The organism is Streptomyces sp. NPDC028308 (assembly GCF_055565855.1).
In genome coordinates this window covers 135288-192958 of sequence record NZ_JBVHTO010000009.1, presented here as the reverse complement: position 1 = coordinate 192958, position 57671 = coordinate 135288, and the positions used below count along the sequence as shown (strand labels likewise).

At 70.0% G+C, this 57671-nt stretch carries 49 protein-coding genes and 1 tRNA gene (1 of these 50 only partly in view); 27 read left to right on the top strand and 23 right to left on the bottom strand.

Annotated features, from left to right (window positions below; translation table 11 throughout):
• From ACZ4VA_RS21865 to ACZ4VA_RS21855, 3 genes are all read left to right on the top strand, one after another.
• A protein-coding gene (locus tag ACZ4VA_RS21865) for a CHAT domain-containing protein (protein ID WP_468082409.1) crosses the window boundary here: on the top strand, nucleotides 1-2240 show its 3' portion. It extends 454 nt beyond the left edge of the window; 2240 of the gene's 2694 nt are visible here — the last part of the coding sequence; its start codon lies off the left edge, out of view; its stop codon occupies nucleotides 2238-2240.
• Between the two features lie 37 nt (nucleotides 2241-2277).
• Nucleotides 2278-3066, top strand: a complete 789-nt coding sequence (locus tag ACZ4VA_RS21860) for an NUDIX hydrolase (protein WP_356167164.1) — start codon at nucleotides 2278-2280, stop codon at nucleotides 3064-3066.
• Between the two features lie 1022 nt (nucleotides 3067-4088).
• Nucleotides 4089-5828, top strand: coding sequence for a HEAT repeat domain-containing protein (locus ACZ4VA_RS21855; protein ID WP_468082408.1), 1740 nt, complete (start codon nucleotides 4089-4091; stop codon nucleotides 5826-5828).
• Nucleotides 5829-5962: 134 nt separating this feature from the next.
• Here the strand turns inward: ACZ4VA_RS21855 and ACZ4VA_RS21850 are convergent, their stop codons facing one another.
• From ACZ4VA_RS21850 to ACZ4VA_RS21840, 3 genes are all read right to left on the bottom strand, one after another.
• Nucleotides 5963-7060, bottom strand: coding sequence for a NaeI family type II restriction endonuclease (locus tag ACZ4VA_RS21850; RefSeq protein WP_468082407.1), 1098 nt, complete (start codon nucleotides 7058-7060; stop codon nucleotides 5963-5965).
• A gap of 282 nt (nucleotides 7061-7342) precedes the next feature.
• Nucleotides 7343-8431, bottom strand: a complete 1089-nt coding sequence (locus ACZ4VA_RS21845) for a DNA cytosine methyltransferase (protein WP_468082406.1) — start codon at nucleotides 8429-8431, stop codon at nucleotides 7343-7345.
• Between the two features lie 113 nt (nucleotides 8432-8544).
• Nucleotides 8545-9753, bottom strand: coding sequence for an MrcB family domain-containing protein (locus ACZ4VA_RS21840; RefSeq protein WP_468082405.1), 1209 nt, complete (start codon nucleotides 9751-9753; stop codon nucleotides 8545-8547).
• 954 nt (nucleotides 9754-10707) lie between these two features.
• Here ACZ4VA_RS21840 and ACZ4VA_RS21835 point away from each other — a divergent pair.
• Together ACZ4VA_RS21835 and ACZ4VA_RS21830 are read left to right on the top strand one after the other, a co-directional pair.
• Nucleotides 10708-11538 (top strand): hypothetical protein, encoded by an 831-nt coding sequence (locus tag ACZ4VA_RS21835; RefSeq protein WP_468082404.1) that lies wholly within the window; start codon nucleotides 10708-10710, stop codon nucleotides 11536-11538.
• An 18-nt stretch (nucleotides 11539-11556) separates the two neighbouring features.
• A complete protein-coding gene (locus ACZ4VA_RS21830) occupies nucleotides 11557-12741 on the top strand; it encodes a helix-turn-helix domain-containing protein (RefSeq protein WP_468082403.1) in 1185 nt (394 codons plus the stop codon).
• 160 nt (nucleotides 12742-12901) lie between these two features.
• On the opposite strand, the gene ACZ4VA_RS21825 is transcribed toward ACZ4VA_RS21830, so the two are convergent.
• Together ACZ4VA_RS21825 and ACZ4VA_RS21820 are read right to left on the bottom strand one after the other, a co-directional pair.
• Entirely contained in the window at nucleotides 12902-13567 is a 666-nt protein-coding gene (locus tag ACZ4VA_RS21825; protein ID WP_468082402.1) for an ElyC/SanA/YdcF family protein, read from the bottom strand.
• Nucleotides 13564-14358, bottom strand: coding sequence for a GntR family transcriptional regulator (locus ACZ4VA_RS21820; protein WP_468082401.1), 795 nt, complete (start codon nucleotides 14356-14358; stop codon nucleotides 13564-13566). Before ACZ4VA_RS21820 ends, ACZ4VA_RS21825 begins: the two co-directional genes overlap by 4 nt.
• Before the next feature lie 447 nt (nucleotides 14359-14805).
• Here ACZ4VA_RS21820 and ACZ4VA_RS21815 point away from each other — a divergent pair, with 447 nt between their 5' ends.
• From ACZ4VA_RS21815 to ACZ4VA_RS21760, 12 genes are all read left to right on the top strand, one after another.
• On the top strand, nucleotides 14806-15111 hold the full coding sequence (locus ACZ4VA_RS21815) for a hypothetical protein (protein WP_468082400.1): 306 nt from the start codon (nucleotides 14806-14808) through the stop codon (nucleotides 15109-15111).
• On the top strand, nucleotides 15108-15308 hold the full coding sequence (locus ACZ4VA_RS21810) for a hypothetical protein (RefSeq protein WP_468082399.1): 201 nt from the start codon (nucleotides 15108-15110) through the stop codon (nucleotides 15306-15308). Before ACZ4VA_RS21815 ends, ACZ4VA_RS21810 begins: the two co-directional genes overlap by 4 nt.
• Nucleotides 15301-16332 (top strand): DUF2637 domain-containing protein, encoded by a 1032-nt coding sequence (locus ACZ4VA_RS21805; RefSeq protein WP_468082398.1) that lies wholly within the window; start codon nucleotides 15301-15303, stop codon nucleotides 16330-16332. Before ACZ4VA_RS21810 ends, ACZ4VA_RS21805 begins: the two co-directional genes overlap by 8 nt.
• 44 nt (nucleotides 16333-16376) lie before the next feature.
• Entirely contained in the window at nucleotides 16377-17411 is a 1035-nt protein-coding gene (locus ACZ4VA_RS21800; protein ID WP_468082397.1) for a phosphoadenosine phosphosulfate reductase domain-containing protein, read from the top strand.
• A gap of 75 nt (nucleotides 17412-17486) precedes the next feature.
• Nucleotides 17487-19061, top strand: coding sequence for a hypothetical protein (locus ACZ4VA_RS21795; protein ID WP_468082396.1), 1575 nt, complete (start codon nucleotides 17487-17489; stop codon nucleotides 19059-19061).
• A gap of 1 nt (nucleotide 19062) precedes the next feature.
• Nucleotides 19063-21159 carry a hypothetical protein gene (locus tag ACZ4VA_RS21790; protein WP_468082395.1) on the top strand — a complete coding sequence of 699 codons (2097 nt, stop codon included), beginning with the start codon at nucleotides 19063-19065 and terminating at the stop codon, nucleotides 21157-21159.
• Nucleotides 21160-21393: 234 nt separating this feature from the next.
• Nucleotides 21394-21702, top strand: coding sequence for a hypothetical protein (locus ACZ4VA_RS21785; RefSeq protein WP_468082394.1), 309 nt, complete (start codon nucleotides 21394-21396; stop codon nucleotides 21700-21702).
• Nucleotides 21703-21792: 90 nt separating this feature from the next.
• Nucleotides 21793-22521 (top strand): DNA methylase, encoded by a 729-nt coding sequence (locus tag ACZ4VA_RS21780; protein WP_468082393.1) that lies wholly within the window; start codon nucleotides 21793-21795, stop codon nucleotides 22519-22521.
• Entirely contained in the window at nucleotides 22518-23435 is a 918-nt protein-coding gene (locus ACZ4VA_RS21775) for a bifunctional DNA primase/polymerase (RefSeq protein WP_468082392.1), read from the top strand. Before ACZ4VA_RS21780 ends, ACZ4VA_RS21775 begins: the two co-directional genes overlap by 4 nt.
• Nucleotides 23436-23859: 424 nt before the next feature.
• Nucleotides 23860-25107: a DUF3631 domain-containing protein gene (locus ACZ4VA_RS21770; protein ID WP_468082391.1), complete on the top strand. Its 1248-nt coding sequence runs from the start codon at nucleotides 23860-23862 to the stop codon at nucleotides 25105-25107.
• Nucleotides 25108-25264: 157 nt separating this feature from the next.
• A complete protein-coding gene (locus tag ACZ4VA_RS21765) occupies nucleotides 25265-25453 on the top strand; it encodes a helix-turn-helix transcriptional regulator (RefSeq protein WP_468082390.1) in 189 nt (62 codons plus the stop codon).
• A 59-nt stretch (nucleotides 25454-25512) separates the two neighbouring features.
• Nucleotides 25513-26925, top strand: a complete 1413-nt coding sequence (locus ACZ4VA_RS21760) for a tyrosine-type recombinase/integrase (RefSeq protein WP_468082389.1) — start codon at nucleotides 25513-25515, stop codon at nucleotides 26923-26925.
• A 134-nt stretch (nucleotides 26926-27059) separates the two neighbouring features.
• On the opposite strand, the gene ACZ4VA_RS21755 is transcribed toward ACZ4VA_RS21760, so the two are convergent.
• Nucleotides 27060-27141: transfer RNA gene (locus ACZ4VA_RS21755), tRNA-Tyr, on the bottom strand.
• Nucleotides 27142-27342: 201 nt separating this feature from the next.
• Between ACZ4VA_RS21755 and ACZ4VA_RS21750 the strand changes: the two genes are divergently transcribed.
• Complete coding sequence (locus tag ACZ4VA_RS21750) at nucleotides 27343-27831, top strand: YajQ family cyclic di-GMP-binding protein (RefSeq protein WP_355789823.1); 489 nt, start codon at nucleotides 27343-27345, stop codon at nucleotides 27829-27831.
• 96 nt (nucleotides 27832-27927) lie between these two features.
• Here ACZ4VA_RS21750 and ACZ4VA_RS21745 read toward each other — a convergent pair whose 3' ends face one another.
• Nucleotides 27928-28194: a GlsB/YeaQ/YmgE family stress response membrane protein gene (locus ACZ4VA_RS21745; RefSeq protein WP_355789826.1), complete on the bottom strand. Its 267-nt coding sequence runs from the start codon at nucleotides 28192-28194 to the stop codon at nucleotides 27928-27930.
• Between the two features lie 164 nt (nucleotides 28195-28358).
• Between ACZ4VA_RS21745 and ACZ4VA_RS21740 the strand changes: the two genes are divergently transcribed.
• The gene (locus tag ACZ4VA_RS21740; RefSeq protein ID WP_468082388.1) at nucleotides 28359-29624 is read left to right on the top strand and encodes an APC family permease; all 1266 of its coding nucleotides are present in this window, start codon (nucleotides 28359-28361) and stop codon (nucleotides 29622-29624) included.
• A gap of 246 nt (nucleotides 29625-29870) precedes the next feature.
• On the opposite strand, the gene ACZ4VA_RS21735 is transcribed toward ACZ4VA_RS21740, so the two are convergent.
• From ACZ4VA_RS21735 to ACZ4VA_RS21670, 14 genes are all read right to left on the bottom strand, one after another.
• On the bottom strand, nucleotides 29871-30431 hold the full coding sequence (locus tag ACZ4VA_RS21735) for an SMI1/KNR4 family protein (RefSeq protein WP_468082387.1): 561 nt from the start codon (nucleotides 30429-30431) through the stop codon (nucleotides 29871-29873).
• A gap of 180 nt (nucleotides 30432-30611) precedes the next feature.
• Nucleotides 30612-31760, bottom strand: coding sequence for a barstar family protein (locus tag ACZ4VA_RS21730; RefSeq protein ID WP_468082386.1), 1149 nt, complete (start codon nucleotides 31758-31760; stop codon nucleotides 30612-30614).
• An 8-nt stretch (nucleotides 31761-31768) separates the two neighbouring features.
• Nucleotides 31769-32161, bottom strand: coding sequence for a YccF domain-containing protein (locus ACZ4VA_RS21725; protein WP_355793260.1), 393 nt, complete (start codon nucleotides 32159-32161; stop codon nucleotides 31769-31771).
• Complete coding sequence (gene htpX, locus ACZ4VA_RS21720; protein ID WP_355793258.1) at nucleotides 32158-33021, bottom strand: zinc metalloprotease HtpX; 864 nt, start codon at nucleotides 33019-33021, stop codon at nucleotides 32158-32160. Before htpX ends, ACZ4VA_RS21725 begins: the two co-directional genes overlap by 4 nt.
• A gap of 309 nt (nucleotides 33022-33330) precedes the next feature.
• Nucleotides 33331-34830, bottom strand: a complete 1500-nt coding sequence (locus tag ACZ4VA_RS21715; protein ID WP_356242332.1) for an NADH-quinone oxidoreductase subunit N — start codon at nucleotides 34828-34830, stop codon at nucleotides 33331-33333.
• Nucleotides 34827-36404, bottom strand: a complete 1578-nt coding sequence (locus tag ACZ4VA_RS21710; protein WP_355784850.1) for an NADH-quinone oxidoreductase subunit M — start codon at nucleotides 36402-36404, stop codon at nucleotides 34827-34829. The genes ACZ4VA_RS21715 and ACZ4VA_RS21710 overlap by 4 nt, the downstream gene beginning before the upstream one ends.
• 6 nt (nucleotides 36405-36410) lie before the next feature.
• Complete coding sequence (locus tag ACZ4VA_RS21705; RefSeq protein WP_468082385.1) at nucleotides 36411-38402, bottom strand: NADH-quinone oxidoreductase subunit 5 family protein; 1992 nt, start codon at nucleotides 38400-38402, stop codon at nucleotides 36411-36413.
• Nucleotides 38399-38791: an NADH-quinone oxidoreductase subunit NuoK gene (gene nuoK, locus ACZ4VA_RS21700; RefSeq protein ID WP_355784845.1), complete on the bottom strand. Its 393-nt coding sequence runs from the start codon at nucleotides 38789-38791 to the stop codon at nucleotides 38399-38401. The genes ACZ4VA_RS21705 and nuoK overlap by 4 nt, the downstream gene beginning before the upstream one ends.
• Nucleotides 38791-39555, bottom strand: coding sequence for an NADH-quinone oxidoreductase subunit J family protein (locus ACZ4VA_RS21695; protein WP_468082384.1), 765 nt, complete (start codon nucleotides 39553-39555; stop codon nucleotides 38791-38793). The genes nuoK and ACZ4VA_RS21695 overlap by 1 nt, the downstream gene beginning before the upstream one ends.
• On the bottom strand, nucleotides 39552-40313 hold the full coding sequence (locus tag ACZ4VA_RS21690; RefSeq protein WP_468082383.1) for a NuoI/complex I 23 kDa subunit family protein: 762 nt from the start codon (nucleotides 40311-40313) through the stop codon (nucleotides 39552-39554). The genes ACZ4VA_RS21695 and ACZ4VA_RS21690 overlap by 4 nt, the downstream gene beginning before the upstream one ends.
• The gene (locus ACZ4VA_RS21685; protein ID WP_389391154.1) at nucleotides 40313-41281 is read right to left on the bottom strand and encodes a complex I subunit 1/NuoH family protein; all 969 of its coding nucleotides are present in this window, start codon (nucleotides 41279-41281) and stop codon (nucleotides 40313-40315) included. The genes ACZ4VA_RS21690 and ACZ4VA_RS21685 overlap by 1 nt, the downstream gene beginning before the upstream one ends.
• Nucleotides 41278-43224, bottom strand: coding sequence for an NADH-quinone oxidoreductase subunit C (locus ACZ4VA_RS21680; protein WP_468082382.1), 1947 nt, complete (start codon nucleotides 43222-43224; stop codon nucleotides 41278-41280). Before ACZ4VA_RS21680 ends, ACZ4VA_RS21685 begins: the two co-directional genes overlap by 4 nt.
• Nucleotides 43221-43817 carry an NADH-quinone oxidoreductase subunit B gene (locus tag ACZ4VA_RS21675; protein WP_355782566.1) on the bottom strand — a complete coding sequence of 199 codons (597 nt, stop codon included), beginning with the start codon at nucleotides 43815-43817 and terminating at the stop codon, nucleotides 43221-43223. Before ACZ4VA_RS21675 ends, ACZ4VA_RS21680 begins: the two co-directional genes overlap by 4 nt.
• On the bottom strand, nucleotides 43808-44236 hold the full coding sequence (locus ACZ4VA_RS21670) for an NADH-quinone oxidoreductase subunit A (RefSeq protein ID WP_355782569.1): 429 nt from the start codon (nucleotides 44234-44236) through the stop codon (nucleotides 43808-43810). The genes ACZ4VA_RS21675 and ACZ4VA_RS21670 overlap by 10 nt, the downstream gene beginning before the upstream one ends.
• Nucleotides 44237-44459: 223 nt before the next feature.
• On the opposite strand from ACZ4VA_RS21670, the gene ACZ4VA_RS21665 reads away from it, so the two are divergent.
• The 5 genes from ACZ4VA_RS21665 (at nucleotide 44460) to ACZ4VA_RS21645 (ending at nucleotide 51938) form a co-directional block, all read left to right on the top strand.
• Complete coding sequence (locus ACZ4VA_RS21665) at nucleotides 44460-45668, top strand: sensor histidine kinase (protein WP_355782572.1); 1209 nt, start codon at nucleotides 44460-44462, stop codon at nucleotides 45666-45668.
• A 590-nt stretch (nucleotides 45669-46258) separates the two neighbouring features.
• The gene (locus ACZ4VA_RS21660; protein ID WP_355782575.1) at nucleotides 46259-47626 is read left to right on the top strand and encodes a sensor histidine kinase; all 1368 of its coding nucleotides are present in this window, start codon (nucleotides 46259-46261) and stop codon (nucleotides 47624-47626) included.
• Nucleotides 47627-47981: 355 nt separating this feature from the next.
• Nucleotides 47982-48641, top strand: coding sequence for a response regulator transcription factor (locus ACZ4VA_RS21655; RefSeq protein WP_355782578.1), 660 nt, complete (start codon nucleotides 47982-47984; stop codon nucleotides 48639-48641).
• A 296-nt stretch (nucleotides 48642-48937) separates the two neighbouring features.
• The gene (locus tag ACZ4VA_RS21650) at nucleotides 48938-50866 is read left to right on the top strand and encodes a 2-oxoacid:acceptor oxidoreductase subunit alpha (RefSeq protein ID WP_468082381.1); all 1929 of its coding nucleotides are present in this window, start codon (nucleotides 48938-48940) and stop codon (nucleotides 50864-50866) included.
• Entirely contained in the window at nucleotides 50859-51938 is a 1080-nt protein-coding gene (locus tag ACZ4VA_RS21645; RefSeq protein ID WP_355782584.1) for a 2-oxoacid:ferredoxin oxidoreductase subunit beta, read from the top strand. The genes ACZ4VA_RS21650 and ACZ4VA_RS21645 overlap by 8 nt, the downstream gene beginning before the upstream one ends.
• 33 nt (nucleotides 51939-51971) lie before the next feature.
• Here the strand turns inward: ACZ4VA_RS21645 and ACZ4VA_RS21640 are convergent, their stop codons facing one another.
• Nucleotides 51972-52367: a winged helix-turn-helix transcriptional regulator gene (locus ACZ4VA_RS21640; RefSeq protein ID WP_468082380.1), complete on the bottom strand. Its 396-nt coding sequence runs from the start codon at nucleotides 52365-52367 to the stop codon at nucleotides 51972-51974.
• Nucleotides 52368-52459: 92 nt separating this feature from the next.
• Between ACZ4VA_RS21640 and ACZ4VA_RS21635 the strand changes: the two genes are divergently transcribed.
• The 3 genes from ACZ4VA_RS21635 to ACZ4VA_RS21625 all read left to right on the top strand — a co-directional run bounded on the left by ACZ4VA_RS21635 (nucleotide 52460) and on the right by ACZ4VA_RS21625 (nucleotide 55535).
• Nucleotides 52460-53317 carry an SDR family oxidoreductase gene (locus tag ACZ4VA_RS21635; protein WP_356167136.1) on the top strand — a complete coding sequence of 286 codons (858 nt, stop codon included), beginning with the start codon at nucleotides 52460-52462 and terminating at the stop codon, nucleotides 53315-53317.
• Between the two features lie 145 nt (nucleotides 53318-53462).
• Nucleotides 53463-54449, top strand: coding sequence for an EamA family transporter RarD (rarD, locus tag ACZ4VA_RS21630; protein WP_356167133.1), 987 nt, complete (start codon nucleotides 53463-53465; stop codon nucleotides 54447-54449).
• A 135-nt stretch (nucleotides 54450-54584) separates the two neighbouring features.
• Entirely contained in the window at nucleotides 54585-55535 is a 951-nt protein-coding gene (locus ACZ4VA_RS21625) for a M28 family metallopeptidase (protein WP_356167130.1), read from the top strand.
• A gap of 215 nt (nucleotides 55536-55750) precedes the next feature.
• On the opposite strand, the gene ACZ4VA_RS21620 is transcribed toward ACZ4VA_RS21625, so the two are convergent.
• Nucleotides 55751-56809, bottom strand: coding sequence for a hypothetical protein (locus ACZ4VA_RS21620; protein WP_468082379.1), 1059 nt, complete (start codon nucleotides 56807-56809; stop codon nucleotides 55751-55753).
• Nucleotides 56810-57671 lie beyond the last annotated feature (862 nt).

The window sequence follows — 57671 nt, the reverse complement described above, 5'->3', positions numbered from 1 at the left end:
CGGCGCGGCTCTCCTTCGAGACCGCCGCCGCCGTGGCGGAGGCGTCCGAGCTGTGGTGGGTCCTGCCCGACCTGCGGAGCAACTACGCCCGTGCCCGCTACGAGGAACAGAACCAGACGGCACGCGCGGGGGACGGCAGCACGGAGGCGCCCTCCTTCATCACCGTGTTGAGCGAGCTGTGCGACGCGATCGCCGATGCCGGCCGCGCGCACGGGGTGGACATGGAAGGGCAGCCGTCCCCGGAACTCCCCCGCGAGCACAGGGAGTTCCTGCGGGGATACTCCAACGCCCTGCACAACCTGGCGACCGCGCTCGGTCAGTCCGGTGACAGCGCGCGTTCACTGGAGGTCACCGCGCGGTCCCTGGCCATCTCGGAGGGACTGCGGGACGAGTACCGGATCGCCCAGTCGGTCACCAACCAGGGCCTGCGGGACAGGGAACGGTCCGCGGAGCATTTCACCAGGCTGCACGGCATGGGGTGGCGTCGGGGCCGGCTCATCGCCCGACAGAACCTCGCCATCAACACCGGAGGACTGGAGGGTCTGAGGGAGCTGGGCCAACTCCTGGACGAGCTCGGCCAGGACGCGCCCGGAGCGGGCCGCCAGATCGGCATGGACGTGGACTTCCACGCGTACACCGTGCAGGGATACCGGCGGGTGGCCGAAACCCTTCCTGAGGAGAACCGCCCGGACGACCTGCTCTCCCGCCGGCTCGACATGGCGAAGTCGGTCCGTGCGGCCATCGCCCTCCCCCTCTACAAACGCGCCTACGCCCGCCACGTACGGCCGGCGTACATGCAGGCGATCGCCCACCACGTCCGCTGCGGGGACGGCTCGCGGGAGAACGTGGAGAAGGTGGTGTCCCTGATCGAGGAATCGTCCGGTCGTGAGCTGCTGGATCTGCTTGCCTCCTCCCGCCCCCAGACCCTCGGCCCTCCGGCGCGAACCCTGACGCTGTCCAGCCCGCCCGGCCCGGCGGGCAGCGACGAGAAGCGCAGGGGGGCACCGCAACCCGTCACCGGCGAGGAGGAAGAGGCTTTGCGGGAGCTGGTCGCCGAGCGGGAGCGCGCCTACGAGGACCGGTTCCTGCACAATCCGCTCACCTCCGCGACCCACGACGAGGACATCGCCCACCGTCTCGCCCAGTACACGCTCAACCACCCGGGCTCCTGTGTGATCCGCTACTTCCGCTTCGCCGCTTCTGACGGCGTCAAAGGCACCGGAGGCGAGGCCGTACCCGACTCCCTCGGCATGGTGGTCTGCAGGGAAGGGCAGTTGACGATGCTGCCCTCGGTCCCGTACGACCACGTTGTCGAACTGGCCCGCCAGGTGTCGTCCGACCGCCAGGACAAGGCACCCACCGAACGGACCTGTCGGCGCGTCTGGGATCTGCTCATCGCTCCTGCGTGGGATTCGGTCTGCCGGGGTGGCATGCCCACCCATCTGACGCTGATCCCGACCGACGACGTCTTCGCTGTCCCGCTGCACGTCGCCCTGGCACCCGACGATCCACGCCCCCTCGCCGCGCGCGTTCCGTTGTCCCACTCGGTGAGCGTGGCCGCGTTCGTGACCCATGGCCGGCACCTGCTCAAACGGCAACTCGTCGAAGCGAACGACGACTTGGCGGCCCTGCTCGTGACAGACGCCGCGGCCACGGGCGGTGAGGTCGTCAAAACGGGCTGGCCGCCCGAGCACATCGCCGTCGCGGGACGGGTTCCGGCGCAACTGACCGGTCTCGTCCGGAAGCTGCCCGGGGACTGGGACGGCATCGCGGAGCTGACCGCGTCCAAACCGGAGTTCTTCGTGTACGCCGGTCACGGCCGTTTCGTCGACACCTCCGAGGACTACGGCCCCCTCCTGCACCTGGGCGACGGCGACTGGGTCACCCAGTTCGACCTCGCGCTACGTCTCAGTCTTCCTCGGAACAAGGTGGCGATTCTGGGGGCCTGCCTGGCAGGTCAGGGTATGCGGTCGGAAGGTGGCGACGTGCTCGGGTTCATGCGGTCACTGATCATCAGCGGTGCCGGTGCCATCGGCGTCCCTCTGTGGAAGGTTCTGGATTCGGCGATGGTGGCCACGGTTCGGTCCGTACTGCGGCAGAGCAGGGAGGCGGTCGGGCCCTCGGGGCCGGGAATCTTCGACGTGGTCGAGGCCCTGCACGGCCACTACCGGCAGGTCGCGGAGGACTACGACGGCGCAGCCGGACGTATCGAGGCGATGCCGCTCGCCCTGTATCTATGATCGGGATCACCGAGGTCGCGGCGGACGAGGGGCAGATATGAACCGCAGTGACAGCCACGAAGCGCACGACGGGGCCGACAGCGAGGGAACGGCGAGCAGAGCACGCAGGAGCGCCCGGCTCGCCGCGTACGACGAGCTCCGCGAGCGGCACCCGGACATGTTCGTCAACCCGCCGGGCGGAACGATCGACATCCTCCTCGACCCCTCGGATCAGGAACGAGTGGCACGTGAGACGTCGGAGCTCGCTGTCGCTCTCGGGTTTCCGGAGGAGTCCGGAGACATCGGCATCGTCTACCGCGACCCCTACGTCAGGGTGCTCCGCGACGCCGTGCGGTTTCCCTCCGGTCGCACCGGCACCTACATCCGTATCGTCCCCGAGAGCGGAGCACCGGGTGCTGCGGTGCTGCCGGTGCTCAGCGACGGGCGGCTCGTCCTGCTCCACCACTTCCGTCACGCGGCGCGCGGCTGGCACTGGGAGATCCCGCGCGGCTTCGGAGCTCCCGGGGAGGACGGTTCGGAAGCCGCCCGCCGGGAACTGCGGGAGGAACTGGGGTGTGACGCCGTGGACCTGACCTACCTGGGCCCGATGTCCTCGGACACGGGCCTGCAAGCCGGACACGACGAGCTGTATCTCGGCCGCGTCGACACGGCGGTCTTCCAGGACACCCCGAGCGCGGATGCCCGGGAAGAGGGCATCGGGAGCATCCGTCCCGTCTCCCTGGAGGAGTTCGAGAACATGCTCCTCGGCGGCCAGATCTCGGACGCGTACACCTTGGCCGCGTACGGCCTGGCACGGGCCCGCGACCTGCTGCGCCCCACGGACTGACGAGCCGCCGGCCTCTGCCGGTGGTCGGCACCGAGGGCGGAGGTGACGGACGTAGTGCCTATGCAAGCCGCGCGGGAACCCAACGTTCTGCGAGTCATCCGGGAAGTCACCGTGCGAATCGCGCGCCCGCTTCTCGGGACAACCTCGTCGGACACGGAACGGGAAGTGAGGAGTCAGGCATCGCAAGAGCACGACCAAGGGCCCGTGACCTTGTCCTTTGGACAGGTCACGGGCCCTTGGTTCCCGTGTGGCGGCGCCAGGATTCGAACCTGGGAAGGCTGAGCCGGCAGATTTACAGCGGGCTGGCTCGACCGGTTCCGACTAGGCCCTTAAGCCCTTTCAGCCCCGTTCGGGGGACGCCTGGGGGAATCTGCTTGACTGCGGTAGTCGTGTCACTGGTCGGAGTCACAATCCGGGGGTGTGAGGGGATCGCGGCGTAGGCGGCGCAGGGCCCAAGCGATGCCAGCGATGACCAGGGCCGCCGCCAGTGCACCAAGGAACTCAGGCACTGTGGCCAGCAGGAGAGCTTCCACAGTCTCCCGTAGCCCGGACGGGGCCGAAGCCTCTGTCGACAGGGCGGCGTCAGAAGGGGTGGGGACGTGCACGATCGCGGTCTCCTTCAAGACATCCCCGACTTCCTCTAGTACGGGGCAGTTGAGGTGACAATGGACCGTCAGGACTCGGCCCCCAAGCGTTCATGGGACCGGCAGGGACCAGTTGGGACGCTCAGTAACAACACCGCAGGCCCCGCCGGAGTCCGCTCGTGGTGCTGACACTGCAACTGGGACACGGTGATCGTCTCGGGGACAGGGTTCCCAAGGGAGGTGTGGATGCGAGCCACGCACGACCAGAACGGTTTCGGGAACGATCCGCGGCAGGATTTCGCGGACTTCCTTCGCCGCCAGGCCCGGCAAGCTGGCCTGGGCGCCCGGGAGATCTCCGAGCGGTTCGCGCACGCACAAAAGCAAGAAGAGGCGGCGGAACGCACAGCAGGCCGCGGACCGCAGCATCCCGTCAGCGCGATGGCCTACTCCAAGTCGCACATCGACCGACTGTTCAAGGCCCAGGCCCACCCCACCCCGCCCTGGCCGTTCACCCTCCAGTTCCTGAAGATCACAAGCCGAGCCGCCGGCCTGACCACCGAGGAGCACAAAGAGCGCTGCGCTGAAGCCCACACCCTGCTTCAGGCCATCGCGGACACATCCACGGCTCAGCCCGAGCCCGGGCGCACATCCGTCCCCCGCCCAGACCCGGACTCGTACGGCCCTCGTGGAGCGACTGTCGCCGCTCTGCGTCTCGAAGTGGACCTCGAACGCGCCCGTCACACCGAAACTCGCCTCCGCTACGCCCTAAGAGACGCTCAGTTCCTCATGACGACCCTGTGGCGCATCATCAGTGCGCTGCGGGACATCATCTCGGGCCACGACGCCCTCCAGGCCCGCACCCACCACCACGGCCACGCTGGCCACGCAGAAACCATCCGGTTGCGTAACGAAACTGGGCAGGCACTTGCCCATAAACACACCGCTCACGAAATAGCCGACCGCACCACTGCACGGATCCGCATACTCGAATCATTGTGGGAACAGGCGCGCGCCGAAGTGCAGCGCCTGGCCCTGCACCCTGACGCCGCCGATCTCCCGCCCCTTCACTCCGACCCCGCACTGACCACGCAGCCGCTCCTCCCCCACGATCTCCTAGCCCAGCCGGCCCTTGAAGACATCGCCGCCGCATTAAGCAAGGCTCAAGCCCTCGACACCCAGGAAGAACATGCGGCACAAGACCTGCAGCACACCCTCATCCCCACCGGCTCCCTCCAACCGAGGGACGAAGTCGCCATCCTCCTAGCCGCGACCCGGCTCACCGATGCCCCCAACCGGCGCACCGCCCTTGCAGCCCTCCTCAACAATTGGCCCCGGCACCCCGGTACCCGTGAGGCTCTTATCCACCTAATCCGCGACGACGAAGCAGACATCCGGAAGGCCGCCGCACAAGAGCTGGCAACGGGGTGGCCAGGCGACACAACCGTCCGCGACACGCTCCTCCACCTCACCCGCGACGACGACTGGGAGATCCGGTTAGCTGCCACCGCAGGACTGGCAACGGGGTGGCCAGGCGACACAACCGTCCGCGACACACTCCTTCACCTCACCGGCGACGACGACGAAGAGGTCAGAGAGGCCGCCGCACGAGGCTTGGCAGGAGGATGGCCAGGCGACACCAACGTCCACGACGTGCTCCTCCACCTCACCGACGACACCGACCAATATGTCCGTGGGACTGCTGCAGAAGGGCTGGCAACGGGATGGCCGGGCGACACCGCCATCCACAAGCTGCTACTCCGCCTCTCTCGCGACAGCGCCCAATATGTCCGAGTTGCTACAGCGCAAGGACTGGCAACAGCGTGGCCGGGCGACACCGCCGCCCGTGACGCACTCCTCCGCCTCTCCTGCGACTCCTCGTCGGACGTCCGTGGGACTGCTGCGGAAGGGCTGGCAAAGGGGTGGCCCCAAGACGCCACCGTCCGCGACGCGTTCCTCCACCTCGTCCGCGACGGCGCCGGATATGCGCAAATTGTTGCCGCGCAAGGACTGGCCGCAGGGTGGCCAGGGGACACCGCCGTGCGTGACGCACTCCTCCACCTCACCCGCGACAACAACTGGAAGGTTCGGAAGGCTGCCGCAAAAGGGCTGGCAAAGGGGTGGCCCCAAGACGCCACCGTCCGCGACGCACCCCACCTCACCCGCGACATCTCGTCCTGACGCCCCGGCCCACTCCTCCGTGCACCGGCAGAGGCGTCGAACTTGACGAGTGGCCGTGGTCTGTTGAACTTGCGCATCGGAGTGGAAAAATCAAGGGATGGGCGTCGAATCCTGCTTTGGTCGAGCCCGCAGTCTCACTGCGGGCCACTTCCACCGTCGGCGACCTGGGGCTTTCCGTGTGTCAGTCGCTGCTGGGGGAGACCTGCGGGCCCAGAGCCGAGCAACGTGAAACCGGGCCCGAAGCGGTGCACCCAAAGGCTTTCGCGGCCATCAGGTAGGTCGGGTGCTGGAACGGGGGGCACCTGCTTTTCCCCGTAAGCACGGGCCCAGAACTGGCCGTCCAGGGAGAACTTCGGTCGGTCATCGTCAGATGAAACAGGAACGAGGCTGGTGGAGATCCACTCACCCTTGGTCGGTTCCGGCAACCCGAGCGCGCGGGCGGCGTGTGGGTGTGATCCTTGGTGGCCCAGAACGACAATGCCCTCCGGGCGCAGCTTTATCCGGGCGTCGCGGGCACGCTTCGGCGCGTCGTCCTGCTGGCCGACGGTCAACACGGCCTGACGGCCAATCAGCCGGTCTTGCACATCGCGGAACAACTGGTTCACACGCTGCTGCCCCGACGAGGATCGGCGGCCCGGCAGTCGGGCAGTGAGAATCCGCTCGCGTGTTGCGGGATCCAGGTGGCGGAGCAGGTTCGTCGGCAAATCCCTCTGTAGCCCACCCCAGAGCCAGTAGACCTCGGACTTGGCGCTGTCAGAGAGCTTGCGCTTGTTGTCTCGGTTGTAGGCGCGGACGAGGTCACCGTTTGCACCCGGCGCTCTCTTCCAACGCAGGCGCTCGTCGGTGATCCGCACTATGCCAGCGGCCCACCGGCTCGTGTCGTCGTCAATCCAGGTGACGACTGCAGCATGGTCGGCACGGCCACTCCGCTCGCCGTGGTCGGCGCACAGATACATCTCCATCGGGATCTCCCAACCGCCGAGATCCTTCGAGAACTTGCAGTCGATGTCGACGCCGGCGATGGACCAGTCGAGGTCTGCGCCGTTTTCGATGGCGAACTCCTTGGTGAGGTTCACCTCGACGGCCGTGCCGAGATATGTCTTCTCGGTTTTCGTCAGGTGCTGGTACGCCCAGCGCCCCGTCCGCTGGCCATCGAGCAACTCGTCGAGGGAGTCGCGGAGCGCCCATCGGAAGCGCTCCCGCGCCTCCGGTTGGCTGTAGAACCACTCCACGAACGGTGCGAGATCATCGGGGACGGGTTGCCTAAGATCGGACCCGATCCGCCACTCACGCGGCACCCTGCTCATGGGCTCGGTAGGGAGATCCCAAGTGCGGTACGAATTGCGGCGCGAGTGCCTCGCCGCCAACGCACGCGAATCCTGCATGCCAACCTGAGCAGCGTCCTCAGGCAACCACAGACCCTCTTGTATCGTCACGTGTTGAAGTCTGACAGCAGGCACTCAGCCGGTTTCGACGAACCCTCCTCCACGGGTTTCGAGGAGGACACACAAGCGTCAGGCCCGGACGAGCACCTCGTCGTCAGCCGCAGACGGGGCCTGCACCGGCAGTCGGTGCCACCAATCAAGCTTCGCCAGCAGGTCCTCACTCGGAGCAGACCAGCCGAAGGCGGCACTCAGTACATGCATCGCCAGGCGTGGCGGAACGGCGTTCCCGATCTGTTGCCCGATGTCGCGACCGGACCATGGGTAGTCGGCAGGAAAGGTCTGCAGACGTCCCGCTTCGGAATGATTGAACCGCTCTAGTTCAACCCCGTCGAGGGAGACGACACGATTTCGGCGGATCTTGCCCGTCACGGTGGCAGAGGGCTGGGACGAGGTCCTGCGCCCACGCAGCTTCGGGTCGCCACCCGTTCCGTAGTTCGAGATGACTTCGAAGGGCGTTCCTCGCTCGATCACGTCGCCCATGGTGCGCCACGGCTCCTTCGACGCATCACCAGCATCACGCGGAACCCCCTTGCGGTAGGTCCTATGAGTAGAGGCAGGCAGCTTCACGTCGTGCTCCCCCCGGCGCGCGACCAGTACGGCCCGCTTCCGCGTCTGCGGCACGCCGTAGGCCTCCGTGAGTAGAAGTCCGAAGTCAACCGAGTAGCCCTCGTTCTGGAGGGCTCGGGCGTACGCCTCCCACACCGGGAGCACCGCAGGCACCTGCTCCAGGACGATTGCCTCGTAGGGCTTCTTCTGTACGTCGATGGCTTCCAAGATCCATCGGAGGGGTTCCAGTACGAGGCCGGTCCGCTCGTCATCCAGGTTCGCGAGATCGCTAACGATCTGCTCGCGGTCGACCCGAGCAGTCATGCGGTCGACGAATTTGAGCACGTCATCCAGGGCCTTACGGCCCGCGCCGCTGCCTGCGACCGTAAAGGTCTGGCACGGCGGCCCGCCGGCCAGCACGTCTGCCTCCGGAAAATCGGCCGGACCGTACCGCCGCACGTCGCCCTGGACTGTGCCCAGGCCAGCAGCGCGACGGGTCTCGCAGGCGTCGGCATCCCATTCAACGCCGACAGTGGGCACTCCCAATTTCTCCGCAGCCACGTCCACGCCACCAGGTCCGGCGAACAAGTCGACGATCTTGACTGGCTGCACGCGATCTCCAGAGCCTCAGGGTGGCGGTCGAATGGCCGCACTTTGCGGTACGGCGCTGATCGAGCGTACCTGTGACCACTGACAACCAAGTGCTGCGCGGCTCTCCCGCGTTCTTACGGGATCACGGACTCGCTCGGCTCGGCGCTTCGAGACCCGCCCGCGAGAACGTTCATGGCGCTCTGGACGCTCTGGCTCACTTCCCCGTCACCCACTGCGGTGCGATACGCGTAAGAGATCACCGTCAAGTCCTCGTCCTCGATCTCCCAAGGCGACGTGCAGTGAAGCACTCCGCCTGAGGCGACCGGTTCTGCCGCGGTACGATCGAGGACGATGGAGTGGACGACGACCAACGCATTTGCCGGGTAGTACCGCCTCTGTTTCTCCACCTCGGCCCTGGTCAGGATGACATCGTGGCCGGCCGAGGTCGTCCCCTTGACCTCCACGCGCAAAACCTCCGCGCCCCGCTTCAACTCAAGGTCGAAGGACTCCCGATTGCCGACGTCCTTAACGTTCCAGCCCTGCGCCTCGAAGTATGCCGTCGCCGCAGCCACGCTGTGCCTCTCGATCGCGCTCCGCTCCCCTGCGGTGAGTCGGAAGCCCTGGCCGGACCGCATGGGACGCGCGGCCCTGCGAGTGCGTCGCCCCGCCGCGATGGCAGCAGTGCGCTCGGCTTCCAGCACCTCGGGAGCCGGGTCGCCCGGGATGTGGGGGGCCAAGCGCTCAGCTTCATAGATTGTGCGAAGCAAACCGAGCATGTACCGCAGATCGTCGATCAGAACGGCCTGCGAAGGCAGCGCATCGCGAGAGTACTCGAAGGCGAGTACATTCCCCGGTCCATAGCCGCGGCCAAGCGGACGGGTTGCATCGAGCTGGATCTCATCATGGAGTTCCGGCCGACCAGCTACTTGGTCGGCGAGGATCGGACGGGCCCACCCAACCCGAGCCCTGAGGTCCTCGGCCTTGCGCGCCTTGAAGTCGCCCCCGTTCCACACGGTCGTCCCTTGGTTCAGGGACAGGTAGACGCGGTCACCCCCCGCGCTGAACAGGTAGACCACATACCAACCGGTCGTGGCCCTCGGTGACTGCTCACGACCGAAGACGCGGACCCACGGGATCTCAGTCTTGAGCCCCGTCGCGTCCCGTCCCTCAACACCCAGGTTGTCGTGTGGTGTGCCAAGGGCGTCTGCCAGGGCAGGCCCATGCGCCCGAAGAAACTCGGGGAGCTCTTGCCTGATGACGACGCCCCGCGCCTTCATCTCCTCTGTGTTCGCGGCCGTCCACGATGGCTGAAGCTCAAGAACCTTGCTCAGAAGATCATTCACGCGCCGCAGCGTAGACCTGGCGTCTGACAACGCAGCTCCACCTGCACGGGGCGACTCCGGGGCCGGTCTCCGCCGTGCACTGGTCGCAGCTTGCGCCACTGCGGATCGAACGCCTCGCGCTGTCGACCGCCGCAAACTCACCGCGACGGTTTTCAAGACCAGCCGGTTTCCTGGACCGAAAGGCCTTCTGCCCTGCATTGCAGACCAACAGGACCGCCTAGGCGGCATCAGGTTGGCCAGAGGGTGGCCACGGCCCCGCTTCGGCCGCTGCGGGTGCGGCGCTGCTACGGGTCACTTAAGCGCGATGATGGAGCTGCGCAGACCTACCAGCGGGGTTAGGAGTGGAGACCGTCGCCGTGCGTCGTCGTGCGCCCATGTTGACGTCAAGGATTGATGTCAACGCCCCCTCCTGGTCGAAGCGGCGACGACTCCGGCTGGCTCGGAGCTGCGATGTGGAGAAGCTGGAGGCCATACATTGCGGCATGGAACGCGGCTCCGATCTCGCGTGCCCTAGCCTCGGTCTCGATCGGCCACATGGAGATGTAGTCAACTCCGATGTTGGCCTGCTCCACGGTGCCGTTCCGTACGAGCGCTTCAGCCGCTGCTTGCAGGACGGCCATCGCCTGGTCCGTTGCGTAGGGCTTAGGCGGCGCGGTGGGCTTCCGGTTTGGTGCAGTCGGGAATGAGCGCGGCTTGGAGAGGCATTCCAGGCTTCATGACCACATCGTCGCAGGCGCGCGCCTCGTTGATCAGGCGAATCCCATGACTGTCACGGGCGTGCAGGTCGGCGCCAACCCGCCAGCACGGACAGGGACGAGGTACTGGTGGGCCGACCAGCAAGACGATAGGTTCAGGTCAGATTAGCTCAAGTGTTCGGTTTACTTGGACGCACCACCGCTGGCGCATGGTTCATTTTCGCGCACCACTTACTGGAATGAGGTACAGTCATGCGGCATGAGCGAACAGCAGGATGCGCTTGAGGACCTTGAGTCCAGTGGTGTTCTCGCGACCCTCGCATGGGCTAGCGCGTCGGCTTACCGACGCACCATGGAGGACTACGACCCTGACACGGGTCATGACCAGGGCTGGGTCGGATCTACCGCCCACAAGCTCTTCGTTGACCGACTGCACCGAGCCTTCTCCACTGGGAAGCATGGTGTGGACTCACCCGAATCCGCCTCAGCCGGCCTGGACCTCGTGGCCGCCGGACTGGCCCCGGGCGAGCATCGGAAGATGCCGCTCATCACCCCAGGCACCGTGGTCTGGTCCGACCTCAATCAGTCGCCAGGGTGGCGGTATGGCGATTGGCGGTTCCTGCTCACGTCGTTCGTGTTCGGGGAGAGTAATCGCATCCCGTGGCCACAAAAGAGTCCCACCAAGCAGCACGTTGCGGCTCAGGGGAAACCAGCAGGGTGGCTGGACCCTCACCCCACCCTTTGGGATGACGAGGCCGAGTCGCTCGCCGCCATCCAGGCACTGAGGGAAGAGAACGCGGAGCTCAACGCGACAACGCTCATTGTCGCCCACAGTATTGAACGAGAGCTGAACATCCGAGAACTTTACCTGGGGCGCTCTCGCTTGAATCGTGGGGGCGGAGACGCCTGGTACTGGAAGCATGATCTACTTGCAGCCGAACCGGGTACTCCCACTTCGGTACCGATTCCCGCTTCGCCCGACCCTCGTCCGGGAATGTCCGGCATCCAGGACGCACCCGTTCGCCTTCGCCGTCAGTCGTCGGAAGGGAGCGGAGACCGTCGCCCGGCGTCGGGAGAGAACGACAAGTAATGAAACGAGTGGATAGTCATGGATTCCTCACGCCGCACAGATGTGCAGGTTAGTGACGCCTCTCGCCTCTTTGACGGACGACGTTTGACGCTCGCGCGACAACTGATCGGCCTGAGAAAGAACGCACTCGCAACGAAAATCGACAAAAGCGCCACCGCTATCGCAGCGTATGAAAACAACACGAAGCGCCCCGCGCCAGCCACGGTTGCTCAGCTATGCCTGACGCTTGGAGTGGATCCCGGGTTCTTCCTCCCTGGTCCTCACCAATCCACTGCTAGCGACGCCGTACCCCATTTTCGCTCATTGCGTTCTACGACGCAATTGGCGCGCGACCAAGCCTTCGCGTACGGAGTGATCTCTGGAGATGTGGGCGCTGCCCTGGAACGGCACGTGGAGTTTCCGGAACCCAACCTGCCACGGCTAAGCGTGGACGTGGAAGACGAGTCGAGCACGCTCCCCGAGGAGGCGGCTCGTCTTCTTCGCAAGCACTGGGAAATCGACTCGGGGCCGGTTGGCCACCTTGTGCGCCTGGCAGAGAATCATGGCGTCGTGGTGGTGTTCAGCCCCGCGCAGACTGCCGCAGTTGACGCCTACTCTTTTGATGACGGCTATAGGCCAACGGTGGTATTGAATCCAGCTAAGGAAGATTACTACCGTCAGCGCTTCGACGTAGCTCACGAAATTGGGCACCTCGTAATGCACGTGGATGCCGAACCAGGGAGCAAGGTAGTCGAGAACCAGGCTCACCGATTCGCGGCTGAACTCCTCCTTCCAGAGGATGAAGTGCGCGACCTTTTGCCTAGCAAGGCAGACTGGAGAATCCTCGCAGCACTGAAAGAGACTTACGGGGTAAGCCTTCAAGCACTCCTGTATCGCTCCAGAGCTCTCGGCGTAATGAGTGACGTGACATATCGCAACGCAGTCGCCTATTTGTCATCGAAAGGATGGCGCCGCCGAGAACCAGGGGAGATGCCCGCCGTGGAGCAACCGTCACTCTACCCCAAGGCGGTGGAAATCCTGTCTAGCGTAGGGATGGACGAACTCTCATTGGCAAAAGAATCTCGGGTAACTCCGGGGATCTTTCGAACAGTGACAGCAAGGTCCCCCGTACGCGAAGATCTATTTCTTGAACCTCAGGAAGCGGATAGGCAAGACGGCGTAATTCCCCTATTTGGAGGCAAGCTTGACAAGCCCGGGACATAATTACCGGGTTTGATGGAGTATCGCGCGGGAAACTCGTCAGTTATCGAGATCAGCCGGTTTCCCGCGCGTCCATCCCGCGTAACCTGCGCCTATGACTCCGCATGACGTGCCAGATGCCTTAAGGTGGCCAAAACAGGCATCACAGGGCTCAGGGGCGTGGTCACTTCCGTTCTGCGGTATCCGTCACGAGTCGACTTGTGTACCCGGCGTCGCGCAGGCGCTCGTACGCTGCTGCCACGTCCTCGGGCACGAACTGCTCAATCATGAATCCCTCTCGCGGGTAGATCATGAGCCGCTGCTGCGCGCCAGCCAGCATGTCGATGACCAGGCGCGCGTCTCCGATGGAGTCGACGTAGTCAGCCAGGTGCATAGGGGTTGATGCGCTGACCAATTCGACTTCGGGCCAGAGTTTGCGTGCGGTTGCGTAGGCCCGTCGTTCCTCGTACGGCTTGCTGACCAGCAGGACGGACGACACTGCGACCTGGTGCTCTTCCAGCAGTGCGCGAGAGAAACGGATGTTCTCTCCTGTGTTCCGAGCCCGCGGCTCCACGAGGATGGTGTCGGCTGGCACCCCCAGTTCCATCGCCCGCTGGCGGTAGTGCTCGGCCTCGCCTCGCGGCATGTGGTCACGAGTGGTGCGGCTGGTCGCCCCGGTGAACACGATCAGCGGCATCATGCCCCGGTGGTAGAGATCGGCGGTTGTGTCCGCGACGCCGAGGTCGTGACTGCCGAGTCCGATCCCGACAGAGCATGGGCGCAGGTCGTGCCCCATCTGCTGGAAATCCCAGAGCCGCTGAGCGTCGGCCCATGCCTGTGCTGAGATCACTTGCTCTCGCCCTTCGCTTTCGCTGAGTCCGGGACCTTGAAGTCGTACGTCCAGGCGAAACGTGTCGCCGCGTGAACGCCAATCGCGAACTCCACCACGGTGCCGTCAGCCGTGTACGTCGTCCGGTGCAGCTCCACCACCCATTCGCCCGGGGAGAGTTGTAGGAGCTGGACTTCGTCCGTCGTGGGGATGCGCGCGAACAGCGTCTCCTGCATGTGGTCGATTTCGTATCCGGCGTCGTACAGGACGCGAAAGCCACCGCCCCGGCCGGCGGGGCCAGGCGTCGGGTCGACGATGCGCGTCCCTTCCACATGCTCGGGACGGTAGTAACTCGTCAGCGTGTGCGTCGGCTGCGAGCCCTCCTTAACGACGCGCGCACGTGCGTAGACCGCCGCACCCTCCGGGAGACCGTGCGCCTGAGCGACGGGGGCCGACGCTGGCACACGGCTGACGGTCTGGGTCTGGTCGTTCCGCTTGTACGCACGTCCGGACGCCACGCGGTCCGCTATAAACGCCACCTCATCGCCGTCCCGCCACTTGGCCTTGTCGTATCGCGCGATGCCAAGTCGCTTGAGCGGGGTCCGCTCACGGACGACGGTGCCGTGTCCGCGTGACGACGTGACCAACCCTTCGGCTTCCAACGCTTTGTAGGCCGCATGGACCGTGGACTTTGAACCTTCGCCCGCCTCCACCAGGTCCCTGATCTGCGGCAGCTGGGAACCGGGTGCATACGCGCCGTTCCTGATCTGCTCGGCCAGCCGGTCCGCTAGCTCCCGCCACTTGGGCGCCATGCAGCACTCCTCTCGACATCGACCAGTGAAACACAGTCCCAGGACTGTTGACAGTCCTGGGACTGTGAGCCATTGTTTTTCCCAGAGGGGCGCAGTCCTAGGACAGCGAACTTCGGAGCACCCTATTGGGCTGCTCCTATGCCGCCCGGAGGGCTCCGTGAAACGGGCTCAAAGGAAGCGCAAGCACCTTGAGAACTCAACAGAGTGCCTTGGAAGGCCGTCCCTCCCCTGCCAGCAAGAGGACGGATGCGTACGGCATCGCTCCGTACGCGGCACAGCACGACCGCTACCCGCATCGGTAGTGCGGGCCGGTTGCCTCCGCTGCTCGTCTCGTACGAGCAGTGCTGAGGGGAGCCGGAGTTGTCCGACTTCAACGGCGTGCAGCCCCGGGGGGCTAGACCCGGGGCCGCTGTTTGGGCCGTTCCACTGATGAAGGAGTCACGACCCATGAAGTGCATCGTTGCTGGTCATGTGGCTGTTACGCCGGCCGAGTTCGCCGAGCTGGCGTTCGGCATCGACCTTGAACTGTTCACCGGCCCCGTCAGGGAGTCGGACCTGGAACAGGCCGCGCGGCTGGACGTGGCGCGGGAAGTGCTCGCGGAGCTGCGCGAGAGCGACCCGGAGGCTGCCGCGTTCGCGGAGTCCCTGCTCCGCATGAGCCCGCTCGTCTCCCGCCCGACCGCCCGCCGTTCGCGCCGCTCCGCGAAGCACCAGGGTGGCCGCTGCACTGCTGGAACGCAGGTGGCGGCATGAGCAAACACCTCTTCGCCTGGTGGTTGCGCCGGGGCGGGGCAGTGCTGGCCATCGCGTGTGTGACGTCGTGGCTGGTGCCGTTGGCGCCGTGGGAGCGCGGTCTGTGGAATCTGGCCGTGTTCGCAGGCGCCTCGCATCTGCTGCTCGCCTGCCGGGCCCGCCGTGAGCTTGGCCAGGGCGGGGGCGGCGGTGTTTGAGTCCCTGTCCGCGGAGCAGATCCGCTCCGCAGAGAAGACGCTCTCTTACGGGACGTGGGCCATCACCGCGGGCGCGGTGCTGTTCTCCGTCCTGACGGTCACGCCCCTGGTCGAACGGGTCACCCCGGACGGTTGGGACCGCACCGCACCCATCCTCCCCCTGGTTGTGGATACCGCGGTGGTCATCGTGGTCCGTCTCGATGCGACCGTGGCCCGCCTGGGCGGTACGTCCGGGGCGTGGCCGGCGGTGCTGCGCTGGATGACTGGCCTCATGACGCTGCTCCTTAACATCGGGGACAGCGCACTCAAGGGCGACGCGGTCGGTGTGGCGGTCCACTCGGTGGCGCCGCTGCTGCTGATCGCCACCGCTGAGGCCGGGCTCGCCTACCGGCGTGCGATCAACCGGGCCGTGGAGCGCATCGAGCGTTCACGGGCTGCCGAAGCCGAGCAGCGTGAACAGCAGCAGCGGGCCGAGCGTGAACGCGAGCGGCTGGCCCGTGAACAGCGTGAACAGCAGGCCCGCGATCACGCCGAAAGGCTCGAACGTGAGCGGGCGGAACGGGAGGCTTCCGAGCGGGCCGCGGAGCGCGACCACAACGCCCGCATGGAGCGTGAACGTCTCGATCGCGAGGCCGAGACGCGTCGTGAACAGCGCGAATACGAGGAGCGTGTCCGGCGTGAGAACCAGGCGCGTGAGGATGCGTTGCGGCGTGAACAGCGTGAACAGACGGAGCGTTCACGGGCCGACCGGCAGGCTCGGGAGGTCGTCTCCCGGGCCTCTCGCGAGGCTGTTGAGCGGGATGGCGTGAACGCCGTGAACGGCGCCGTGAACGCCGCCGTGAACAGTGAGCCGCCGGTGTTTACGAAGATGCCCGAGGCCGAAGCCCGCTCCTACCTTCGGTCGTTCGGGGAGGGCGAGAAGTCGGTGCGGCAGCTTGCCGACGAGACCGGTTGGTCGATCGGCTGGGTCTCTGCCCGTCTCCAGGAAGCCCGCGAGGACAGCGGCGTGGGGGTGTCGGTATGACCTCTCGTAGCAAGCGCCGGCCGGTCGGGGACATGTTCCCCGGGATGGCCGACCGGATCGAGAAGAGGCCGCCTAAGGCCGATGCTGAGCCTGAGGCGTTGACCTTGGATGAGGCGATGGCTCGCTCGTACGCGATCCTCGATCGCGTCCTGGCCGCCTTCCCCGTCACCGCGACGATCGGCTTGTTCTCTGGCGGCAACGACTCCGTGATCGTCAACCACCTCTTCCGCCAGCGGGTGGACGCGATCGCCCACGTCAACACCGGCACCGGCATCCCAGAAACCACCCAGCACGTTCGGGACGTGGTCACCGCCTGGGGCCTGCCCCTGCACGAACTGCGCCCGAAGAACAGCTATCGGGATCTCGTGCTGGGCAACGTGCTCTCCACCCGCGGCAAGAACATCGGCCGACAGGTATGGAAGGGCTTCCCCGGCCCGGCCGGCCACTCCGTCATGTACCGGCGCCTGAAAGACGAGCCTCTCCAGCGCTTACGCGGGCAGATCATCGGCCGCCACGGCCGGACCCGCAACGTCGTCTACCTGAGCGGCATGCGCTGGGCCGAGACGGACCGACGCTTCCGCAACGCGGAAGAGGTCGACCGGGAGGGCTCCCTGCTGTGGGTGTGCCCCATCGTGCACTGGACCGATGCCCACATGCGCGAATACCGGGCCCGGTACCGCTGCAACCTCCCGCACCAGCACGCCGAACACCAGCTGTGCACGCCAGACGCCTTGCCGCTGAACGAGGTGACCGTTCACCTGCACATGTCGGGTGAGTGCCTCTGCGGGGCGTTCGCCAAGCCCGGCGAACTGGACGAGATCGAATTCTTCTACCCTCACGCCACCAAGCCCCTGCGCGAACTCCAAACGGAGGCCCAAGCAGCGGGCCTGACCGCCTGCGTATGGGGTCAACGCCCGCCCGGCAAACGCACCAGCCGCCGCACGTCCGGCCGTCTGTGTGCCAAGTGCGACGGCATCGAGGGACAAGCCGATCTCCTCGCCGAATGGCGAGACACCGGCCTGATCACCCCCAGCCAGTTCGACACCTTCACCCGCCCCGATGAACAGCGCGCCGCATAAGCCCTGTTGGCAGACCCGGCCAGCACTTCTCACGGCCCTGGCCGGGCCCTACTCCCCTGAAGGAGTGCTCACAGCATGACGGACCTCAGCACCGAGCCGGTAGTAGCACCGGCTCCCCCAACCACACCACCCCCGCCGCCCGACGCCCCACCCACCACGGCCAAGGACACGACCGAGGTGGACCACACGCCCGGCGGCTGGCCCGTCGTTCCCCTCGCCCTGTCGGGTGCGAACGGCACGGTCGGCGCACTCGCCGCCGCTTCCCTGGCAGGCGGGCCGATCGCGGCAGCCGTGGCGGCGACCGGCATGGTCGTGCTCGGCACGGTCGCTGCCACCCGTTCCCGCAAGCCGAACCCGCGCCGCGAGGCTCGCCGGGCCGCGGCCCGCACCGCCGGCCGCACCGCGGGCCGGCCCTCGGGACTCCGCCGCTCGGGCGGTGGCACCCGCGCCGCCTCGGGGAGCCGTTCCGGCGGATCACGTGGCGGCCGCTCCGGTAGCAGCGGGTCGGGCAAGGTGCCCGGACAGCACCCCCGTACTGCCGCGGCTCGCCACGGCAGTACAGGGGCCAGCGGCAAGACCCACAGCAAGACCGGCAATAGCCTGTCCAAGCACGGCGCGGGTAAGGGCGCCGGCGGTCGGGTGGGGCAGGTCAAGGCGCTGCGAGCCGCACAAAAGGACGCGGCAGGCTCGCGCGGCGGGCAGCGTGCACAGACCACCAACGCGCGCCGCGCGGTTGCTGATGCTCGCCGCAACGCCAAGGCCGCGGCCAGCAGGACCCAGGCGGGCAAGCGATCTGGCCTGGCCGGCGGCCTGCTGGGCGGCGCGGGCCGTAAGGCACGGGCCGTGCGGGATGCGGCGATCGCCAAGCAGCGCAACAAGCGCGACGCCAAGACCGGGAACACGCTGGCGAAGCAGCGGGCGCAGGTCCGCAAGGCCCCCGCGCGGAAGGCGGCCCGCAGCGCGCTGCGCCGGTCCGCGGCCCGCTTCCACGGCAAGCGTCTGCTCGCCGCGCTGCTCGCCCTGCCCGTCGGCCTGCTGGGCTGCCTGCCCACGTGGATCGGCCGCAAGCTCGGCATCCCCGCCCTGATCCACCCCGGGCGCCGCCTGTACCGGCGGATGGTGCAGGCCGCCGGTGAGCAGCGTGCGACCCGGGACGAGACCGCTCGCGAGAAGCAGCGCGAGCAGGAGGCGGCCGCGGACGCGGAGGCCGTGAAGGACGGCACGGACGGTATCGCGGACGGCGTTGAGCGGCCCGCGGCCACGGTTCCCACCAGCACGAATACCCCTGTGAGTGAAGGAGAGCACGTGTCCGGATTCCGATTCGAAGAGGCCGCTGCCGAGATGGAGCAGGCCGCCAACTCCTACGACCCCGAGAACGCCATGGAGATCCTCGCCATGGTCGAGGGACTGCCCGCCGCGCTCACCGCGGTCGCCAACGTCATGAAGATCCTCGCGGAGCGCTCCGACTCGGAGTTCCCACTGGAGAAGGAAGTGGCCGACGGGTTCAACGACATCTTCGGCGCCCTGATGAGCGCGGTTGCGGTCGCAGAAGACATGGGGCCGCTGTTCCGCCAGGCACACGAGCAGGACATCGCCCGGCACGAGGACCCCCGCAACGGCACCGAGGCCGAGAAGGGCTGGAACGTCTGACATGAGCAGCACCGCCACCGCCAAACAGAACAGCGCGAGTGGCCCGGTGCTGGACTGGAGCGCCGGTCACGGACCCGTGACCGGCGCTCTGTCCGCCACCACCGGAGCCTTCGCCCTCGCCACCACCGGCGCCGCCACATCCATGCCCCCGGGTTGGGCCCTCGCCGTCGGCGCCGCCGGCGCGCTCGGCCACACCGTCGCCGGCATCCGCGTCCGCAACGCCGGCCGCACCCTCGCCACCAAAGCCGCATCCTGGCTGATCGGCGCAGGCTGGACCACATGGGCCATGACCCACGGACCCCTCACCTGGACCGCGCTGGGCTCCCTCGCCACCATCGGCGTCGGCATCGGCGCCGCCGCACGATCCACCGCCCTCTACGAAGAGGCGCGGGAGGACGAAGCGAATGCCGCTGAACAGCGCGCCATCGCGGCGGAGTTGTCCGCGGAGCGGCGGGCGATCGCCGCGGAATGGGTCGACCGCATCCAGCGCGTCTGCTCGATCACCGTGCGCGTCGTCGGCGTCGAGATGTGGGAGACCGGCGCCGGATTCTCCATCGACGCCGAACTCCCGCCCGGCGGCGCCACCTGGAACAAGATCGCAGCCGAGTCCCCGCGCCTGTCCGCGGACGCCCGGCTGCCGCACGGCTGCACCGCCACCGCCGGGCCCGGCATCCACCAGGGCCGCGTCATCATCGACGTCACCACCATCAACGTGCTGGAACAGGAGCGCACCTACCCGGCGGACTACGGCCCGCTCTCCGTGCACACCGGCATCCCGTGGGGATACCGGACGAACGCGGAAGAGGTCCTGGCCTATCTGCGCGAGCAGTGCGCCCTGATCGTCGGCCCGACCGGATCGGGAAAGACGAACCTGATCCACCTGATCCTCGCCGGGTTCGCCCGCGCTGAGGACATGCTCACGTGGGTGATCGACCTGAACGCCGGATCAGCCGGCCTCCCGTGGGTGCTGCCCGCACTCAACGGGGAGATCACCCGGGAGGGCGGCAAGCCTGTCCGGCCCGGTGTCGACTGGCTCGCCGGGACCTACGAGGAAGCCCTGGCCATGCTCGACGCCGCCGTTCGCGTGGCCAAGCAGCGCAAGATGGGCTACCAGGACCTGCTGGCCAAGGCCAACACCGATCTGCTGCCGGTCGGCTTGAAGATTCCTCAGATCATGCTCGTCATTGACGAGGGTGCGGAGATCCTGGCCAGCACTGACCGGCAGATCCGCAAGCTCGGGGACAAGATCCTTGAAGTGATCCGGATCGCCCGCGCCATGGGCGTGCGTACCGTCATCACCGCCCTCGGAGCCACCGGCGCTGTGCTGAACAACCTGATGATCCGTCGCGAGGCCAAGGTGCGCGTTGCCCTTACGGGCGGTGAGACCGAGGGCATGGACCTGAGCAAGATGTTCCCCGGCAGCCGCGGCCTGCGCGTCGACCAGGCCCCGCACAAGGGGGCGGGGTTCATGGGCACCCCGGAGTCGCCGGCCGCGCTGTTCAAGGCGTGGCGGATCCTCCCGAACCAGATCCGGGAGATCACCGCCGCAACCTCCGACCGACACCCCACGCTCGATGACGTGTCGGTCAGGGCAGCCGGGCCCGCCTACGCGCGGCGCTGGGACGCCGACCGCACCGCATGGATGCGCGAGCACGGCGCGTCTGACAACGCCAACGACGCCCCGCGCGTCACGGCGGGGCCGCTGCGCCTGTCCGCGCTGAGCGAGCAGGAGTCCCCGGAGGATGCGCTCGCGCGGCGGTTCCGGGAGGAGATCGACGCGCAGTTCGGCACCGCACCCGAACCTCCCACCACAGAGCAGGGTGAAGGACCGGCCCGGCCCGCCGGGCTGAACCTCTCCGCGCTGCGAGGCGAGGAGGACAGCCCCGCACAACAGGCCGCGCTCGCGGCGCTGATCGCCGCCGGGCCCGACGGGACGGGAGCGTCCGCGATCGCCCGCGCGCTCGCGGACGCGTTCGGCACGACGCGTCAGACGGTCGTGGGCTGGCTGAAAACGTGGGTGCAGGACGGCACCGCCGTGCGCGTCGGTGAGGGCACCAAAGCCCGCTACGTCCACCGCTCCCACACGGACAAGAGCTGATCGCTTGTCGCCTGTCACCCTCCACCCGCCGCATGTCGCCTCACGGGCCCCGTGAGGCCCGGAAACGGATTGTGAGCTGGGAGGCGACAAGCGACAAGACAAGCGACAAGACAAGCAAGACGACAAGCCGCACGACAAGTGAGACGACAAGCCAGACGACAAGCAACTCACCCATCGCACGGGCCCGCGCCACCTGATGGCGCGGGCCCGCGGTGCACCCTGAGGGAGCATGAAATGCGCCAGCACACCCCGCCCGGCCAGATAGCCCCGCACATCCCCGCCGACACCTGGAACCGCGCCCAGGCCACCGGCCAGCCGGTCGTGTTCGTCGTCAACGACACCCCGCCCGCCTTCCCCTGGCAGCGCGTGCTGATCCCGTTCGCGATCGCCGGCGCCGCCGCCCTCGGCGCATGGGGCGTGGTCGCCGCCCTGTGCTGGCTGATGGACGTGGCCGCACACACCGCGACCGTCATCGCGGGCGCCGCCGGACCCATCGGAGCCGGCGGACTCACACTCAAGCTCGCCCGCGGCAAGAACACCTAGCTACGCCAAGGACGGCCCCCGCGTCTCGCCAAAGTCACGGGGCCGCCCTTGCCAACCCGCATCCATCTACGGAACTGGAGACAACCCAGCATGACGCAACCGACAGCCATTTGGCGAGAGAGCGCCTTACGGCCGCTAGCGCTGGACCTGTACTCGTGTGCCGGCGGCGCGGGGAAGGGACTCGAAGACGCGGGGTTCGAGGTGGACGGCTGTGACACGGCCGACCGCCCGAACTACCCGTTCTCGTACCACCGGGGCGACGCGCTCGAATACCTCGCCCACCTCATCAACTCGGGTGAGATCCGTCGCTACGCGTTCGTGCACGCCTCCCCGCCGTGCCAGGACAAGTGCACGCTGACCGTGGGCACCAATCGCTCCCAGGGGTGGGGCGGGACGCACGTCGACCTGGTCGCCCCCACGCGCGAGCTGCTCGAACAGACGGGACTGCCGTACTCGATCGAGCAGCCCAACGGGCGCGCAGAGATCCGCAAAGACCTCTCCCTGTGCGGGGAGATGTTCGGGCTCGGGGTCATCCGGCACCGCAACTTCGAGTTGGGCGGCTGGCGCATCGAGCAGCCGGCGCACGTCCCGCACCGCGGGCGGGTCCGCGGCTGGCGCCACGGCGAGTACTTCGACGGTCCCTACGTTGCCGCGTACGGCAACGGCGGGGGCAAGCCGTCCATCCCGGAGCTGCAAGCAGCGATGGGGATCACGTGGACGGACGTCCGCGAGGAACTGACCGAAGCCATCCCGCCCGCCTACACCGAGTTCATCGGCCGCGCCTTTCTGACACGGGCCGCGCTGGGGGTGGCAGCGTGAACGCCACCCCCAGCACGGACCTCACGCGGCTCGCCCTGCTCGCCTGGGCGACGCAGGCCGCGCAGCGCGGCTGGCACGTCATCCCGCTACGACCGAAGGACAAGCGCCCGGCCGGCCACGCGGAGCAGCACTGCCCCACCACCGGCCGGTGCGCGGACGGGCACAAGACACCCGAGCAGCGCGCCACCACCGACGTGGAGCTGCTCGCCGCCGCGTGGGCGCAGGCGCCGTACAACGTCGGGATTGCCACCGGCCCCTCCGGGCTGCTGGTCATCGACCTGGACACACTCAAGCCCACAGACGTGAAAGGAACGCCTGACGGAGCGACTTCTTTTGCAGCGCTCTGCGAGCGCGCCGGGCAGCCCGCACCCAACACCTACCGGGTGCGGACCGCCCGCGGTGGAGAGCACCTGTACTTCACCCAACCCCCCAGCGTCCGACTGCACTCCACCGCCGGACGGCTCGCAAAGAAGATCGACACCCGGGGGTGGGGCGGATACGTCGTCGCCCCCGGCAGCACCACGGCAGACGGCACGTACACGGTCCTGGACGACCGCGAACCCGTCCCACTGCCCGAATGGCTGCGCGAGGCCCTCACGGACACCCCATCGGCTGTGGCGGCGCCGCTGAGGCTGCCCGTCGTGGCGGGCAGTCTCGCGGCACAGGCGGCCCTGGAAGCCGAGTGCGCCGCGGTAGCCGGGGCCCCGGAAGGCACGCGGAACACGGTGCTCAACCGCAGCGCCTTCAAGGTGGGGCGGTTCGTCGCGTGGGGCGATCTTCCGCGGCACGTGGTCGAGGAGGCCTTCCAGGTGGCGGGGGAGTCGGCCGGTCTCGCCGCTGCCGAGTGCCGCACAACGATCCGCAGCGCCCTGGACGGCTCCATCCGCACCGCCCGCCCGCGGGAGGCCGCATGACCGCCCCCAACTCCCCCCACCTGGAAGGCCAACCCCAACCCAACTCTGGCCCGTGCGCCGCCCGACCGGCCGGTCCCAGGGCGGAAGTGGGCGAACCGAGGGTCGCCGCCCGTCAGGGCGTCCCTTCTGCCCGTCACTCTGAGAAGTTCCGCAGCAACCAGGCCCGCCACAGCACCCCAGACCCCACCCCGGAACAGCCCGGAACCCGCATCTACGCCCCACCCGTCTACCGCCACCACTACGACGGAGCCCGCTGGTGGAAGCAGCCCGGCGATACCCCCAACGGCGCCTACGCGTGCGCCTGCGGACAGTCCGCCACCGCTACCGGGGCCCAGAACGTCGCTGCGCTCGCCGCCGACTACGCGGCCCACAAGTCCACCTGCACGGGAGCTCCCGTGCCCCTGCCCGAAAGGAGGGCCGCCGCATGAACGAGACCATCGACGGGGCCGCGCTGCTGGACGAGGTGGAAGCCTTCCACCGCCGCTTCAACGTCTTCCCCACCGAACACGCCTACGTCGCCGTCGCCCTGTGGGACGCCCACGCGCACCTGATGGACGCACTCGACGGCACCGCCCGCATCGCCTTCCTCAGCCCCGAACCGGGTTCCGGGAAGTCGCGTGCGCTGGAGATCATCGAGACGCTTACCCCGCGTGCTGCGACCACGGTGAACGCCTCTGCGAATGCCCTGTTCCGGCTCGTCTCCGCAGATGAAGGCACACCCACACTTCTGTTTGACGAGATCGACACCGTGTTCGGGCCCAAGGCGGGCGGGAACGAGGAAGTCCGCGGGTTCCTCAACTCCGGTTACCGGCGCGGCGCTAAGTCCCTGCGCTGTGTCGGGGACGGATCCGACCAGAAAGCAGGCTTCTTCCCCTCGTTCTGCGCGGTCGCCATGGCCGGACTCGGCACGCTGCCGGACACGATCCTGACCCGCTCCGTCATCATCCGCATGCGGAAGAAGGCACCCAACGAGAAGTGCGAGCCCTACCGGCGCCGCGTCCACGAGAAGCAAGGTCATGTCCTGCGCGACCGACTCGCAGACTGGACCGCCACGGTGCGCGACCAGGTGTCTGAGGCGTGGCCCGAGATGCCCGAGGGCGTCACAGACCGGCCGGCGGACGTGTGGGAACCGCTGCTCGCGGTCGCGGACGCGGCCGGCGGCCACTGGCCGGCCCGAGCCCGCGCAGCGTGCATCGAACTCATCAAGTCCGCGAGCAGCAACGACGAAGCGTCCCTCGGTGTGCGGCTGTTGACTGACCTGCGCGACAAGGTGTTCTGCGGTGTGGACAAGATGCCCACCGCGGCCATCCTCGAAGTCCTCCTCTCCCTCGATGACGCCCCGTGGGCCGATATGAGCGAGGACGGACAGGCCATCAAGCCGCTCACCGCCCGCCGGCTGTCCAAATTCCTGAGCCAGTACGTGCGCCCCGACAACACCCCGATCAAGCCCAAGGGAATCCGGGTCGGCAGCACCACCCCCAAGGGCTACTACGCCGAAGACCTCACCGACGCGTGGAACCGCTACTGCCGCCCCGACCCCCAGGAATCCGCAACATCCGCAACATCCGCAACACCGCAGGTCAACGAGGGTGAATCTGTGGCGGAAGACCCTTCCGACACCCGCCACATGTCCGCGGGAACCGACACACGACAGCTCCGCATCGCTGGTTGACCGGCCCGCCCCCCACGGTCCCGCCGCGCCGCCACGTGGCGGGACCTATCCGCAACAGAAACGGCATCCGCCACAGATTCAAGCCGCTGACCAGCAATGTTGCGGCGTGGCGGATGTTGCGGATCCCCCAGAAGGCAGAAACCGAGGAGACGCAACGATGGCTCGCCCCCAGATGCTCAAACTCCCCGAAGTCCTGACCGAGCTCGGCATGAGCCGCGCGGCCTTTTATCGCATGCGCGCCCGCGGCAAGGCCCCCCGCCTTCGCAAGCTCCCCAATGGCCAGGTCCGGATTAGCCGCGCCGACCTGGATGCATGGTGGGAGAGCTGCACCGAGAACGCTGCCTGACACACCATCCGCTGGGCCCGCTCCCCAAGGGGGCGGGCCCTTCCGCTGCCTGGAGACCAATGCCCCTCACTTACGACGTCCGCGTCTACAGCATCGAGGCCCGCCGCGACCGCCCGAAGCCCTACCGCGTCCGGTGGCTGGTCGGCCCGCAGAAGCACTCAAAGAGCTACACCGTCAAAGCCCAAGCGGATGGACGGCGTTCGGAGCTGATGACCGCTCTCCGCAAGGGCGAGCAGTTCGATGTGGAAACGGGCCTGCCCGCTTCCGAACTTCGGGCGCTGAACGGCTCCGTGAGCTGGTACGAACACACCCGGACGTACGTCGAGCGCAGGTGGGATCGCCTACCCGCTAAGTCCCGTCGCAACGACGCGGATGCTCTCGCCACGATCACCCCGGCGCTCGTGAAGACGTCCGTCGGTCGACCGTCTGCCCGTGTACTCCGCACCGCCCTGTACGCGTGGGCGTACAACAAGAGCCGCTGGGATCAGGAGCACCCTGCCGAAGTTGTGGACGCGCTCCGCTGGATCGAGAAGAACTCGCTGCCCGTCTCCGCGCTCGAAGACCCCGAGACGCTGCGCCTGGCTCTCGATGCCCTGTCGACGCTGCTCAACGGCTCCCGTGCGGCCGGCCGCACGGCGAACCGCAAGCGCGCATGTCTCAGCGACGTCCTTGGCCTCGCCGTGGAACGTCGATACTTCAGCATCCCGGTGAACCCGTTAACGACGGTGAAGTGGTCGCCTCCGAAGTCGACCGAGGAAGTCGACCCCGCGAGCGTCGCCAACCCCCGACAGGTTCGGGAACTGCTCGCAGAGGTACGCGCTCAAGGCGATCGAGGCGCCCACCTCGAAGCCTTCTTCGGGTGCCTCTATTACGCCGCCATGCGGCCCGCCGAAGCCGTGGGGCTGACTGTGTCGCAGTGTCACCTCCCCAAGCGCGGCTGGGGTCGGCTCACGCTACGCGGCGGCATCGTCCACGCTGGCCACGGCTGGACGGACGACGATCGGGCCTACGAGCAACGTCATCTGAAGGCGCGCGCTGCCAGAGACTCCCGGGTCGTGCCCATCCCGCCCCACTTCGTGGCCATGCTCCGGTGGCATCTCACCCGGTACGGAGCGGCGCCGGACGGACGGCTCTTTCGCACGAACCGAGGCGGCGTGATTCAGGACACTGGATATGGCGAAGTATGGGCAGAGGCGCGAAGCGCGGCCCTCTCTCCTGTCGAGGCGGCATCTCCGCTTGCACGTCGCCCGTACGACCTTAGGTGCGCCGGCGTGTCCTTCTGGCTCTTCTCCAGGGTCGATCCGATGGAGGTGGCTCGCAGGGCCGGGCACTCGGTCGCGGTGCTCCTCCGGGTCTACGCGAAGGTTCTGGCTCAGGCGCAGGACCGAGCGAACCGCCAGATCGAGGCTGGCCTGCGGGAATGGGACGGAAATGGTGAATCCCCCGGGGGACGCCTGGGGGACACACGCTGATCAGAGCCGGGCCACACCCGAGATCTAGTGAGACAACCGTCGCTTTTCGGTCACCGTTCGAATCGCGACGTTCGAACAAGAAAAAACCCCCTCCGGTCTACGTTTCCGCAGTTCGGAGGGGGTCTACCTTCATGTGGCGGCGCCAGGATTCGAACCTGGGAAGGCTGAGCCGGCAGATTTACAGTCTGCTCCCTTTGGCCGCTCGGGCACACCGCCGGGGTTGCTGCCGTGAGGACCGCTTTGCGGCGGTGCTCCGTGGCAACGACGTAAACGATACCCGATGCCCGGGGGTGCTTCGCCACCCGATTGATCAGTACTCGGCGGGGGGCGGGTGGCTAGGCTTATGCGGATGCGGCGCGGGGCCCATGCCGGCTCTGCGGCCGCCCCCACGCACCCCGATACAAGGAGCCACAGGACATGGCCGACTCCAGTTTCGACATCGTCTCGAAGGTCGAGCGGCAGGAGGTCGACAACGCCCTCAACCAGGCCGCCAAGGAGATCTCGCAGCGCTACGACTTCAAGAACGTGGGCGCTTCGATCTCCTGGTCCGGCGAGAAGATCCTCATGGAGGCGAACTCCGAGGAGCGGGTCAAGGCCATCCTCGATGTGTTCGAGACCAAGCTGATCAAGCGCGGCATCTCGCTCAAGTCGCTGGACGCCGGTGAGCCGCAGCTCTCCGGCAAGGAGTACAAGATCTTCGCGTCCATCGAGGAGGGCATCTCCCAGGAGAACGCGAAGAAGGTCGCGAAGATCATTCGTGACGAGGGCCCCAAGGGCGTGAAGGCGCAGGTGCAGGGTGACGAGCTGCGCGTCAGCTCCAAGAGCCGGGACGACCTGCAGGCCGTCCAGGCGCTGCTCAAGGGCAAGGACTTCGACTTCGCGCTGCAGTTCGTGAACTACCGCTAGCGGATCCGGTGCGGGTACGAGGAAGGGTGGGCGCCCTGGGTGCCCACCCTTTCGGCCTGCTCGGGCTTTCTGTCTGCCCGGGTCTCCGTCATGAGTTCAGCGGCGCGAGTCCCCGAAGAAGATGCGGTAGAGCACCAGCAGGACGAGGGAGCCACCGATGGCGGCGGCCCAGGTGGCCCCGTCGTAGAACTCCTTGGTGATCGGGTGGTCCAGCCAGCGGGCGGAGATCCAGCCGCCGATGAAGGCGCCCGCGACGCCGATGACGGTCGTCCCGACGAAGCCGCCCGGGTCGCGCCCCGGCAGCAGGAACTTGGCGATGGCTCCGGCCAACAGCCCCAGAACGATCCAGCCGATGATGCCCATGCCCTGAACCCTGCCTCTCCGCGTCGTGCCCGGACTGTGATCATGCTCCGGCCGGGCAGTGTCCATGCGTTCGAGCCGCTGGTCGCACCCGTGTTGGTGCCCCGTTGCCCAGGAGGACGCCTGCCCGCCGTCGGCCGGTTGCGCTGATCAGTAGGGTGCTGCGCATGACACGACAAAGGGCCGCCGGTCAGGACGCCGGTGCCGGCCTGCGGCGGACGCTCGGCGTCGGGGACGCTGTCGTCATCGGACTGGGGTCGATGGTCGGCGCCGGGATCTTCGCCGCACTGGGGCCCGCCGCCGGGGCCGCCGGCTCAGGGCTGCTGATCGGGCTCGCCGTCGCCGCCGTGGTCGCCTACTGCAACGCGATGTCGTCGGCGCGGTTGGCCGCCCTGTATCCCGCCTCGGGCGGCACTTACGTGTACGGACGCGAGCGGCTCGGGGAGTTCTGGGGCTATCTCGCGGGCTGGTCGTTCGTCGTCGGGAAGACGGCCTCCTGTGCGGCGATGGCGCTCACCGTGGGCGCGTACGTCTGGCCGGATCAGGCGCACGCGGTGGCGGTCGGTGCCGTGGTGGCCCTGACCGCGGTGAACTACGGCGGGATCCAGAAGTCGGCCTGGCTGACCCGGGTGATCGTGGCGGTGGTCCTCGCCGTCCTCGCTTCCGTGGTGGTCGTGTGCCTCGGCTCCGACGCCTCGGACGCCGGCCGACTGGACATCGGGTTGTCCGGTGGCCTGGGCGGGGTGCTTCAGGCGGCCGGTCTGCTGTTCTTCGCGTTCGCCGGGTACGCGCGGATCGCGACCCTCGGGGAGGAGGTCCGGGATCCGGCGCGCACCATTCCCCGTGCCATCCCGCTGGCCCTGGGTATCGCGCTGGTCGTGTACGTGGCCGTGGCGGTCTCGGTCCTGTCCGTGCTGGGTGCGGAAGGGCTGGGCGCGGCTTCGGCGCCGCTGGCCGACGCCGTGCGGGCGGCGGGGGTTCCGGGGCTCGTACCCGTGGTGCGCGTGGGTGCGGCCGTGGCCGCGCTCGGATCGCTCCTCGCCCTCATCCTCGGGGTCTCGCGGACGACGCTGGCCATGGCGCGTGACCGGCATCTGTCGGGCGTCCTGGCCGTCGTTCACCCGCGCTTCCAGGTGCCCCACCGGGCGGAACTGGCCGTGGGAGCGGTGGTCGCGATCCTGGCGGCGACGGTCGACGTGCGGGGTGCCATCGGTTTCTCCTCCTTCGGGGTGCTGGCGTACTACGCCGTCGCCAACGCCTCGGCGTGGACGCTCGGTTCGGCTCCCGTCCAGCGGGTCGTCCCGCTGGTCGGGCTCGTCGGGTGCGCGACGCTGGCGTTCGCGCTGCCGGGTGTCTCGGTCGTCGTGGGCGCGGCCGTGCTGGCGGCGGGAGCGGCCGCGTACGTCGTACGGCGGTGGGCGGCCTCGCGGTAGGCGAGTGGAGGACGGCTTCGCGGTACGTCGCCTCTCGAACGGCAGGGAGTTGGTGGGGGCTGCCCAGCCGTAGGACCGCCCCGCGGATGGCGAGGAGTCAGCCGGGAGCTGACTCGCGGTACGCCGACCTCGCGCGGACGGGGTGAGGCGAAAGCTGTCCCCCGGTGGGCAGCCTCGCGGGTGGAAGTGAGGCAGTGCGCCTTCGCGGTACGTCGCCCCGCCGTGGGCGTGAGTCGCGTCGTCGGGCTACCTGGTCGGGGCCGAGCGGCTGCGGAAGTCGGGCCAAGGGGGCAGGTCCGCGCCGTCGTTGGACTCCTCGTACCAGCCGGTGCCGTCCAGCCAGGCGTGCAGCCAGTCCTTGAGGCTCGCGGCGTCCACGTACCAGGCGTCGTCGGCGCGGTCGGCGTTCGGTTCGAAGAACAGGACCGTGCCGTCCGGGTCCCGGCAGTCCACGCACGCGTACATCCCGCAGCCCCAGTGGGATATCGGCAGGACTCCCTCCGGCCAGGGCCAGTCGGGGTCCTTGAGGCCCTCGGCGCGGTTGGCGGCGTACTGCGGGACGGCCGCCGGTTCACCGGACGGCGCGCTGTCGAGCAGGGGCAACAGGCCGTACTCCGGGCCGAACCCGCCGTCTCCTATCCGCAGGTAGAGCGCGGCGAGCAGTGCCGGCAGCGGGAAGCCCAGGGCGGACTCCGCGCGGGCGATCACGGAGGAGTCCACCGGCTCCGGAAGCGACGGCCAGCCCCACGGGCGGGTGTCGCGGGCCTGTCGGGCGACCCTTGCCAGCAACTGCTCGATTTCGGTCATGGGCTCATGATGCAGCGCGGCACCGACAACCGTGCGGGCCTGTGGATAACCTCCGCGACGGGCGGGTTCGGTGCTGTGGACAACTGCGCCCGCACGGCCGTGGACCAAGGGTGCCCGCATCCTCGGCCCCTTGGTTCAGGTGGGTTTCGGGCAGTCCGCGTGGGGACTCCTGAGGCGTCGTCACGCGAGGCGGAGGTCCACGCCCTCCTCGGTGAGGAAGGCGACCAGTTCCTCGAACGTCCATGGACGCCGGCTCACGTGCGGTGTGGGGCCGAGGCAGGTGCGGGCGACGTCGGCGTCGTGCCAGACCAGTGTCAGCGGCTGTCGGGCGCCCCAGCGGCCGCGGAGGCAGTCGGTGACGGCGTCGAGACCCCAGCCGAAGTAGCCGCCCGGGCCGTTCACGGCTTCGCCGAGCGCGCAGAAGAAGGCGGGCAGGTCGGTGACGTGACGGCCGTCGAGGTGGAAGGTGGTGCCCGCCGGCCGGTCCGGCCCTCCGTGCGGATGGTTCGCCAGAGCCGTCCCCAGCCAGGCACTCCGGCCTTCCGGGCTCAGCCGCGCCCAGAGACCGGGCTCGGTCGGGCGCCCGTCCCACCAGAGGTCCCAGACCTCGGGGGCGGCGGACGGGGGCCGCTCGGACCAGGGTTCGAGGGCGAGGTCGACGAGGCCGGGACCGCGCGCGGACGGGATCCAGGCGGTGATCTCGCCCTCCACGGCCTCCTGGACGGTGCGGCCGTGCGCGTCGAGGCGCAGTACCGCGGCGTGGCCCAGGTCCTCCTCGCCCGCGTCCATGGCCTCGCGCAGGGCACCGCGCGGGGTGCAGCCGAGCAGCCGCAGGGATGACTCCGTCGCGGGCTCCTCTTCGCGCGTGCGCGCCAGGTCCTTGCAGGTGCCGTGGCTCTCGCCGGTCTCGCCGTGGATCCGGTAGCCCGGGGAGAGCGGCGGGCACTGCGGATAGTCGAAGGGGTTGTCTGCGGACTCGGACGCCTCCACCACGACGTCGCGGAGGGCGAGGTCGCGTGCGCACGGGCGGTCGCCGAGGACCCGTACGTCCTCCAGGGCCCACTCCTCGACCGGTTCGCCCCGTCCGTCGAGGATCGTCAGGACCAGGACGCCCACGGGCGCCGAGCCCTCGGCGCGGGACCGGGTCAGCGCGGTGCGCAGTCGGCCCTCGGGACCGCAGTCCAGCAGCGTGTACCTCGCGCGCGTGGGAGCGGGCGGGTCGGCGCAGAGGTCCTCGGCCTCCGCGCACAGAGCCCAGGTCTCGCGGTTCTCCGCCTCGTATTCGGCGTCCTGGTCGTACGCCACCAGGGCGTACTTCGGCGGGCGCACCCCGGCGGCTAGCGCGTCGCGAACGGCTGGTCCGAGCGCACGATCTCGCGGCCCAGCGGGAGCAGTGACACCGGGAGGAGCTTGAAGTTGGCGATGCCGAAGGGGATGCCGATGATCGTGACGCACAGGGCGATGCCCGTCACGATGTGGGCCAGGGCGAGCCACCAGCCCGCGAGGACCAGCCACAGGACGTTGCCCACGCACGAGGGCGCGCCCGCGTCGCGGCGCTCCACCGTCGTGTAGCCGAAGGGCCACAGGGCGTAGACGCCGATGCGGAAGGCGGCGATGCCGAACGGGATACCGATGATCGTGACGCACAGCAGTACGCCCGCGAGCAGGTATCCGAGGAACAGCCAGAAGCCGCTCAGGACGAGCCAGATGACGTTCAGGATTGTCTTCACTGTTGGCGACCTGCCATCTTCTCAAGCCGGGCGATGCGCTCCGCCATGGGCGGATGCGTGGAGAACATCTTGGAGAGTCCCTGGCCCGGGCGGAACGGGTTGGCGATCATCATGTGGCTGGCGGTCTCGATGCGCGGCTCCGGGGGCAGCGGCAGCTGCTTGGTGCCGGCGTCGAGCTTGCGCAGGGCGCTCGCGAGGGCCAGGGGGTCCCCGGTGAGCTGGGAGCCGGAGGCGTCCGCCTCGTACTCCCTGGAGCGGCTGATGGCAAGCTGGATGAGGGACGCGGCGAGCGGGCCGAGGATCATGACCAGCAGCAGGCCCAGGATGCCGGGTCCGTCGTCGTCGTTCGAGCGGCCGATCGGGATCAGCCAGGCGAAGTTGACCAGGAACATGATCACCGACGCGAGGGCGCCGGCGACCGAGGAGATCAGGATGTCCCGGTTGTAGACGTGGCTGAGTTCGTGGCCGATGACGCCTCGCAACTCGCGCTCGTCGAGCAGGCGCAGGATGCCGTCGGTGCAGCACACGGCGGCGTTGCGGGGGTTGCGGCCCGTCGCGAACGCGTTGGGCGCCTCGGTGGGTGAGATGTACAGCCGCGGCATGGGCTGGCGGGCCTGGGTCGAGAGCTCGCGGACCATGCGGTACAGCGCCGGGGCCTCGAATTCGCTCACCGGGCGGGCGCGCATCGCGCGGAGCGCCAGCTTGTCGCTGTTCCAGTACGCGTACGCGTTCGTGCCGACGGCGATCACGAGGGCGACGATCAGACCGGTGCGCCCGAAGAAGCTGCCGATGACGATGATGAGTGCGGACAGTCCCCCGAGGAGTACGGCGGTCCTGAGCCCGTTGTGCCGGCGGTGCACGGTACGCCCTCCAAGTGGTGCGGCAGGGGAACCCTTGCTTGCGGATGCTGCATGCGTCCACTCCTCAGTGGACCCTCCCGTACAGGTCAACGCCAGGCGGGAGGCACTAGTTCCCTTGTGCCCGCGCCGGCGGGCGTGGGCCGACCGGGTGACGGGGCGGGTGTCCCACGCGCGCGTGCGGGCGTTTTGAGGGCGTCGTGGGGCACGCGTGCGCGCGGGCGCGGGGCCCGTCCGCGCGCCACGCGTGCGGGTGCCGGGCCGGGGTCCTGGTCGGGCCCGCCCGGGTGTGGGCCGCGGTGGGCGGTCCGGTCAGAAGAGGCCGGTGTCGGAGAAGCGCAGGACCAACTGGGGTGCTCCGGAGAGGGCGATACCGAGGACGGCCGTCAGGGCGATGACCGCGGTCAGCGGGGCCGGGACCGGGTGCCTGGCCGTCTCGCCTTCGGGGGCCCGGAAGAGCAGCGTCGTCCACTGGAGGTAGTAGAAGAGCGCGATCACGACGTTGACGGCCATCACCACGGCCAGCCAGCCGAGTCCGGCGTCGACGACCGCCGAGAAGACGGTCACCTTGGCGAAGAGGCCGATGATGCCCGGCGGCAGCCCCGCGAGGCAGAGCAGGAAGAAGCCGAGAATCAGGGCCGAGAGGGGGCTCTTGGCGTACAGACCGCGGTAGTCGCTGACGCGGTTCAGCGGGCTCGTACGGCCGACGAGGGCCGCCACGGCGAAGGCGCCGAGGTTCACGGCGGCGTACATGAGGGCGTACGCGAGGGTGGAGCCGACGGCCTTCTCGGCGTCGTCGGAGTAGGCGGCGGAGGCGATCGGCACCAGCAGGTAGCCGGCCTGGCCGACGGAGGACCAGGCGAGCAGCCGGACCGCGCTGTACGCGCGCGTGGTGCGCTGGCGCAGGGCGCCGACGTTGCCGATGGTCATCGTCAGCGCGGCGAGCACCGCCAGCGCGGGGCCCCAGACGTCCGCGTACGAGGGGAACGCGACGACGGTGACGAGGATCAGGCCGGAGAAGCCGACCGCCTTGCCGACGACCGACAGGTAGGCGGCGATCGGCAGGGGGGCGCCCACGTAGGTGTCGGGCACCCAGAAGTGGAAGGGCACCGCGGCCGTCTTGAAGGCGAACCCGATGAGCGTGAGGACGACGCCCGTCTGGGCGAGGGTGTCGAACTGCCCGTCCACGTGCTGGATCTTGTCGGCGATCTCCGTCAGGTACAGGGTGCCGGTCGTGGCGTACACGAAGCTGACGCCCATGAGGCTGACGGCGGTCGCGGTGACCGACGAGAGGAAGAACTTGAGGGCCGCTTCGGAGGACCTGCGGTCGCCGCGCCTGATGCCGACCAGGGCGAAGGCGGGCAGGGAGGCGACCTCAAGGGCGACGATGAGGGTCGCGAGGTCGCGGGAGGCGGGGAGCAGGGCTGCGCCGGCGGCGGAGGACAGCAGCAGGAACCAGTACTCGCCCTCGGGGAGCTCCTTGTCGGCGTCCTTGAGGGCGGTCACCGAGAGCAGCGCCACCAGGAGGGCGCCACCGAGGACCAGGAACTGGATGACGAGGGTGAACCGGTCCGCGGTGTAGCTGCACACGTCGGCGTCGCCGGTCAGGCAGAACGTGGCGCGGTCCCCGTCCAGGAGGGGCAGCAGCAACAGTGCGGACGCGGCGAGTCCGGCGACCGAGATCCAGCCGAGCAGCGCCTTCCTCGCGTCGCCGACGAAGAGGTCGGCGACGAGCACGGCGAGTCCGACGGCCGCCGCGAGGGTGGGCGGCGCGATCGCGAGCCAGTCGACGGACTGGACCAGGGAGCTCATCGGGTGCCTCCTGCGAGGAGCTGCTGCACGGCCGGGTCGGTCAGGCCGAGCAGGGCCTTCGGCCAGAGTCCGGCGATGACGGTGAGGGCGACGAGCGGGGTCCAGGCCGCGAACTCGTAGGCCTGGACGTCGGCGAGCCGCGGGGCGTCCTGCTGCGGAACCGCGCCCATGCAGACGCGGCGCACCACGACGAGCATGTACGCGGCGGTGAGCAGGGTGCCGAAGGCGGCGATCGACATGAAGGTCAGGAACGCGGGGCGGCTGAGGTCGTCGGCTGGGTCGAAGGCGCCGAACAGCGCCAGCATCTCGCCCCAGAACCCGGCGAGGCCGGGCAGTCCGAGCGAGGCGACGGCGCCGAAGGCGAGCAGACCGCCGAGCCGGGGTGCCTTGCCGTAGAGGGCGGCGCCGGTCTCCTGGGCGAGGGTGTCGAGGTCGGTCGTGCCCGTACGGTCCTTGAGGGCGCCGACCAGGAAGAAGAGCAGGCCGGTGATGAGGCCGTGGGCGATGTTGGCGAACAGCGCGCCGTTCACGCCGGTCGGGGTCATCGTCGCGATGCCGAGCAGGACGAAGCCCATGTGGCCGACGGAGGAGTACGCGATGAGGCGTTTGAGGTCGCCCTTCGCGCCCTGCTTGGCGAGGGCGAGGCAGGCCAGCGATCCGTAGATGATCCCGACCACCGCGAGCGCCGCGAGGTAGGGCGCGAAGGTGCTCATGCCCTCGGGTGCGACGGGGAGCAGGATCCGGACGAATCCGTACGTGCCCATCTTCAGCAGGACGCCGGCCAGCAGGACCGAGCCGACGGTGGGCGCGGCGGTGTGCGCGTCGGGCAGCCAGCTGTGCAGAGGCCACATCGGCGTCTTGACAGCCAGTCCGATCCCGATCGCCAGAACCGCGATGACCTGCACGGATGTGGTGAGTTCGCGGCCGTTGTCAGTGGCGAGTGCCACCATGTCGAATGTGCCCGCCTTGATCCCGATCAGGAGCAGGCCCAGCAGCATGACGACGGAACCGAGCAGTGTGTAGAGGATGAACTTCCAGGCGGCGGCCTGCCGCCCGGCACCGCCCCAGCGGGCGATGAGGAAGTACATCGGGATGAGCACCATCTCGAAGGCGAGGAAGAACAGCAGCAGGTCGAGGACGGCGAAGGTGGCGAGGGTGCCGGACTCGAGGACGAGGACGAGTGCGACGAACGCCTTCGGGGTGGGGCCCGCGGGCATCTTGAAGTAGCTGTAGAGCGCGCAGAGGAAGGTCAGCAGCGCGGTCAGGACCAGAAGGGGGAGGGAGATGCCGTCGATGCCGAGGTGGATGCGCACGTCGAGTGCGGGGATCCAGCTGATGTCCGTCGTGGCCTGCATCTTTGACGGATGGTCGTGGTCGAAGCCGAGCGCGAGGACGATCGCGGCGATGAGCACCACACCGGTGACGAGCACGCCGTGCCGCAGCACCGCCTGCTCGGGCGACTTCCCCTTCAGCCCGGGCGGGGCCGGCAGGAGAGCCGCGGCCGCGCCGATGAGCGGGCCGACGACGATCAATGCGAGAAGGATCTGCATCACGGATTCGCTGATATCGATCACGCCTGCTCACGCTCCCGTGGCGACGAGGAGGACGGCGACCGTCAGGACGACGGTGCCGGCGAGCAGCGCGCTCACATAGGTCTGGACGTTGCCGGTCTGGGCGCGCCGTGCGCCCTCGCCGAGCCAGCGGGGCAGGGCGCCCGCACCCCGTACGTAGGTGTCGACGACCTCGCGGTCGAGGAACCGGACGAGTGCGGCCGCGGCCTGGACCGGGCGGACGAACAGCGTCGTGTACACGGCGTCGAGGTGGAAGCCGGCGGCGGCATGACGGTGCAGCGGGCCGAGCAGCAGGCGGCCGGGGTCCGCCGGGTCGGGCGCGGAGGCGATGTCTCCGTAGGCGGGCGTGTGACTCGCGATGGCCTCGGCCTCCACCAGTCCGGCGTCGCCCTCGGGGTGGGCGGCGACCGCCCCGAGGGGCGTGCGGGCGGCCATCGCGGTGGTGTGCCGCCAGGCGCCGTAGGTGACGAGTCCGCCGACGAGGGCGAGCCCCGTACCGAGGACGGAGGTGGTGAGGACCGGTGTCAGGTCGCGGCCGTCGAACCAGTCGGGCAGCGGTCCGTACGCCAGACCGAAGGCGAGCGACGGGACGGCGAGTACCCAGAGCACCGCGGTCATGGTGAGGGGCTGCCTGCCGTGGTCGGGGGCCTCGGCTCCCCGGCCGTTGAAGGCCAGCAGCCACAGTCGCGTCGCGTACGCGGCGGTGAGCACGGCCGTGACGAGGCCGGCGAGGAGGACGATCCAGCCGGCGGCGCCGGGGGCGTGCTCGGTGTGGCCGGTGGCGACGTGCTCGGCCGCGCCGAGAACGGCCTCCTTGGAGAAGAAGCCGCTGAACGGAGGGATGGCGGCGAGCGCGAGCAGCGCCACGGTCATCGTCCAGAAGGCGTCGGGGATGCGGGCGCGCAGGTCCTTCATGCGGGACATGGCGGCCAGCGAGTTGGTACCGGAGGCGTGGATGACCACGCCGGCGGCGAGGAACAGCAGCGCCTTGAAGGCGCCGTGCGACACGAGGTGGAAGACGGCGGCCCCGCGGTCGGCGACGGCGAGGGCGCCGGTCATGTAGCCGAGCTGGCCGATCGTCGAATAGGCGAGGACGCGCTTGATGTCGTCCTGGGCGAGCGCCGCCAGCGCCGAACCGGTCATCGTGACCGCGGCCATCACGGCGAGCACGACCATCGCGGCCGAGGAGGCCTCGAACACCGGAAGGAGGCGGGCGATGAAGTAGACACCGGCGGCGACCATCGTCGCGGCGTGGATCAGCGCGGAGACGGGCGTGGGGCCCGCCATCGCGTCGGGCAGCCAGGTGTGCAGCGGGAACTGCGCCGACTTGCCCGCGACACCGGCGAGGAGCAGCAGGGCGATCAGCGTCGGGTGGTCGAGTCCGCCGCTCGCGACGGTGCCGAGGATCTTCGTGATGCGGAAGGACCCGGCGTCGGTGCCGAGCGCGAACAGGCCGATCAGGAAGGGGACGTCACCGAGCTTGGTGACCAGGAAGGCCTTGATCGAGGCGGCGCGCGCCTCGGGGGTCTCCCAGTAGTGGCCGACCAGAAAGTACGAGCAGATGCCCATGATCTCCCAGCCGACCAGCAGCACGATGAGGTCGCCTGAGTAGACGACGAGCAGCATCGCGGAGGTGAAGAGGGAGACGAGGGCGGCGTACGAGGGGTAGCGCGGGTCGTCGCGGAGGTAGCCCGTGGAGTAGATCTGCACGCAGGAGGCGACCAGGCCGACCAGGACGGCGACGAGGGCGGCGAAGCCGTCGATGTGCAGGGCCAGTTCGATCGGGACCGAGCCGGTGGGCGTGAGTTCGGTGGCCGCGTCGACGGCCCGGCCGCCGCCCTGGCGTACCGCGACCAGTACGGCGATGACGAGCGCCGCGAGGGTCGGGAGCACGGCGAGGGGGCGTACGAAGCCGGGGGCCGTCCGGCCGAGAAGCAGGCCGGCCGCGGCGCCCAGGAACGGGAGGAGGGGGACGAGGACGGCGAGGGTGGTCGTGGTCACGCGGTGGCCTCAGCCTTCTCGGCCGTGGCCGGCGCGGCGGTGTCCGGGCCGTCGCCGTCGGGGCCGTCGCCGGTCTCGGCGGTGTCGCGGAGCTTGTCGATGTCCGAGGTGCCGCGGTTGCGGTACACGGCGAGGACGATCGCCAGGCCGATGCCGATCTCGGCGGCGGCGATGGCGATGGTGAACAGGGTGAGCGCCTGTCCGGAGTGCAGGGTGTCGCGGGCCGCCTTCGAGAGCCAGACGTCGAAGGCGACGAGGTTCAGGTTGACGGCGTTGAGCATGAGCTCGACGGACATCAGGACCAGGATCGCGTTGCGGCGCGCGAGGACTCCGTACAGGCCCGTGCAGAACAGGAGGGCGGAGAGCACGGCGGGATAGGCGAGGTGCATCAGCGGTTCCCTTCCTTGCCGGAGGGCCGCTCGTCGGCCGTCTTCGGGTCCGCCGCGGCTGGGCGGGTCGCCGTCGGGCCGGGGGCTGTGCGGCTCGGGGGGAGCGTGCCGGAGGGCCGAAGCGGGCCGGACGACGTGCGTGCCTTGCCGGGGTCCTCCTCCGCGGCTGTCTTGCGGGAGAGCACGATCGCGCCGACGAGGGCGGCGAGGAGCAGGACCGAGAGGGCTTCGAAGGGGAGCACCCAGCTCTGGAACAGGCTCTCGCCCGCGGTCTCCGTGGAGCCCTCGGCGGGGCCCTCCAGGTCCATCCAGGTCGTACGGAAGGCGTCGACGACGACCCATACCAGGGCGCAGGCGGCGGCGACGGCCACGGCCAGGGCGGCCCAGCGGTTGCCGGAGTCGGCGTCCGGCGAGCGGCCGATGGGAGCCCTGGTGAGCATCAGTCCGAACAGGAGGAGGACGACGACGGAACCGACGTAGATGAGGACCTGCACCCAGGCGATGAACTCGGCCGTGAGGAGGAGGTATTCGACGGCGAGACCACCGAGCGCGACCACGAGCCACAGGGCCGCGTGCACCAGTTGCCGGGTGGTCACGGTCACGATCGCGGCGCCGAAGGTGACGAGGCCGACGAGCAGGAACGCGATCTCCACGCCGGTCGGCGAGAGGAAGCCGTGGCTGCCGGCGGCGGTGGTCGTCACGGGCGCGGCGACGGCGGCCGTGGCGTGCGCCGTGGCGGCGGCCGTGGCTGCTGCGAGGCTCACGACTGGCCCTCCCGCGGGTCGGTGGGGCCGGTCGGAGGGGCGGCTTGATCTGGTCCGTCGGTGCTCGGGGGCTGCCGGGTCTGTCCGGGCCGGCCCGCCTCTCCGGCCTGGCCCGCCTGGCCGGTCGGGTCGGGCGACTGCGACGGCTTGGCCGGCTCGGCGGACTCGGTGGGCTGGGTCGGCTCGGTGGGCTGGGTGGGCTCGGGACGCTGGGTCGACTGGAGCTGCTGGGCCTGTTCGGCGGCCAGTTTGTCGGCTGTCTTGCGGGCCGCGGTCATCTCCTTCGGCTCCTCGGCACCGGGGTCGAGGGCGGGCGGGGCCGGGACGGTCCACATCCACTCGCGGAGCTTGTCGCGCTCGTGGGTGAGTTCATGGATGTCGGTCTCGGCGTACTCGAACTCCGGGGACCAGAACAGCGCGTCGAAGGGGCAGACCTCGATGCAGATACCGCAGTACATGCACAGGGCGAAGTCGATGGCGAAGCGGTCGAGGACGTTGCGGCTGCGCTCGCGGCCACCCGGGGCGGCGGGCGGGACCGTCTCCTTGTGGGAGTCGATGTAGATGCACCAGTCCGGGCACTCGCGGGCGCACAGCATGCAGACCGTGCAGTTCTCCTCGAAGAGCCCGATGACACCGCGGGTGCGGGGCGGGAGTTCGGGCTGGGCGTCCGGGTACTGCTCGGTGACGGTCTTCTTCGTCATCGTGCGGAGCGTGACGGCGAGGCCCTTGGCGAGGCCGGCGCCGGGGATGGGGGCCACTAGGAGATCACCACCTTGACGACGCCGGTGAGGGCGATCTGGGCGAGGGCGAGCGGGACGAGGAGGGTCCAGGCGAGTTTCTGGAGCTGGTCCTCGCGGAGACGGGGGTAGGTGACGCGCAGCCAGATGACGACGAAGGCGAGGATCGCGGTCTTCAGCAGGGTCCAGACCCAGCCGAGGCCGTCGGCACCCCACGGTCCGTGCCAGCCGCCCAGGAAGAGGACGGTGGTGAGGCCGCACAGGACGACGATTCCGGCGTACTCGGCGAGGAGGAACAGGGCGAAGCGCAGGCCCGTGTACTCGGTGTACGCGCCGAAGATGATCTCCGAGTCGGCGACCGGCATGTCGAAGGGCGGGCGCTGGAGTTCGGCGAGGCCGGCGACGAAGAAGACGATCGCGCCGACGATCTGCCAGGGCAGCCACCACCACTCGAAGGCGTCGACGATGCCGGGGAGGGAGACCGTGCCGGCCGCCATCGCGACCGAGGCCGCGGTGAGGAGCATGGGCAGTTCGTAGGCCAGGAGCTGTGCGGCGGTGCGGAGGCCGCCGAGCAGGGAGAACTTGTTCGCCGAGGCCCAGCCGGCCATGAGCGAGCCGAGGACGCCCACGCCCATCACCGCGAGCACGAAGAAGATGCCCGCGTCGACGACCTCGCCGACGGCGCCCTCACCCGGCCCGATCGGGATGGCGAGGAGGACCAGGAGGTACGGGAGGAGGGCGACGGCGGGCGCGAGCTGGAAGATACGGCGGTCCGCCCCGGCCGGGACGACGTCCTCCTTCTGGGCGAACTTGACGCCGTCCGCGACGAGTTGGGCCCAGCCGTGGAAGCCGCCGGCGTACATCGGGCCCAGGCGGCCCTGCATGTGGGCCATCACCTTGTGCTCGGTCTGACCGACGATCAGCGGGAAGGTCAGGAAGACGACGAAGACGACGAGGAGTCGCAGGGCGACGTCGAGAGCGTCGTTCACTGCGGGCCTCCGGCGGGGTCGTCCTTGGTGGGGGTGTTCCGGCGTGCGGAGTCCGAGCCGGGGTCGGCGTCGGGCTCGTTACCGGGGTGCGGGACGCTGTCCGGTTCGGTACCGGTACCGGTATCGGGGTGCGGGGCGCTGTCCGGCTCGGTACCGGTACTTGGCTCGGTACCGGTACTCGGCTCGGTACCGGTCTCCGGCTCGGTACCGGTATCCGACGCGGGGTCGGAATCCTGCGCGGGGTCGGAATCCCGCTCGCGGGCCCGCTGGGAACCGGAATCCGGCTCCGACGCCGATTTCGGCTCCGGCTCCGGCTCCGACTTCGGCTCCCGTTCCGGAGCAGGCTCCGCGTCGGGGTTCGCGTCGGCGTCGGTCACGCGGTCCGGTTCGGCCTGCGCCCCGGTCGCTGCCGGCCTACTCTCGGCACCGGCACCGGCACCGGCACCGGCACCAGCACCCGCACCCGCACCCGGTTCAGTACCAGCACCAGGTTCAGCACCGGCATCCGTACCCGGACCGGCGTCCGGCTCACGCTCGTCAAAAGCGGGCCGGGCGTGGTGCCAGGGGGCGTCCGCGCTGCGTGGGGTCCTGGCGGGCGTCGGTGTGGTCGGGCTCGGCGGAGTCGGCCCCTCGGGGGTCGGTTCCGCCGCGTCCGTGTCGGTTCCCGGGGTTCGCGGACCGGCGTCGCGACCGGTGACCGCGTCCGTTCCCGAGGCGCTCGGCTCGGCCTGCCCGGCCGCGGAACGCTGGGTCGCGGACCCCTCGCCCGCTCTGCGCGCCCGTCGCGGCCCGGCCGAACCGGCAGCACCCGTCGGCCGACGTGCGCCCTCAGTACCCGTACCAGCACCAACACCGGCACCGGCACCGGAACCGGCACCGGAACCTGACGCCTCACCGGAACCAGAACCGATACCGGGACCAGCACCAGCGCCGGTCGCTCCATCGCTACCGGTACCACCGGTACCAGCACCCGACGGCACACCGGCACCAGCACCCGCCGCCGCACCGGTACCAGCACCAGCACCCGACGGCACACCGGTACCAGCACCCGTACCGGTACCCGACGTGTCACCGGCACCAGCACCGCCACCCGTACCAGCACCCGACGCCTCACCGGCACCGGCACCAGCACCCGTACCCCCCGCGACCTGCTGGCTGGCCGAGCCCTCGGTTGCCGAGCGGGTGCGTCGCGGCGGCCTTGCCGGGGTCGGCTCGGCGGGCGTGGAGGCCGGGGTGGACGAGGGCGTGGTGGCCGCGGGGGTAGCGGGCGTGGGCTGGCCGGCCGAGCCCTCGCCCGTGGTGCGGGTGCGGCGCGGCGGGCGGTCGGCTGCGGCGCCGCGGGCGGCACCCCGCGCCGGGCGGGCGGGCGCGGGCGGGAGCTGGCCCTTGAGGGGGCCCCACTCGTTCGGGTCGGGCACCCCCGGCGGCAGCATCTGGCGGCGCTTGGGACCGCCGTGGTCCGACTCGCCGGGTTCCTTCGCGCCGGGCCACGCCTTGGCGACGCGGGCCGCGAGCACGAAGTCCTTGCGCAGCGGGTGGCCCTCGAAACCGTCGGGCAGGAGCAGCGGGTCCAGGCCGGGGTGGCCCTCGAAGTCGACGCCGAACATTTCGTGGGTCTCGCGCTCGTGCCAGCCGGCGCCCGCGTAGACGTCGACGGCGGAGCGCAGGACGGGCGCCGAGTGCGGGACGGTCGTACGGACGAGGAGGCGGCGTACCGGGGACAGTGCCACGACGTGGGCGCAGACGTGGAAGCCCGTGCCGGGTTCGTCGACGGCGCTCAGCCAGTCGAAGTAGGTGCACGCCAGGGTGTCGCGGGCCGTCCGCAGGGCGTCGGTCCAGGAAGCGGGCGGTACGTCGACGGTGAGGAGCGCGTACGACTCCTCGACGGTGGCGTCGGGGCCGAAGAGTTCCTCGACGGGGGCGGGGAGCCAGCCGGTGGTCATCGGTCCTCCCCCGCTGCCGGCGGGCGCACCAGGCCGCTCTGGAGCGCGGCCGTGGAGGGGCGGGACGTGCCGTAGCGCTCGCTCAGCGACTCGCGGGCGATCTTCTCCTGGAGCTTCAGGATGCCCTGGAGGAGGGCCTCGGGGCGGGGCGGGCACCCGGGGACGTAGACGTCGACGGGGATGATCTGGTCGACGCCCTTGGTCACGGAGTACGAGTCCCAGTACGGGCCGCCGCAGTTGGAGCAGGCGCCGAAGGAGATGACGTACTTGGGCTCGGGCATCTGTTCGTACAGACGCTTCACGGCGGGGGCCATCTTGTCGGTGACCGTGCCGGAGACGACCATCAGGTCGGCCTGGCGGGGGCCGGGCGCGAACGGGATCACGCCGAGGCGGATGAAGTCGTGCCGGGCCATCGACGCGGCGATGAACTCGATCGCGCAGCAGGCGAGGCCGAAGTTGAAGACCCACAGGCTGTAGCGGCGGCCCCAGTTGAGGACCACCTTCATCGGCTCGGGGGCCAGGCGGGCGAGCGCGCCCAGCCTCTTCGGCTCGGGAAGCAGTACCGGCTGGGCCGGCTCCGGGGTCACGTCCATGTGAGGACGCCCTTCTTGTATGCGTACAGCAGGCCCACGGCCAGGAAGCCGAGGAAGACGAACATCTCGACGAGCGTGGCGGCACCGTAGCCGTCCCGGGCGAAGACGGTCGCCCACGGGAACAGGAAGATCGAGTCCACGGCGAAGATCACGTACAGGAAGGCGTAGACGTAGTAGCGGACCTGGGTGTGGGCCCAGCCCTCGCCGACGGGGTCGACGCCGCACTCGTACGTCAGGAGTTTCTCGGGCGTCGGTACGACGGGTCGCAGCAGCCGTCCCGCGCCGAAGGCGACGGCGACGAACAGCACGCCGACGAGAGTGAGCAGTCCGACGACCGAATAGGACTGGAAATAGTCCGACGCGACCACGGTCGCGGTGTCCGCGCCCCCGGTCCCGGCGATCACGGTCGGTTCCGGCACGTCCGCCCCTCGCTCTCTGACCTCGTGGTCCTTCGTGAACCTCGCGTTCGACGATCTGTACGCACGGGAGTCTAGGGCCTGCTAAAGAACCCGTAAGCAGCCCGTCACGCCTTGGCATGGGCAGGACGTGTCCGCCGGGAACCGCCGGGGTGGGGTTTTCCCCAGTGGATCGTGGCGGCCCACCTCATGGCGCCGGGGCCCGCGGCCCGGCACGCTAGCGAATATGACCGAACGCATCACGACCACCGGCGCCGCGGACGAACCGGCGTCCGACAGCGGGCTCCTGCCCCCCGCCCGCCTCGCGCTGCCATCGCAGACGTGGAAGGAGATCGCGCATCTCCTCGCGAACCTTCCGGTGTCGATCATCGGCTTCACGTACGTCGTGACCGTGATGTCCATCGGGACCGGGCTCTCGGTGACGGTGGTCGGGCTGCCGCTGCTCGCGGGCGGGCTGATGGGCTCGCGGCTGCTGGGCCGGGCCGAGCGGGCGCGGGCACGGGCGCTGCTCGGCGTGCGGATCGACGAGCCGAGCCCGTTGCCGGTACGGCGGACCGGCTTCTTCGGCTGGCTCTGGTCGACGCTGAAGGACCCGGTGGCCTGGCGGACGACGTTGTACGAGTTCATAAGGCTGCCGTGGGGCATCGCGACGTTCACGGTCACGCTGGTCTCCTTCTTCGTGCTGTGGCCGGTGCTGCCGTTCATCACACGGGGGCTGACCAACGCGGACCGGGCGATGGTGCGGGGGCTGCTGTCCCCCTCGGACGAGCTGGAGCGGCGCATCGCCGAGCTGGAGTCGGACCGCGGGGTGGTGGTCGACACGGCCGCGGCGGACCTGCGGCGCATCGAGCGCGACCTGCACGACGGGGCGCAGGCCCGGCTGGTCAACCTCGCGATGGGGCTGGGTCTGGCCAAGGAGAAGCTCCTGGAGGGCCAGGCCGACGAAAGCGTCGCGGTGATGGTCGAGGAGGCGCACGGCGAGGTGAAGCTCGCGCTGCAGGAGCTGCGTGATCTGGCCCGCGGGATCCATCCGGCGGTGCTCACGGATCGCGGCCTGGACGCCGCGCTCTCGTCGATCGCCTCGCGGTGCACGGTACCGGTGAAGGTGACCGCCGACCTGCCGGAGCGGCCGGCGGCGGCGATCGAGGGCATCGCGTACTTCACGGTCTCCGAGCTGCTGCAGAACGTGAGCAAGCACAGCGGTGCGCGTTCGGCTTCTGTCGACGTGTGGCGGGCGGACGAGCGGCTGCTCATCCAGGTGTGGGACGACGGGAGCGGCGGGGCGCGGCTCGACGGCGGTACGGGGATGGCGGGCCTCGCCGACCGGCTGGGCGCGGTCGACGGGCTGTTCCTCATCGAGTCGCCCGAGGGCGGGCCGACCACGATCACGGCGGAGCTCCCCTGGCGGAACCGCGAGCCCGGCGAAGTCCGCTAGCGACAACTCCGGGCACACCCCCCGGGGCCGCGCCCTCCACACCCGTCCACCCTGACGGGCAGGGCGCGGCCCCCTCGCACCTCCGCGCAGCCGCCGAATCCCGGGGAGCCCAGCCATGCCGAACCCCGGGAGCGACAGCCGGGCCGATCACCCCGACGGACAACGCCCGCACCGCCCGCACCCGCGGGCGATTGCCGGCGCGGTCCCTGGCTGACACACAGGGCTTCCCACGGCTCCCCAGACGGGCCGCCCCATCCCCACGCCCGCCCGGAGGCAGCCTCCTGGCGGGCGCCGCCCGGTCCCGTGGCCGGAGGGCAGTCGTGTGAGCCCCATCCTCCGCACGCTCTCACCGGCGTCTCTGGAGAGCCACGCCCCGGAGGGGGTCTCCCCCCGCGTCCCGGCGCCGCCCCGCCCGACCCGGGCCCCGTCCTCCCGAGGTAGGGAAAACCCCCCGTCGAAGACGCCGATGGACTCCATGGCCCGTGGGCCCCCGGCCGAGCAGGGTGGAGGTAGGACAGCGCACCGCTCAGCGCACCACCGCTCAGCGCACGACAGTTCACCGACCTGACGAGAAGAAACGGACGACGCCGATGGCCACGGACTACGGACAGGGATACGGGCGGCACGGCGGGCCCGGCTTCCACGGGGCGGGCGCCGAAGGCTGGACGCGGCGGCTCCCCGTCGCGCTGCGGGCGCCGGTCGAGGCCCGCAGCTGGCGCGAGTTCGGGTACCTCATGCTGAGCCTGCCGATAGCGATCGCCGGCTTCGTCTACGCGGTCACGATGGTCTCGCTCGGCGCGGGACTGCTGATCACGTTCCTCGGGGTTCCGGTGCTGGCGGCGGCGCTCGCCGGGTGCCGCGGGTTCGGCGCGCTGGAGCGGGCCCGGGCCCGGGCGCTGCTCGGCGTCGAGATCGCCGACCCCGAGCCGCTGCGCCGCAAGGGCCGGGGCCCGATGGCGTCGATGGGGGCGCTGCTCAGGAGCGGCACGTCCTGGCGGCACCTGCTCTACACGCTGGTGCAGTTCCCGTGGGCGGTGTTCGCGTTCGTGGTGGCGCTGTCGTTCTGGGCGTACGGCTGGGCGATGCTCACGTATCCGCTGTGGTTCTGGCTCTTCCCGCTGTACGGCGGCCAGGGCGGGCTCCAGCTCTACGGCGACGAGGGGCACCGGATCTACCTGGACAACCCGTTCGAGATCGGGGTGACGGCGCTGGTGGGGCTGCTGTTCACACTGGCCACGCCCTGGATCGTGCGGGCGCTGACGACCGTGGACCGGCTGATGGTGCTGGGGCTGCTCGGCCCGTCGAAGCTGGCGACGCGGGTGGTGGAGCTGGAGTCGGACCGCGGGGTGGTCGTGGACACGGCCGCCGCCGACCTGCGGCGCATCGAGCGCGACCTGCACGACGGGGCACAGGCCCGGCTGGTGGCGCTGGCCATGGATCTGGGGCTGGCGAAGGAGAAGCTGTCGGAGGACCCGCGCGAGGCGGCCCGGATGGTGGACGAGGCCCACGGTGAGGTGAAGACGGCGCTCCAGGAGCTGCGGGACCTGGCGCGGGGCATCCACCCGGCCGTGCTGACGGACCGCGGACTGGACGCGGCGCTCTCCGCGGTCGCCTCGCGCTGCACGGTGCCGGTGCGGGTCGAGGTGGACCTGCCGTCCCGGCCGGCCCCGGCCATCGAGGGCATCGCCTACTTCACGGTCTCCGAGCTGCTCCAGAACATCAGCAAGCACTCCAGGGCGACGCGGGCCACGGTCGACGTGTGGCGGGTCGAGAACCGGCTGATGCTCCAGGTCACGGACAACGGGGTGGGCGGCGCCGAGCCGTCCGCCGGGTCCGGTCTCGCGGGGCTCGCCGAGCGGCTGGACGCGGTGGACGGGATCCTCGTGGTCGACTCGCCGCCGGCCGGACCGACCCGGGTCACCGCGGAGCTGCCCTGGCGGGGACAGCACATCGCCTGACGGCGTTCCCGGCGTTCCCCGGACCCGGCCGCCGCCGCGCACGGACAGGACGGCAAGCCCGACTCCACGTCGGGCTTGCCGTCGTCGCGCTGTCCACGCCCCAGGGACCGGACGGAGGGGGCGCCGGGCCGGGTGGTCCGGGGCTGCGGAAGCGGGGCGCGGCGGGCCCCGGTCCCGCTTCCCGTACGGATTCGCCGGCCCGGGCGCGGCACGGTTCGAATGCTGGAATGCTGGGGCTGTCGTACGAGCGGGACGGACCGGGCCGGGAAGTGACGCGGCGGTCCGCACGGGGTGGAAGAGAACCGGCGCGTGCCGGGCACAGGGCTGTGGGGGGCCGAAGATCGTGGAGGACAGGGTGCGAGTGGTCATCGCCGAGGATTCAGTGCTGCTCAGGGAGGGCCTGACCCGGTTGCTGACCGACCGCGGGCACGACGTGGTGGCCGGTGTCGGGGACGCGGAGGCGCTGATCAAGACGATCACCGAGTTCGCGGCCCAGGGCGAGCTGCCCGACGTCGTCGTGGCCGACGTGCGGATGCCGCCGACGCACACCGACGAGGGCGTCCGGGCGGCGGTGCAGCTACGCAAGGAGCATCCGGGACTCGGTGTGCTGGTGCTGTCGCAGTACGTGGAGGAGCAGTACGCCACCGAACTGCTGGCCGGTTCCAGCCACGGGGTCGGCTATCTGCTCAAGGACCGGGTGGCCGAGGTGCGCGAGTTCGTGGACGCGGTGGTGCGGGTGGCCCGCGGGGGCACCGCGCTGGACCCGGAGGTCGTGGCGCAGCTGCTGGGGCGCAGCCGCAAGCAGGACGTGCTCGCCGGGCTCACGCCGAGGGAGCGGGAGGTGCTCGGGCTGATGGCCGAGGGCCGCACCAACTCGGCCGTCGCCCGGCAGCTGGTGGTCAGCGACGGTGCCGTCGAGAAGCACGTCAGCAACATCTTCCTGAAGCTGGGGCTGTCTCCCAGCGACGGGGACCACCGGCGTGTTCTGGCCGTTCTGACCTACCTGAACTCCTGAGTGGCCGACACTGTGTCAGTTATCCAGCAGGCGTCGAGTCCGCTCGTGTGCAGTACGTAGCCGGGTGGCCGCGACACGCACCGAGCACGAGAACCGCAGAACGGCAGGGAAACGTCTTCACGTAGAGCGCCGGAGGGCGAGCACACCATGGCACAGCAGCGCGTCCGAGCGTCCCGAAACCGGGACCGTCATGCGAATGGCCGAGGGAAGGCGACCCTTACCGACGTAGGGTTGATCCTGGGAGGGTCGGCGGGACGACCGTTCCCAGACAGCCGCCTCGAGGGAGGTCCAGTTCAGTGACCAGCCAGGTCAGCAGTCCAACCGAACAGGCCGACGAAGCCGTCGTAGGAGAGCAGCGCAAACCGGCGGGCACGAAGGACGTACGCCGCCTCGACCGCGTCATCATCCGCTTCGCGGGCGACTCCGGTGACGGCATGCAGCTCACGGGAGACCGCTTCACCTCGGAGACGGCCTCCTTCGGCAACGACCTGTCCACCCTGCCGAACTTCCCGGCCGAGATCCGCGCCCCCGCGGGCACCCTGCCGGGCGTCTCGTCCTTCCAGCTGCACTTCGCCGACCATGACATCCTCACCCCCGGCGACGCGCCGAACGTGCTGGTGGCGATGAACCCGGCCGCGCTGAAGGCGAACATCGCCGACGTGCCGCGCGGCGCGGAGATCATCGTCAACACCGACGAGTTCACCAAGCGGGCGATGGCCAAGGTCGGCTACGTCACGAGCCCGCTGGAGGACGGCTCCCTGGACGGCTACAGCGTCCACCCCGTCCCGCTGACGACGCTCACCGTCGAGGCGCTCAAGGAGTTCGACCTGTCCCGCAAGGAGGCGGAGCGGTCGAAGAACATGTTCGCGCTCGGCCTGCTGAGCTGGATGTACCACCGGCCCACCGAGGGCACCGAGAAGTTCCTCAGGACCAAGTTCGCGAAGAAGCCCGAGATCGCCGCGGCCAACATCGCGGCGTACCACGCGGGCTGGAACTTCGGCGAGACGACCGAGGACTTCGCGGTCAGCTACGAGGTCGCCCCGGCGGCGCAGGCGTTCCCGACGGGCACGTACCGGAACATCTCGGGGAACCTGGCGCTGTCGTACGGGCTGATCGCGGCCTCGCGGCAGGCGGACCTGCCTCTGTACCTGGGCTCGTACCCGATCACGCCGGCCTCGGACATCCTGCACGAGCTGAGCCGGCACAAGAACTTCGGTGTGCGGACCTTCCAGGCCGAGGACGAGATCGCGGGCATCGGCGCGGCGCTCGGGGCGGCCTTCGGCGGTTCGCTCGCGGTGACCACGACGTCGGGGCCCGGGGTGGCGCTGAAGTCCGAGACGATCGGGCTCGCCGTCTCCCTGGAACTGCCGCTGCTGGTCATCGACATCCAGCGCGGCGGGCCCTCCACCGGTCTGCCGACCAAGACCGAGCAGGCCGACCTGCTCCAGGCCATGTACGGGCGCAACGGCGAGGCGCCGGTCCCGGTCGTCGCCCCGAAGACGCCCGCCGACTGCTTCGACGCGGCCGTCGAGGCCGCCCGGATCGCGCTCACCTACCGCACCCCTGTCCTGCTGCTCTCGGACGGCTACCTCGCCAACGGCAGCGAGCCCTGGCGCATCCCCGACATCGAGGAACTCCCGGACCTGCGCGTGCAGTTCGCCCAGGGGCCGAATCACACCCTGGACGACGGCACCGAGGTCTTCTGGCCGTACAAGCGCGACCCGCAGACCCTCGCCCGCCCGTGGGCCGTCCCCGGCACGCCCGGCCTGGAACACCGCATCGGCGGCATCGAGAAGCAGGACGGCTCGGGCAACATCTCCTACGACCCGGCCAACCACGACTTCATGGTCCGCACCCGGCAGGCCAAGATCGACGGCATCGACGTCCCGGACCTCGACGTCGACGATCCGGACGGCGCCGACACCCTGGTGCTCGGCTGGGGTTCGACCTACGGCCCGATCACCGCGGCGGTCCGGCGGCTGCGCACGGCCGGCGAGAGCATCGCGCAGGCCCATCTGCGCCACCTCAACCCGTTCCCCCGGAATCTGGGCGCCGTCCTCGGGCGTTACGAGAAGGTGGTGATCCCCGAGATGAACCTCGGGCAGCTCGCCACGCTCGTACGGGCGAAGTACCTGGTCGACGCGCGCTCGTACAACCAGGTCAACGGAATGCCGTTCAAGGCCGAACAGCTTGCCACGGTTCTCAAGGAGGCCATCGATGGCTGAGACGACCACGGAGGGCACGGGCACGATCGAGGCGCTCTCCCTCGTGCCCAAGGCCGAGGCCAGGCAGTCCATGAAGGACTTCAAGTCCGATCAGGAAGTGCGCTGGTGCCCCGGCTGCGGCGACTACGCGATCCTGGCGGCCGTGCAGGGCTTCATGCCCGAACTCGGCCTGGCCAAGGAGAACATCGTCTTCGTCTCCGGGATCGGCTGCTCCTCCCGCTTCCCGTACTACATGAACACCTACGGGATGCACTCCATCCACGGCCGCGCCCCCGCCATCGCCACCGGCCTCGCCTCCAGCCGCCGGGACCTGTCCGTCTGGGTCGTCACCGGTGACGGTGACGCGCTGTCCATCGGCGGCAACCACCTCATCCACGCCCTGCGGCGCAACGTGAACCTCAAGATCCTGCTGTTCAACAACCGGATCTACGGGCTCACCAAGGGCCAGTACTCGCCCACCTCCGAGGTCGGCAAGATCACCAAGTCGACCCCGATGGGCTCGCTCGACGCGCCCTTCAACCCGGTCTCCCTCGCGATCGGCGCCGAGGCGTCCTTCGTCGCCCGCACCGTCGACTCGGACCGCAAGCACCTCACCGACGTCCTGCGCCAGGCCGCGGCCCACCCCGGCACGGCCCTCGTCGAGATCTACCAGAACTGCAACATCTTCAACGACGGCGCCTTCGAGGTCCTGAAGGACAAGCAGCAGGCCGAGGAGGCCGTGATCCGCCTGGAGCACGGCAAGCCGATCCGCTTCGGCGCCGACGGCGGCAAGGGCGTCGTCCGCGACCAGCTCACAGGCGACCTGCGCGTGGTCACCGTCACGCCGGAGAACGAGGCGATGATCCTGGTCCACGACGCCCACTCGCCGTCCCCGACCACCGCCTTCGCCCTCTCCCGCCTCGCCGACCCGGACACCCTGCACCACACCCCGATCGGGGTGCTGCGCTCGGTGGACCGGCCGGTCTACGACACGCTCATGGCCGACCAGCTGGACGCGGCCATCGAGCAGAACGGCAAGGGCGACCTGTCGGCCCTGCTGGCAGGCAACGACACCTGGACGGTCGTCGGCTGACCCCGCCTCGCGCGTCGTGCCGGGCCCGGACCGTCAGGTCCGGGCCCGTTCGTCCGCCCCGGCCCTGGCCTCGTCGTACGCGGCGCGGGCTTCGAGGACGGCGTCCATGCGGCGTTCGGTCCAGCCGGCGAGGGCGGCCACCTGCTCGGCGGCCTCGCGGCCGAGGGCGGTGAGCGAGTAGTCGACGCGCGGCGGGATCACGGGCTTCGCGTCCCGGTGCACCAGACCGTCGCGCTCCAGGGTCTGGAGGGTCTGGGTGAGCATCTTCTCGCTGACCCGGCCGATGGCCCGGCGCAGCTCGCTGAAGCGGTACGGGCGCTCGGCCAGCGCGATCAGGACGAGGACTCCCCAGCGGCTGGTGACGTGCTCCAGGACGAGGCGGTAGGGGCACATCGCCTCGCCGTCGGTGTTCCTCATGCGTACGGCCATGCCGGTACCTTACTTCAAAGTGGGTACTTTCCTTTAGTTAGTGCAGCTCCTAAGGTGAGTGGACACCCCCACCCCCAAGGAGTTGTTTCCGCATGAGCATCGTCGTCACCGGAGCCACCGGTCACCTCGGCCGCCTCGTCATCGACGGTCTGCTGGAGAAGGTCCCGGCCGCCGAGGTCGCCGCCGTCGTCCGCGACAAGGAGAAGGCCGCCGGTCTGGCCGCCCGCGGTGTCGAACTGCGCGTGGCCGACTACGACGCCCCCGAGACCCTCGCGGACGCCTTCGCCGCCGGCGACCGGGTGCTGCTGATCTCCGGCAGCGAGGTCGGGCGCCGCGTCGCCCAGCACCGTGCCGTGATCGACGCCGCGAAGGGCGCGGGCGTCGCGCTGCTGGCGTACACGGGCGTCCTCGGCGGTCCCGAGGCCGACTTCCTGCTGGCCGACGAGCACAAGGTGACCGAGCGGGCGATCCTCGATTCCGGTCTGCCGTACGCCTTCCTGCGCAACGGCTGGTACCACGAGAACTACACCGAGAACCTCGCACCGGTCCTGGAGCACGGCGCCGTCGTGCAGAGCGCCGGCGAGGGCCGGGTCGCCTCGGCCTCCCGCGCCGACTACGCGGCCGCCGCCGTCGCCGTCCTGACCGGCGAGGGACACGAGAACAAGGCGTACGAACTCAGCGGCGACACCGCCTGGAGCTTCGCCGAGTACGCGGCCGAGCTGAGCCGGCAGACCGGCCGGGAGATCGGGTACAGCAGCGTTCCCGCCGAGGTCCACCAGGAGATCCTCGTCGGCGCCGGGCTGCCCGAGCAGTTCGCCGCGGTCCTCGTGGACGTGGACGGCGCCATCGCGCGCGGTCTGCTCGCCCGCACGGACGGCGACCTGGCCCGGCTCACCGGCCGCCCGACCACCCCGCTCGCGGACGCGATCGCGGCGGCCCTCAAGTCCTGACTCCGGGCCCCAGAACCCCGCGTCGCCGCCACCTCCCGCCCCCGCCTGTCATGACCGTATGCCGATACGGGCATGACAGACGGGGGCGCCCGGCGCTACCGTCGGGGAGGCTGCACGCGGGCAGCCGCGCGAGAGGGAGGCGCCGGTGGCCGGGCAGTCGAGGAGCGAGCAGCGGATAGGCCTGCTCAACGGTTTCGCGGCATACGGCATGTGGGGGCTCGTCCCCCTCTTCTGGCCGCTGCTGAAGCCCGCGGGGGCCGTCGAGATCCTGGCCCACCGGATGGTGTGGTCCCTCGCCGTGGTCGGCGTCGCGCTGCTGGTGATGCGGCGCTGGGCCTGGCTCGGCGAGCTCGTGCGCCAGCCCCGCAAACTGGGTCTCGTCACGATCGCGGCGACGGTCATCACGGTCAACTGGGGCGTCTACATCTGGGCGGTGAACGCCGGGCACGTGGTGGAGGCCTCCCTCGGCTACTTCATCAACCCCCTCGTCACCATCGCGCTCGGCGTCCTGGTCCTCAAGGAGCGGATGCGCCCCGCCCAGTGGGCCGCCGTCGGCATCGCCCTCGCCGCGGTGCTGGTCCTGACCGTCGGATACGGGCGCCCGCCGTGGATCTCCCTCTGCCTCGCCTTCTCCTTCGGGACCTACGGCCTGGTCAAGAAGAAGGTCAACCTCGGCGGCATCGAGTCCCTCGCCGCGGAGACGGCGATCCAGTTCCTGCCGGCCCTCGCCTACCTGCTCTGGCTGAGCGCCCGCGGCGGCTCGACGTTCGCCGTCCAGGGCGCGGGCCACGCGGCACTCCTCGCGTCGACCGGCGTGGTGACCGCGATCCCCCTGGTCTGCTTCGGCGCCGCCGCGATCCGCGTCCCTCTCTCCACGCTGGGACTCCTGCAGTACCTGGCGCCCGTCTTTCAGTTCCTGCTCGGCATCCTGTACTTCCACGAGGCCATGCCGCCCGAGCGCTGGGCCGGGTTCGCGCTGGTCTGGGTCGCGCTGTCGCTGCTCACCTTCGACGCGCTGCGGACCGCCCGCCGCTCGGCGCTCGACCGGGCCGAACTCCACGCCCGCAGGAACGCCGTCACGGCCGCCGCCGTCCCCGCCACCGAGGACTCTCCGGTATACGAACGCCCGTGACCGAATACCGCTCTTGACGGTCAGTCAGTCCCAGCTTCACCATCCAGGCACCCCATTCACCGTGGAGTCCCCGGACGCCTCACGCATCCCCAGAGGCGGCCACGCGGGATCTCCCTGGAATTCGGAGCCCCCCACATGAAGCTCTCCATTCCTGGGCGTGCCTCGGCGGCCTCGGTCGTCGCCGCCGCCGCGCTGCTCGTAGGCGGGTCCATAGCCGGGGCGGCCCCCGCCCCCGAGGCAGTGGCCGCCGCCCCCGACATCCCCGTGGCCAACGTCAAGGCCCACCTCTCCCAGCTCCAGTCCATCGCCACCGCCAACGGCGGCAACCGCGCGCACGGCCGCGCCGGCTACAAGGCGTCCCTCGACTACGTGAAGGCCAAGCTGGACGCGGCCGGGTTCACCACGACCGTCCAGCAGTTCAGCTCCGGTGGCCGCACCGGCTACAACCTGATCGCCGACTGGCCCGGCGGCGACACCGGCCGGGTCGTCATGGCCGGCTCCCACCTGGACAGCGTGACCGCGGGCCCCGGCATCAACGACAACGGCTCCGGCTCGGCGGCCGTGCTGGAGGCCGCACTCACCGTGGCCCGTACGAACTACCAGCCCACGAAGCATCTCCGGTTCGCCTGGTGGGGCGCCGAGGAGCTGGGCATGGTCGGCTCGCGCTACTACGTGAACAGCCTCTCCTCGACGAACCGTTCGAGGATCAGCGGCTACCTGAACTTCGACATGATCGGCTCGCCGAACCCCGGCTACTTCGTCTACGACGACGACCCGGCGATCGAGAAGACCTTCAAGACCTACTTCACCGGGATCGGTGTCCCCACGGAGATCGAGACCGAGGGCGACGGCCGCTCGGACCACGCGCCCTTCAAGAACGCGGGCATCCCCGTCGGCGGCCTGTTCAGCGGCGCCGACTACATCAAGACCTCCGCGCAGGCCACGAAGTGGGGCGGTACGGCGGGCCGGGCCTTCGACGCCTGCTACCACTCGTCCTGCGACACGTCGTCGAACATCAACGACACGGCACTGAACCGGCACGCGGACGCGCTGGCGTACGCGGTGTGGGAGCTGTCGGCGGCGTAGGCACACGGGCGGGGGGGGGGGGGGGGGGGGGGGGGGGGGGGGGGGGGGGGGGGCGGCGGCCCCCCCCCCCCCCCCCCGGGGGGGGGGGGGGGGGGGGGGGGGGGGGGGGGGGGGGCGGGGGGGGCGGGGGGGGGGGGGGGGGGGGCCCCCCCCCCCGCCCCCCCCCCCCCCCCCCCCCCCCCCCGCCCGGCGTCACCCAGGTGCCGCGAGCCGGCTCAGGGGGCCGGGGGCCGCGGGCTGCGCGTGTAGGGGTTGTCCGGGAGGGAGCGGGCGCGCTCCGCGAGACGGCCCATGCGGTTGCGGGCGCTCTCCAGTTGCTCCAGGTCCTCCGCGGCCGGACCCTCGTCGGCCGTGAGCTCCGTCCACACGCCGATCAGGTCCCGTCCGAGGTGCAGCCCCTGAAGCGGGTCGCGGACGGCGCGCCAGGCCGCCGCGGCGCTCTGCACGTTGCCGTACGCGGCACCCGGGTCGCCGAGCCGCCTGTGCAGCCTGGCCAGGTCGAGGGACAGGTGGAACGACCTGAGCGGGTCACCCGCCAAGTAGGCGATGTACGAGGTCAGTTCGCGCAGCTTCAGCACCTCGGGGTGTTCGGGTCCCCAGGACGCCGACGCCTGGGCGACGGTGCGCTCGGCCATGCCGGCGGCTTCCTCTATCCGGCCCTGCTTCACGGCTTCGTTGACCCGGGCCACGTCCGCCTCGAAGGGGGACGCCGTGTCCGTCCCGCCGCCCTCCGTCGCCGGGGCGAGGACGGCTTCGGCCACGGCGTCGAAACCGCGGGCGGGCGTGGGCCTGGGGTCCTGCTCCGGCTCGGGCTCCAGGACCGGGAGACCGGCGGGGCGCCGCGCGGGGATCGGGGTGGGGGTCGGTTTCCAGTCCGGCGCGGGCTGCGGCTCGATCTCCGTCTCCGTCTCCACCATCGGGATGAGCCCGGAGGAGGGGATCACCTTCCACTCGGGCGCGGAGTAGGGCTCGTCCTCCCGCTCGAAAGCGGTGAGGGGGGCCGGGTCCTCCCCGGGCACGGGCGCGTCCAAGGGGGCCTCGGGGACCGATTCCGGTGCCGGGCCGAACTCGCCGGTCGGGGCGGAGACGGTGCCGGGGGCCGGGGCGGCGGGCTCCGGCCCGGAGGCGCCGGGGAGCAGCTGGGCGGGGCCCGCGGTGCCGGAGACGTTCCCGGCGGACTCCGGGACCGCCCGCAGCGCGTACGTCGCGGGGGTCCCCTCGCCCACCGGGCCGGCGGCCGGTTCGGGCACGGCCCGCAGGGGGAACGTCGGCACGTTCGTGGCGCTCGCCCCGGGGGCGTCCTCCGGTCCCGCACCAGCGGGAACCGGCCCGTCCGGCACGGGCGCCCCGGCAGCGGGCGCGCCGGGAGCGGCGGGAGCGGGCGGTATGAGCGATCCCGGCTTGGCTCCGCGCGTGGCGGACGTTACGTGGCTCGCGGGGGCCCGGTCTGCGGGAGCCGCGTGGGCCGCCGCGGCTGCGGGGCTCACGGGACGTGAGGGGTCCGCGGGGGACGCCGACGGCGCGGCCGGGGCCAACGGGCTGGGCGCGGAGGTGCCTGGAGCGGCGGGTGCCGACGGACTCGGGGCGGGAGCGGGAGCGGCCGAGGGCGACGGGGCCGGGGAGCTCGGGGCGGCGGGGGCGGACGGGCGTCCGGCCGGGTCCGGGGTCTGCGGCCTCGGCGTCGGCTCGGACGCCGGGGTGCCCGGCGCGAGCGGCCCCGACACCGGCTCCGGGACCGCCCTCAGCCGGTGGGTCGCCTTGTCTCGGGTGGGAGGCTGGGAGGCCGGGTTCGCGGCGGGCGCGGGGATCGGGCTGGGCTCGGTGCCGGGGGTGGCGCCCGGCACAGGCACGGGCGCGGTGCCGGGCGTACGGGCAGCACCCGGCGTAGCGGCACCGTCGGCCGCAGGCGCCGGAACGCGCGCCGGGGCGGGCGCGGGTCCCGGGACCGGCCCGGCAACGGGCGGACGGGCGCTGCCCGGCGCAGAGGAACCGTCAGCCGCAGGCGCCGGAACGCGCGCCGGGGCGGGCGCGGGTCCCGGAACCGGCCCGGCAACGGGCGGACGGGCGCTGCCCGGCGCAGAGGAACCGTCAGCCGCAGGCGCCGGAACGCGCGCCGGGGCGGGCGCGGGTCCCGGG

Bases quoted from the DNA above. Each gene is read 5' to 3' on its own strand.
- ACZ4VA_RS21860 (WP_356167164.1), top strand. From the start codon at position 2,278: ATGAACCGCAGTGACAGCCACGAAGCGCACGACGGGGCCGACAGCGAG.
- ACZ4VA_RS21855 (WP_468082408.1), top strand. From the start codon at position 4,089: ATGGCCTACTCCAAGTCGCACATCGACCGACTGTTCAAGGCCCAGGCC.
- ACZ4VA_RS21835 (WP_468082404.1), top strand. From the start codon at position 10,708: ATGAGCGAACAGCAGGATGCGCTTGAGGACCTTGAGTCCAGTGGTGTT.
- ACZ4VA_RS21830 (WP_468082403.1), top strand. From the start codon at position 11,557: ATGGATTCCTCACGCCGCACAGATGTGCAGGTTAGTGACGCCTCTCGC.
- ACZ4VA_RS21820 (WP_468082401.1), bottom strand. From the start codon at position 14,358: ATGGCGCCCAAGTGGCGGGAGCTAGCGGACCGGCTGGCCGAGCAGATC.
- ACZ4VA_RS21815 (WP_468082400.1), top strand. From the start codon at position 14,806: ATGAAGTGCATCGTTGCTGGTCATGTGGCTGTTACGCCGGCCGAGTTC.
- ACZ4VA_RS21810 (WP_468082399.1), top strand. From the start codon at position 15,108: ATGAGCAAACACCTCTTCGCCTGGTGGTTGCGCCGGGGCGGGGCAGTG.
- ACZ4VA_RS21800 (WP_468082397.1), top strand. From the start codon at position 16,377: ATGGCCGACCGGATCGAGAAGAGGCCGCCTAAGGCCGATGCTGAGCCT.
- ACZ4VA_RS21795 (WP_468082396.1), top strand. From the start codon at position 17,487: ATGACGGACCTCAGCACCGAGCCGGTAGTAGCACCGGCTCCCCCAACC.
- ACZ4VA_RS21790 (WP_468082395.1), top strand. From the start codon at position 19,063: ATGAGCAGCACCGCCACCGCCAAACAGAACAGCGCGAGTGGCCCGGTG.
- ACZ4VA_RS21785 (WP_468082394.1), top strand. From the start codon at position 21,394: ATGCGCCAGCACACCCCGCCCGGCCAGATAGCCCCGCACATCCCCGCC.
- ACZ4VA_RS21780 (WP_468082393.1), top strand. From the start codon at position 21,793: ATGACGCAACCGACAGCCATTTGGCGAGAGAGCGCCTTACGGCCGCTA.
- ACZ4VA_RS21770 (WP_468082391.1), top strand. From the start codon at position 23,860: ATGAACGAGACCATCGACGGGGCCGCGCTGCTGGACGAGGTGGAAGCC.
- ACZ4VA_RS21765 (WP_468082390.1), top strand. From the start codon at position 25,265: ATGGCTCGCCCCCAGATGCTCAAACTCCCCGAAGTCCTGACCGAGCTC.
- ACZ4VA_RS21760 (WP_468082389.1), top strand. From the start codon at position 25,513: ATGCCCCTCACTTACGACGTCCGCGTCTACAGCATCGAGGCCCGCCGC.
- ACZ4VA_RS21750 (WP_355789823.1), top strand. From the start codon at position 27,343: ATGGCCGACTCCAGTTTCGACATCGTCTCGAAGGTCGAGCGGCAGGAG.
- ACZ4VA_RS21745 (WP_355789826.1), bottom strand. From the start codon at position 28,194: ATGGGCATCATCGGCTGGATCGTTCTGGGGCTGTTGGCCGGAGCCATC.
- ACZ4VA_RS21740 (WP_468082388.1), top strand. From the start codon at position 28,359: ATGACACGACAAAGGGCCGCCGGTCAGGACGCCGGTGCCGGCCTGCGG.
- ACZ4VA_RS21735 (WP_468082387.1), bottom strand. From the start codon at position 30,431: ATGACCGAAATCGAGCAGTTGCTGGCAAGGGTCGCCCGACAGGCCCGC.
- ACZ4VA_RS21715 (WP_356242332.1), bottom strand. From the start codon at position 34,830: ATGAGCTCCCTGGTCCAGTCCGTCGACTGGCTCGCGATCGCGCCGCCC.
- nuoK (WP_355784845.1), bottom strand. From the start codon at position 38,791: ATGCACCTCGCCTATCCCGCCGTGCTCTCCGCCCTCCTGTTCTGCACG.
- ACZ4VA_RS21680 (WP_468082382.1), bottom strand. From the start codon at position 43,224: ATGACCACCGGCTGGCTCCCCGCCCCCGTCGAGGAACTCTTCGGCCCC.
- ACZ4VA_RS21675 (WP_355782566.1), bottom strand. From the start codon at position 43,817: ATGGACGTGACCCCGGAGCCGGCCCAGCCGGTACTGCTTCCCGAGCCG.
- ACZ4VA_RS21665 (WP_355782572.1), top strand. From the start codon at position 44,460: ATGACCGAACGCATCACGACCACCGGCGCCGCGGACGAACCGGCGTCC.
- ACZ4VA_RS21660 (WP_355782575.1), top strand. From the start codon at position 46,259: ATGGCCACGGACTACGGACAGGGATACGGGCGGCACGGCGGGCCCGGC.
- ACZ4VA_RS21645 (WP_355782584.1), top strand. From the start codon at position 50,859: ATGGCTGAGACGACCACGGAGGGCACGGGCACGATCGAGGCGCTCTCC.
- ACZ4VA_RS21640 (WP_468082380.1), bottom strand. From the start codon at position 52,367: ATGGCCGTACGCATGAGGAACACCGACGGCGAGGCGATGTGCCCCTAC.
- ACZ4VA_RS21635 (WP_356167136.1), top strand. From the start codon at position 52,460: ATGAGCATCGTCGTCACCGGAGCCACCGGTCACCTCGGCCGCCTCGTC.
- ACZ4VA_RS21625 (WP_356167130.1), top strand. From the start codon at position 54,585: ATGAAGCTCTCCATTCCTGGGCGTGCCTCGGCGGCCTCGGTCGTCGCC.